Annotated in this window: 41 protein-coding genes (1 of these 41 running past the window's edge); 31 read left to right on the top strand and 10 right to left on the bottom strand. The window is 61.7% G+C overall.

Features of this window, described 5'->3' with window-relative positions; genetic code table 11:
* Together LCQ44_RS00205 and LCQ44_RS00200 are read right to left on the bottom strand one after the other, a co-directional pair.
* Positions 1 to 503, bottom strand: partial view of a serine/threonine protein kinase gene (locus LCQ44_RS00205; protein WP_225093786.1) — the start only. It extends 673 nt beyond the left edge of the window; 503 of the gene's 1,176 nt are visible here — the first part of the coding sequence; its start codon is at positions 501 to 503; the stop codon falls past the left edge of the window.
* A gap of 171 nt (positions 504 to 674) precedes the next feature.
* A complete protein-coding gene (locus LCQ44_RS00200) occupies positions 675 to 1,637 on the bottom strand; it encodes an FHA domain-containing protein (protein ID WP_225093785.1) in 963 nt (320 codons plus the stop codon).
* Between the two features lie 507 nt (positions 1,638 to 2,144).
* Here LCQ44_RS00200 and LCQ44_RS09980 point away from each other — a divergent pair.
* The 13 genes from LCQ44_RS09980 (at position 2,145) to LCQ44_RS00135 (ending at position 18,353) form a co-directional block, all read left to right on the top strand.
* Positions 2,145 to 4,394 (top strand): DEAD/DEAH box helicase, encoded by a 2,250-nt coding sequence (locus LCQ44_RS09980; RefSeq protein WP_263633933.1) that lies wholly within the window; start codon positions 2,145 to 2,147, stop codon positions 4,392 to 4,394.
* 621 nt (positions 4,395 to 5,015) lie between these two features.
* Complete coding sequence (locus tag LCQ44_RS00190; RefSeq protein WP_225093784.1) at positions 5,016 to 5,777, top strand: ferredoxin family protein; 762 nt, start codon at positions 5,016 to 5,018, stop codon at positions 5,775 to 5,777.
* 344 nt (positions 5,778 to 6,121) lie between these two features.
* Positions 6,122 to 6,634, top strand: a complete 513-nt coding sequence (locus LCQ44_RS00185; protein ID WP_225093783.1) for a PTS sugar transporter subunit IIA — start codon at positions 6,122 to 6,124, stop codon at positions 6,632 to 6,634.
* 18 nt (positions 6,635 to 6,652) lie between these two features.
* Positions 6,653 to 6,883 (top strand): CAT RNA binding domain-containing protein, encoded by a 231-nt coding sequence (locus tag LCQ44_RS00180; RefSeq protein ID WP_225093782.1) that lies wholly within the window; start codon positions 6,653 to 6,655, stop codon positions 6,881 to 6,883.
* Between the two features lie 20 nt (positions 6,884 to 6,903).
* Positions 6,904 to 7,506, top strand: coding sequence for a BglG family transcription antiterminator (locus tag LCQ44_RS00175; RefSeq protein ID WP_225093781.1), 603 nt, complete (start codon positions 6,904 to 6,906; stop codon positions 7,504 to 7,506).
* 99 nt (positions 7,507 to 7,605) lie between these two features.
* The gene (locus LCQ44_RS00170; protein WP_225093780.1) at positions 7,606 to 9,222 is read left to right on the top strand and encodes a PTS transporter subunit EIIC; all 1,617 of its coding nucleotides are present in this window, start codon (positions 7,606 to 7,608) and stop codon (positions 9,220 to 9,222) included.
* A 3-nt stretch (positions 9,223 to 9,225) separates the two neighbouring features.
* A complete protein-coding gene (locus LCQ44_RS00165; protein WP_225093779.1) occupies positions 9,226 to 10,608 on the top strand; it encodes a 6-phospho-alpha-glucosidase in 1,383 nt (460 codons plus the stop codon).
* Positions 10,609 to 10,864: 256 nt separating this feature from the next.
* Positions 10,865 to 12,697 (top strand): NAD(P)-binding protein, encoded by a 1,833-nt coding sequence (locus LCQ44_RS00160; protein WP_225093778.1) that lies wholly within the window; start codon positions 10,865 to 10,867, stop codon positions 12,695 to 12,697.
* A complete protein-coding gene (locus tag LCQ44_RS00155) occupies positions 12,691 to 14,499 on the top strand; it encodes a [FeFe] hydrogenase, group A (protein WP_225093777.1) in 1,809 nt (602 codons plus the stop codon). Before LCQ44_RS00160 ends, LCQ44_RS00155 begins: the two co-directional genes overlap by 7 nt.
* 2 nt (positions 14,500 to 14,501) lie before the next feature.
* Complete coding sequence (locus tag LCQ44_RS00150; RefSeq protein WP_225093776.1) at positions 14,502 to 15,560, top strand: ABC transporter substrate-binding protein; 1,059 nt, start codon at positions 14,502 to 14,504, stop codon at positions 15,558 to 15,560.
* A gap of 24 nt (positions 15,561 to 15,584) precedes the next feature.
* On the top strand, positions 15,585 to 16,940 hold the full coding sequence (locus tag LCQ44_RS00145) for an ATP-binding cassette domain-containing protein (protein WP_225093775.1): 1,356 nt from the start codon (positions 15,585 to 15,587) through the stop codon (positions 16,938 to 16,940).
* A gap of 212 nt (positions 16,941 to 17,152) precedes the next feature.
* A complete protein-coding gene (locus tag LCQ44_RS00140; RefSeq protein ID WP_225093774.1) occupies positions 17,153 to 17,356 on the top strand; it encodes a type II toxin-antitoxin system RelB/DinJ family antitoxin in 204 nt (67 codons plus the stop codon).
* Between the two features lie 88 nt (positions 17,357 to 17,444).
* A complete protein-coding gene (locus LCQ44_RS00135; protein ID WP_225093773.1) occupies positions 17,445 to 18,353 on the top strand; it encodes a CPBP family intramembrane glutamic endopeptidase in 909 nt (302 codons plus the stop codon).
* A gap of 198 nt (positions 18,354 to 18,551) precedes the next feature.
* Here the strand turns inward: LCQ44_RS00135 and LCQ44_RS00130 are convergent, their stop codons facing one another.
* Complete coding sequence (locus LCQ44_RS00130) at positions 18,552 to 20,693, bottom strand: YgiQ family radical SAM protein (protein WP_225093772.1); 2,142 nt, start codon at positions 20,691 to 20,693, stop codon at positions 18,552 to 18,554.
* 253 nt (positions 20,694 to 20,946) lie between these two features.
* Between LCQ44_RS00130 and LCQ44_RS00125 the strand changes: the two genes are divergently transcribed.
* The 3 genes from LCQ44_RS00125 to LCQ44_RS00115 all read left to right on the top strand — a co-directional run bounded on the left by LCQ44_RS00125 (position 20,947) and on the right by LCQ44_RS00115 (position 24,280).
* A complete protein-coding gene (locus LCQ44_RS00125) occupies positions 20,947 to 21,663 on the top strand; it encodes a YoaK family protein (protein WP_055285721.1) in 717 nt (238 codons plus the stop codon).
* A gap of 166 nt (positions 21,664 to 21,829) precedes the next feature.
* Positions 21,830 to 22,996, top strand: coding sequence for a lactaldehyde reductase (fucO, locus tag LCQ44_RS00120; protein WP_022094861.1), 1,167 nt, complete (start codon positions 21,830 to 21,832; stop codon positions 22,994 to 22,996).
* 264 nt (positions 22,997 to 23,260) lie between these two features.
* Positions 23,261 to 24,280 (top strand): M42 family metallopeptidase, encoded by a 1,020-nt coding sequence (locus LCQ44_RS00115; RefSeq protein WP_225094254.1) that lies wholly within the window; start codon positions 23,261 to 23,263, stop codon positions 24,278 to 24,280.
* Between the two features lie 136 nt (positions 24,281 to 24,416).
* On the opposite strand, the gene mnmA is transcribed toward LCQ44_RS00115, so the two are convergent.
* Positions 24,417 to 25,808 (bottom strand): tRNA 2-thiouridine(34) synthase MnmA, encoded by a 1,392-nt coding sequence (gene mnmA / locus LCQ44_RS00110; protein ID WP_225093771.1) that lies wholly within the window; start codon positions 25,806 to 25,808, stop codon positions 24,417 to 24,419.
* The gene (gene cysK / locus LCQ44_RS00105; RefSeq protein WP_225093770.1) at positions 25,697 to 26,635 is read right to left on the bottom strand and encodes a cysteine synthase A; all 939 of its coding nucleotides are present in this window, start codon (positions 26,633 to 26,635) and stop codon (positions 25,697 to 25,699) included. The genes mnmA and cysK overlap by 112 nt, the downstream gene beginning before the upstream one ends.
* 253 nt (positions 26,636 to 26,888) lie before the next feature.
* Here cysK and LCQ44_RS00100 point away from each other — a divergent pair, with 253 nt between their 5' ends.
* Entirely contained in the window at positions 26,889 to 27,317 is a 429-nt protein-coding gene (locus LCQ44_RS00100) for an RrF2 family transcriptional regulator (RefSeq protein WP_022094857.1), read from the top strand.
* Between the two features lie 141 nt (positions 27,318 to 27,458).
* Here the strand turns inward: LCQ44_RS00100 and LCQ44_RS00095 are convergent, their stop codons facing one another.
* The gene (locus tag LCQ44_RS00095; protein ID WP_035137358.1) at positions 27,459 to 27,824 is read right to left on the bottom strand and encodes a phage holin family protein; all 366 of its coding nucleotides are present in this window, start codon (positions 27,822 to 27,824) and stop codon (positions 27,459 to 27,461) included.
* 324 nt (positions 27,825 to 28,148) lie between these two features.
* Here LCQ44_RS00095 and LCQ44_RS00090 point away from each other — a divergent pair, with 324 nt between their 5' ends.
* The 12 genes from LCQ44_RS00090 (at position 28,149) to LCQ44_RS00035 (ending at position 51,021) form a co-directional block, all read left to right on the top strand.
* Entirely contained in the window at positions 28,149 to 28,448 is a 300-nt protein-coding gene (locus LCQ44_RS00090) for a YerC/YecD family TrpR-related protein (RefSeq protein ID WP_022094855.1), read from the top strand.
* Between the two features lie 184 nt (positions 28,449 to 28,632).
* Positions 28,633 to 31,731, top strand: coding sequence for a PD-(D/E)XK nuclease family protein (locus LCQ44_RS00085; RefSeq protein ID WP_225093769.1), 3,099 nt, complete (start codon positions 28,633 to 28,635; stop codon positions 31,729 to 31,731).
* 3 nt (positions 31,732 to 31,734) lie between these two features.
* Positions 31,735 to 35,361, top strand: a complete 3,627-nt coding sequence (locus tag LCQ44_RS00080; protein WP_225093768.1) for a UvrD-helicase domain-containing protein — start codon at positions 31,735 to 31,737, stop codon at positions 35,359 to 35,361.
* Between the two features lie 176 nt (positions 35,362 to 35,537).
* Entirely contained in the window at positions 35,538 to 39,341 is a 3,804-nt protein-coding gene (gene dnaE / locus LCQ44_RS00075) for a DNA polymerase III subunit alpha (protein WP_195569028.1), read from the top strand.
* Between the two features lie 135 nt (positions 39,342 to 39,476).
* Complete coding sequence (locus LCQ44_RS00070) at positions 39,477 to 42,950, top strand: DEAD/DEAH box helicase (protein ID WP_225093767.1); 3,474 nt, start codon at positions 39,477 to 39,479, stop codon at positions 42,948 to 42,950.
* Between the two features lie 150 nt (positions 42,951 to 43,100).
* On the top strand, positions 43,101 to 43,463 hold the full coding sequence (locus tag LCQ44_RS00065) for a desulfoferrodoxin family protein (RefSeq protein WP_225093766.1): 363 nt from the start codon (positions 43,101 to 43,103) through the stop codon (positions 43,461 to 43,463).
* A gap of 116 nt (positions 43,464 to 43,579) precedes the next feature.
* Positions 43,580 to 45,565, top strand: coding sequence for an NAD(+) synthetase (locus tag LCQ44_RS00060; protein WP_225093765.1), 1,986 nt, complete (start codon positions 43,580 to 43,582; stop codon positions 45,563 to 45,565).
* Between the two features lie 242 nt (positions 45,566 to 45,807).
* The gene (ruvC, locus tag LCQ44_RS00055) at positions 45,808 to 46,329 is read left to right on the top strand and encodes a crossover junction endodeoxyribonuclease RuvC (protein WP_035137351.1); all 522 of its coding nucleotides are present in this window, start codon (positions 45,808 to 45,810) and stop codon (positions 46,327 to 46,329) included.
* Positions 46,329 to 46,949: a Holliday junction branch migration protein RuvA gene (gene ruvA, locus LCQ44_RS00050; RefSeq protein WP_225093764.1), complete on the top strand. Its 621-nt coding sequence runs from the start codon at positions 46,329 to 46,331 to the stop codon at positions 46,947 to 46,949. The genes ruvC and ruvA overlap by 1 nt, the downstream gene beginning before the upstream one ends.
* Positions 46,949 to 48,016 (top strand): Holliday junction branch migration DNA helicase RuvB, encoded by a 1,068-nt coding sequence (ruvB, locus tag LCQ44_RS00045; protein ID WP_225093763.1) that lies wholly within the window; start codon positions 46,949 to 46,951, stop codon positions 48,014 to 48,016. Before ruvA ends, ruvB begins: the two co-directional genes overlap by 1 nt.
* Positions 48,017 to 48,162: 146 nt before the next feature.
* On the top strand, positions 48,163 to 49,830 hold the full coding sequence (locus tag LCQ44_RS00040; protein ID WP_225093762.1) for a formate--tetrahydrofolate ligase: 1,668 nt from the start codon (positions 48,163 to 48,165) through the stop codon (positions 49,828 to 49,830).
* 180 nt (positions 49,831 to 50,010) lie between these two features.
* On the top strand, positions 50,011 to 51,021 hold the full coding sequence (locus tag LCQ44_RS00035) for an SNARE domain-containing protein (RefSeq protein WP_225093761.1): 1,011 nt from the start codon (positions 50,011 to 50,013) through the stop codon (positions 51,019 to 51,021).
* A gap of 18 nt (positions 51,022 to 51,039) precedes the next feature.
* On the opposite strand, the gene LCQ44_RS00030 is transcribed toward LCQ44_RS00035, so the two are convergent.
* Positions 51,040 to 52,221 carry a cation diffusion facilitator family transporter gene (locus LCQ44_RS00030; protein ID WP_225093760.1) on the bottom strand — a complete coding sequence of 394 codons (1,182 nt, stop codon included), beginning with the start codon at positions 52,219 to 52,221 and terminating at the stop codon, positions 51,040 to 51,042.
* A 218-nt stretch (positions 52,222 to 52,439) separates the two neighbouring features.
* On the opposite strand from LCQ44_RS00030, the gene LCQ44_RS00025 reads away from it, so the two are divergent.
* On the top strand, positions 52,440 to 53,777 hold the full coding sequence (locus tag LCQ44_RS00025; protein ID WP_225093759.1) for a TFIIB-type zinc ribbon-containing protein: 1,338 nt from the start codon (positions 52,440 to 52,442) through the stop codon (positions 53,775 to 53,777).
* A 761-nt stretch (positions 53,778 to 54,538) separates the two neighbouring features.
* On the opposite strand, the gene LCQ44_RS00020 is transcribed toward LCQ44_RS00025, so the two are convergent.
* Both LCQ44_RS00020 and LCQ44_RS00015 read right to left on the bottom strand, forming a co-directional pair.
* The gene (locus LCQ44_RS00020) at positions 54,539 to 55,327 is read right to left on the bottom strand and encodes an ADP-ribosylglycohydrolase family protein (protein ID WP_225093758.1); all 789 of its coding nucleotides are present in this window, start codon (positions 55,325 to 55,327) and stop codon (positions 54,539 to 54,541) included.
* A 63-nt stretch (positions 55,328 to 55,390) separates the two neighbouring features.
* The gene (locus LCQ44_RS00015; RefSeq protein WP_225093757.1) at positions 55,391 to 56,440 is read right to left on the bottom strand and encodes a PDDEXK nuclease domain-containing protein; all 1,050 of its coding nucleotides are present in this window, start codon (positions 56,438 to 56,440) and stop codon (positions 55,391 to 55,393) included.
* 167 nt (positions 56,441 to 56,607) lie between these two features.
* On the opposite strand from LCQ44_RS00015, the gene LCQ44_RS00010 reads away from it, so the two are divergent.
* The gene (locus LCQ44_RS00010) at positions 56,608 to 56,877 is read left to right on the top strand and encodes a hypothetical protein (protein WP_225093756.1); all 270 of its coding nucleotides are present in this window, start codon (positions 56,608 to 56,610) and stop codon (positions 56,875 to 56,877) included.
* Positions 56,878 to 56,971: 94 nt separating this feature from the next.
* Here the strand turns inward: LCQ44_RS00010 and LCQ44_RS00005 are convergent, their stop codons facing one another.
* The gene (locus LCQ44_RS00005) at positions 56,972 to 57,565 is read right to left on the bottom strand and encodes a hypothetical protein (protein ID WP_225093755.1); all 594 of its coding nucleotides are present in this window, start codon (positions 57,563 to 57,565) and stop codon (positions 56,972 to 56,974) included.
* Between the last annotated feature and the right edge of the window lie 106 nt (positions 57,566 to 57,671).

The following is a 57,671-nucleotide window of genomic DNA, read 5'->3' as shown; positions in this document are numbered from 1 at the left end:
CGAAGCACGGCGTTTCCGACGGCGGCGACCATCTGGGTGGTCAGCCCGCCCGAGGCGTCGTGCGGAAGCAGAGGTAGCGCCTGCTTGAGTGAGGTGCCCTCGACCCACTCCATGAGGATGAGCGGGTCATCCTCGCACGATCCGTAGCCATAGACGCGTGGAAATCCGCGCAGGTGCGAGACGGTACACAGATGACGGTACTCCTCGAACAGCGCGGCGGTGTTGGCCAGGTGCGCTGCCGATTGCTCGGCGGAGCGGTCGGGGGCTTGGCCGGAAAGGATGGCGTTGTCCTTGAGTAGCTTGACGGCAAAGACCTCGCCGCTCGTGTTGGTCGCGCGCAGCACGTGCCCGATGTTGCCGTTGTTGCGGTGGGCCGTCTGGAGAATAAGCGTCATAAACCGACGCTTGGCCTCGTCCTCGGCGTTGGGGTCGACCGCCACGGCGGTGTCGAACGTGTCAAGACGGATGAGTTTGTCGCCATAGGCGCTATCGGTAGTATCCATGGCGTTCCTTTGTCTGGCATGGGTTGCCGCACGTATACGTGAGCAGTGCGGATATCGGTAAAGAACCATGATAGCCGCACTGCCCACGTATGCCGCTGAGTATTGTCGTTTACGACGCAGAAGGTAGAAGACGAAAGACGGACGGCGACCGTCTTCCGATCGCCGTCCGTGCTAGTCCACAATGACAAGGAATGTCGTGTAGAGACCCAGATGGAGCCTGTCGCTGTTTTCGATTTCCACTGGGGGATAGACTTTGCCGGGCTCTCGTTGGTCGCGGGGCGGCTCGATTACGGTATCGCCGTCACCCGCGCCCGATTCGAGCACTGTGCCGTTGGTCGATCCAAGGCCCTGGGCGTACCAGTGCTCACCCTCGAGCCAAATACGAAGATGCTCGCGCGAGGCGTCGGCGCCTACATCGGTGATGCTGGGCGAGGTTTTGGGCAAAGAACCAATCACAGTGCCGCGCGGATCGCGTGTGAGGGGATGGATTTGCATGTCGGCGCAGTTGTCGGCATGGGTTCTGAGCAGACCGAGGTTAGGGGCGACGGTGCGTGGCTGCCCCAGGCTGCTCATAAAGCCACGTCCTACGGTAGTTTCGGTGGTGCCAAAGTGCCCGCCTGTCTTGCTGTCGCAAAAGCGCTCGACGGTGGCCACGCCCTGAACGGGATCGGCGAGCGCCCCCGTTGCCACAAAGAGCATAAGGTAAAGCGTGCTTTTCTCACGCACGGCATTGCCGTCAAAGTTGTCGATGCGATTGAGGGCATTTGCATATAGGCGGCTGTCCAGCTTGTAGCTGGCGAGAGCCGACATCATTTCGTTGGCGGCCGGACCGCGATAGTGCTCGGCGATTGCCCGATAGGCGGACTCGCCGCCGCCGAGCTTGCTGCAGATTGCCGCGGAAAGGTTGAGCGTGGTGACGGTAAAGTCGCTGTAGATGGCGGGCGCGCACTGGTCAGGCTTGCGATGGACGATGTAACGGGTGAGATACGAGCGGTTGGAAGAGCATTTCTCGAGCAGGGTACTGCCGAGATAAGAGTTTCCATTGATGAGCATTCGGGCGATCTCGAGATGTTTAAGACCGCCGAACGAGCGAATATCGTTATAGAGGACCGAGCAAGGCGTCTCTGCTGCCACGGATACCTCCTTTGATTGCTTCCTAGCCAATATGGCGATAGGAATTAATGGCTCCCGGTGGGCGACGTATTAAATGGCTGCGCAATATACAGCGTAACCAAAGCAACATTATAGGCCACATGTTCGAAATTGCAGGAAGACTGAGAGATTTGGTTTGGACTGGACGGAAATCCCCCTCTGTCTTGTTCTGTAACATTTGGACCCGGTTTTGCCCTGCATCTGTTACAGATTGAGACAATCGGCCAGGCCCGCCCCGTCCGCCTCGTCATCTGTGGTTTACGTGGGGGCATACGGAGTGCGGGTATACTAACCGGCGGCGAATCTGCTCCATCGCTTAGAGCTGCTGCGTCTGGACGGCGCGTGATAGGGCTGCCAAAGCGATCGCCAGCGTGCTGAGCAACGTCCTCTCTGTGCGCACCTGTTTTTGTATGTATTAGCGCACTACCAAGCACGCCCGCGCGGCCGCATGCCGTGCCCATTGCGCGTGCAGATAAGGAACAACAACATATGCGTAATTCTGTATCTGACGTCACCGACGCCGAGATTCTGGACGAGACCCGCGAGGCCATGACCCAGGCTGCCTTCGATGCCGCCGATGAGGCCAATGCCGCCCAGGCCGTCGAGTCCGCTACCGAGAGCCTGCCCGCCTTTGACGAGCTGGGCCTCTCCGACGAGATGCTTCGTGCTATCGAGAACCTGGGCTACACGGCGCCCACGCCCGTGCAGGCCGGCTCGATCCCCGTAGTGCTCGAGGGCCGTGACCTGCTTGCCGCCGCTCAGACCGGCACCGGCAAGACGGCTGCCTTTTTGCTACCGACCATGAACAATCTGGAGCACATCGCTCCTCCCAAACCCGTGCGCGAGCGCGGCGGCCGCAACCGCCGTCGCGGTGTTAAAAAGCCCGAGGGCAACGGCCGCGGCCCCGTGATGCTCGTCATCACCCCCACGCGCGAGCTCGCCCAGCAGATCGACGAGGTCGCAAGCAAAATCGCCGACGTCACCGGCCATGTTGCCGTGACCGTCGTGGGCGGCGTGAGCTACAAGCCGCAGACCGCGGCACTTAAGTACGGCTGCGACATCCTGGTCGCAACGCCGGGCCGTCTGGTCGATCTGATCGAGCAGGGCGCCTGCCACCTGGACGAGGTCAAAGTGCTGGTACTCGACGAGGCCGACCGCATGCTCGATATGGGCTTTTTGCCCGCCGTCCGGCGCATTGTGCGCGAGACGCCGGCCGAGCGTCAGACGCTGCTGTTCTCGGCGACCCTCGACGAGGAGGCCGTGGGCGAGATCACCGACCTGGTGAGCGACCCGGCTCGCGTGGAGATCACACCTGCCACGTCGACCGCCGACACCGTCGACCAGTTTGTGTTCCCGGTGTCCATCGAGGCCAAAAACAACCTGCTGCCCGAGTTCCTCAAGAAGGAGGGCCCGGAGCGCACCATCGTCTTTATGCGCACCAAGCACCGCGCCGACAGCTGCTGCCGTCGTCTGGAGCGCAAGGGCATCAAGGCCGCCGCGATTCACGGCAACCGCAGCCAGGCCCAGCGCGAGCGTGCCCTTTCGGCCTTCCGCGACGGTACCGTCGACGTGTTGGTGGCAACCGACGTGCTCGCCCGCGGCATCGACATCAGCGACGTGCGCTACGTCGTGAACTTTGACGTGCCGGCCGAGCCGACCGACTACATCCACCGTATTGGCCGTACGGGCCGCGCCGGCGAGCTGGGCTGGGCCATTACGTTTGTGACCGAGCAGGACGTCGATGAGTTCTACGAGATCGAGAAGCTCATGGACAAGACCGCCGACATCTACGAGGCCGGCGACCTGCATGTGGGCCCCAATCCGCCCGCGGTTGACCCCGAGCGCGATCCTGCGGCCTTTAAGGTGAAGAAGAAGACCAAGCGCGGCAAGTCCAAGAGCAAGAAGAAGCTTGAGCAGGCGCGTCGCGACGGCAAACGCAACGGCGACGATTACGGTGATGTGGCCGGTCGTTCCAACCGCGGTCGAGACGAGCGTCGCGGCGACGGTGAGCGTCCGAGCCGTCCCAAGCGCGGCGGCAAGACCCGCGTGCGCGAGGGCGTTCAGGCTCGCGTGGACGAGGCTGTGGAGAGCGTGGCCCGCGAGGTGGCTGCCGAGGAGCGCGGCGGTGCTGGTGTCGTTGAGCAGGCCCCGCGCGGCAACCGTGCCGAGCGCCGTGCCAAGCAGTTCCAGGGCGAGGCACACCGCCGTCGTCGTGAGGACGAGGACCGTGGCGGCCGTCGTCGTGTCGAGCGCGAGGACGAGGGCCGCGGTTCGCGCGGTGGCAAGCGCGGTGCGGGCGACCGCCGTCGTTCCGGTCGTGATGACGAGCGCGGTGGCCGTGATGAGCGTCGCGGCGGCGAGGGTCGCGGTGAGCGAGGTGCCCGTGGCGGTGAGTCCCGTGGCGGCAAGCGCTTTGAAGAGCGCGGTAGCCGCGGCGGCGAGCGTCGCGAGGGTGCTCGCGGCAATGGCGGCCGCGGCGGCGCTGGTCGTTCTAACGAGTCGCGCGATCGTCGTGACCCGCGTGCCAGCCGTGATCGTCGCGATGACTGGCGCAACTACGACGATACCCGCGAAGAGCGTCGCGGCGGCTATCGTGGTGGTCGTGGCGGCAACCAGGCCGGCTCCCGTGGCGGCCGTGCCGGCGGTCGCGATAACCGTGGCAGCTACGGCAACAGCCGTGGCGGCAAGCGCGGTGGCAGCTCCCGTCGCCCCGGCGACGGCGGCGGCAAGCGCAAGTAAGATGCGCATCGCGCGCTAGCGTGAGACAAGCTAAGGGCCCGAGCAAATAACGCTCGGGCCCTTTTGTTTGCCGTGTCCATCGCTAATTCAAACGTGATGTTCTCGGGAATGCATCTGGGGGATGCTGAGGACCTATTTTCCGCCATGCAGCAATGGGTCCTATGGGGTGCGCCGTGCATTTTTTGGAGTATTCTGCAGTTCGAGTTGTCTGCATATGATTCGACGTCGCCAACGGTGGCCTTCGGATATCCCTAGCGAGCGTTCCGAGTCAGATTTCGCCGTTTTCCGGAGCAGGGGCGCGTCATTCTCGCCATGTCGGGACTTAAAATGATACGGCGCCCTACAGTTTTGCCCACCCGCGGCGGTGCTGGCGCGGTCACGTTGCAGAATACTCCGTTTTTTGCACGGGCCAGGATGGGGTACCTCAGGAGAACGCGGCGGTATCCAGTAAATATATGCAATCTGTACCGGGAATTATGCAAACCGAAAAGGCGGGCAGTATGGGTTGGTGTATCGGGCTGCCTAGCGCACCAAAACGGGGAGCTCCCCCCATGCGCCGTATACTCTGTCTGAATGTGAAAGCGGCTTGACGCGTTGCCAGGCGTAGGGGAGGGTGTCTCGATGAGCGTATTCGAAATTGTGTTTAGTCCGACGGGTGGAACGCGGAAGGTGTCTGGCCTTGTGGCCGGGGCACTGGGCAAGAATACCGTTACCGTCGATCTGACCGATAGCGGGCTAGATTTCAGCGCTGTCTCGATGACTGAGGACGACGTGGCCGTAATCTCTGTGCCGGCGTATGCCGGTAGAATCCCGGCTGTGGTGGCTGACCGGTTGGGCATGGTGCGCGGCAACGGGGCTCGGGCTGTTTTGGTTTGTGTATACGGAAACCGCGCGTTTGAGGACACGCTCGTAGAGCTGGAGGACGTTGCGAAGCATGCGGGATTCCGGGTGATCGCGGCAGTTGCGGCCATTGCAGAACATTCCATTGCGCGACAGTTTGCTGCCGGTCGTCCGGATGCGCAGGATGAGGCGCAGCTCGCAGAGTTTGCGCAGCAAATTCAGCAAAAGCTGTTGGCTGAGGATGCGTCCGAGCCCTCTATTCCCGGCAACCGTCCTTATAAACAAGCCGGAGGCCACCGCATGGCACCCGAGGCAACAGAGGATTGCGTCTCCTGCGGTGCATGCGCCGCGGCGTGCCCCGTTTGTGCTATCGACAAGGGTGACCCCAAACGAGCAGCTGGCGAGGCGTGCATCTCCTGCATGCGCTGCATTGCCGTATGTCCGCGAGGCGCTCGCAAGCTTGATCCCAACAAGCTATCCGCTGTTTCCCAGATGCTGAGCAAGGTTTGCGTCGTGCGGAAGGAATGCGAGCTCTTTATCTAGCGCATACGAAATTGGTGCAATGGGGCCAGGTTAATCTGCGCCAACCTGGTGCAAACAAACCTGTCCCCAATGCACCAGAGTGAGGAGTGTCCCCGAGTGCCGGCAGAAAAGGAACGTCCCTAAGTGCCGCTTAAATACCGTTTATCGAAGAAAAAAACCCGCTCACCGGTCATAATGACTATTCTGGCTTTGTTGTTGCCTACAATAACCCCCGTAAAAAGAAATGCGGAAGGTTACCGAGTCCCCTCGGACGTGGGCCTAACCAAAGTCTTTGATCGCGAGCGTCTCAACGGGCGCATTCGATTGATTTTGGTTGGGCTATATTTATGAAGGGACATGCCATCATGGGTTTCTTTTCTCGCCTTATGGGCGGCTCGGATAAGCAGACGACTGCAGCTTCCGAGTTCGAAATCCTCGCCCCTGTTTCCGGCGAGCTTGTTAATCTAGAAAAAACCAATGACCCCGCTTTTAGCAGTCGTGCAGTGGGCGATGGCGTTGCCGTGGTTCCCCAAGAGGGAACGGTGTGCGCTCCTGTTTCCGGTACTGTCGCGGCACTGTTTCCGACTGAGCACGCGCTGGGCATCATGTCCGACGACAGCTCTGCTCAGGTGATGCTGCACATCGGAATCGACACTGTTAAGCTTGAGGGCAAGGGCTTCCATGCGCTTGTTGTCCAGGGTGACCATGTCGACGCGGGCCAGCCCCTCGTCGAGGTCGATTTCGACGTGGTTCGCGCTGCCGGCTTTGATCCCACGGTCTTCGTTATCGTGTGCGAGCGTTCGGAGAACTCGACTCTTCGTGAGCATGCTTCCGGCCCTGTTGCTGTTAAAGAGCCTGTCGTCTGGCTTTCCGAGTAAATTCTTGTGGTGGGTACCGTGGTTATCAAGCGAGTTTTTAACAACAACGTCGCAATGGTCACTTCGGACGATGGCTCCGAGCTCATCGTCATCGGTCGAGGCCTCTGCTTTGGCCGTCATGCCGGCGATGCCATCGACGAGGCGTCAGTCGAAAAGACCTACGCGTTGCAGGAGGGAACTTCTCAGGACTCGCGTACGATTGACCGCTTGGCACATCTTTTGGAGTCCATCCCCCCGTCAACCTCGTGATTTCCGAGGAAATTGTTCAGATGCTTCGCCGAGAGCTCAATGCCGACATCAACGATAAGATCCTCATTGCTCTCGCAGACCATATCAGCCTTGCTTTGGAGCGTGAGCGCAAAGGCGTTCCCTGCGAGAACCCGTTGCTGCTCGAGATCCAGCAGTTCTATCGCAAGGAGTATGCGCTTGCGGGCCGTGCGCTGCAGATTATCAAGGAGTATATGGGCATCCAGATGAGCGAAGAAGAGCAGGGTTTCATTACCTTGCATATCGTCAACGCCACCATGCCGCAGCGCTCTGACCGTCTGATTGTTTCGGTCCAGCTTGTTCGCGACGTGCTCGCGATTGTTTCCGAGCGCTATGCCACGACCCTCGATGACACCTCGCTGCCTTACGAACGTTTCGTTCGTCACCTGCAGTTTTTCGCACAGCGAGCGCTCGATCCTACGGCCGGGCAAATCAACGGAGACGCGCTGCTCCGAATCGATGAAACGGCGTATCCGTGTGCATTCTCGTGTGCGGATGCCATAGCCGCCCACTTGTCGTCTACCTATAACGTTGTCGTTACCGATGCCGAGAAGAGCTATCTCGCATATCACATTGTTAACCTGCTTGGAGAACCTGGTCTCTAGGCATAACGTGCCCACACATCGATTGATATAAGGCAAGGCTCACGGTCTTGTCTAGGGCACATCTGTCTTAATTTGCGGAAAAGGAAGGGGAGTACCGCTATGACCGCAAAAAAGAAGTTCAATTTCAAAGCGCCGTTGGAGGTGTTTGCGAAGTCGATCGTCCAGCCGATGATGTATCTCTCGGTTGCCGGCATCCTGCTCATCGTGGGCATCATTCTGACCAACAAGACCATCTGCGCTTTGGTCCCCGTACTGGGCTCCGGTCCGTTCCAGCTTGTGGGCGCCGTTGTCTATCAGTCGCTGATGTTTATCATCAACAACCTCTCGATTCTGTTCTGCGTGGGCATCGCCGGCGCCATGGCAAAGAAGAACAAGGGCCATGCTTCGCTGATTGCCCTGATGTCGTTCTTCCTGTTCCTGCAGGCTAACAACATCGTGCTCAACGCCACCGGCTCTCTTGCCGATGCGAGCGGCATGCTCGGTCTTACCGGAACCGGCCAGGCCACCGTTATGGGCATTCAGGTGCTCGATACCGGCGTGTTCGGCGGCATTATTCTCGGTTGCATCACCGGTGCCGTGTTCAACAAGTACTCGAACAAGCAGTTCTCCATTGCCCTTTCGATGTTCTCGGGCGTTCGCTTCCCGTTCCTGATCATGATCATCATTTCCTGGATCATGGGCGCTGGGTTCTGCATCGTTTGGCCTCCGGTTCAGGGTGCCATCTCCTCCGTTGCCGGCATCATTAAGGAGTCGGGCAACATCGGTCTGTTTATCTACGGCATGCTCAACAAGCTGCTCGTTCCCACCGGTCTGCACCACCTCATCTACACCCCGTTCCAGTTCTCCGATGTGGGTGGCACCCTGACGCTGGGTGATCAGGTTATCGCCGGCGCCTATCCCATCCGTGTTGCCGAGATGGCAATGACGGGCCAGCCCTTCTCCGATAGCACCTACTTCAACAGCTACACCTTCAACAATCTGTGGCCCTACATCGGCATCGGCCTCGCCTTTATCGTCACCGCCTACAAGGGGAACAAGGATAAGACCAAGGCCGTTATCATCCCGCTGATCATCACCGCCGTGCTCTCCTGCGTGACCGAGCCCATGGACTTCCTCTTTGTCTTTGCCGCTCCCGTGCTCTTTGTCGTTCACTCGGTTCTTTCCGGCATCTTCCTGGTTCTGCTCAAGGTCCTCTCCGTGCCCGCTTCGACTGCAGGCGGCATCATCAACATCGTGGTTTCCAACCTGGTCCTCGGTGTCGACAAGACCAACTGGCCGGTTATGCTGGTGCTTGGAGTCGTTAACGCCGCTCTGTACTTCTTCCTCTTCACCTTCCTTATTAAGAAGCTCAACCTCCACACGCCTGGTCGCGAGGAGGAGTCCGAGCTCGCCGAGTCCGTTGCCGAGGGCGAGGCCGCCGCATCTGTCGCGGTGAAGCAGGGCGCCGTTGCCGCGGCTCCCGCAGAGGGCGTCGATGCAGGTATTGCCGACCTGGTCGCAGGTCTTGGCGGCAAGGACAACATCGAGGAGCTCGAGAACTGCTTTACGCGTCTCCGCGTGAACGTTAAGAACCCGGACCTCATCAATGAGGACCTCATCAACCACGTGCCCAACAGCGGCATCAACCGCAACGGCAATAATATCCAGATCATCTTTGGCATGAAGGTCGCCGAGATGCGCGACAAGGTCGAAAACGCAATTGAGAAGGAGCAGTAAACAATGATCATTACTCTGTGTGGTGGCGGATCCACCTTTACCCCCGGCATCGTCAAGTCCATCGCCCTGCGCAAGGACGAGCTCGACGTTGACGAGATTCGTCTGTACGACATCAACGAGGAGCGCCAGCGCAAGGTCGGCGTGCTCGTGGACTGGATTTTGCACGAGGACCTCGGCCTGGACATCAAGCTCACGGTGACCACCGACAAAAAGACGGCTTTTACCGACGCGAGCTTCGTGTTTGCCCAGATGCGCGTGGGCGGCTACGCCATGCGCGAGCAGGACGAGAAGATTCCGCTGCGTCACGGCTGCGTGGGCCAGGAGACTTGCGGTTGCGGCGGCCTTGCCTACGGCATGCGCACCATCTTCCCCATGGTCGAGCTGATCGATGACGTTGAGAAGTACGCCAAGAAGGATTACTGGATTCTCAACTACTCCAACCCTGCTGCCATCGTCTCCGAGGGCTGCCGTGTGCTGCGTCCCAACGCTCGCATCATCAACATCTGCGACATGCCGATCGCGATCATCGACGTGGTTTGCGCCGCGCTCGATATCGACAAGAAGGATGTCGAGTACGATTACTTTGGCCTCAACCACTTTGGTTGGTTCACCTCGATCCGCCACAAGGGCGAGGAGGTGCTCCCGCAGCTGCGCGAGTACATCAAGGAGCACCAGATCCTGCTGCCCGACTCCTACCTCAAGGGCATGGGCTCGCTCATGGCAAAGAAGCCCGAGGAGGCCACCGACGAGCATCCCGAGCAGAACCGTCACACCAAGGGCAGCTGGTACTACGTCTGGAAGGGCGAGTACGAGATTATGGAGTGCTTCCCGGAGTACCTGCCCAACACGTATCTGAACTACTACCTGCAGCAGAAGGAATTCGTCGAGCATTCCAACCCCGAGCGCACCCGTGCTAACGAGGTTGAGGAGACGCGCGAGAAGAACCTCTTCGACGGCATCGATCACTACGAGAAGACGGGCGAGATCGACGAGAGCACGTTCTATGCGGGCAGCCACGGCGACTGGATTGCCGACCTGGCTATCGCTCTGAAGAACGACACCAAGCAGCGCTTCCTGGTCATTTGCGAGAACAAGGGCGCTATCCCCAACATGCCCTACGACGCTATGGTCGAGCTGCCTGCCTACATTGGCAAGAACGGCCCCGAGGTCATCAGCCGCGACAACATTCCTCTGTTCCAGCAGGGCCTCATGATGCAGCAGCTGAACTCCGAGAAGCTCGTGGTCGAGGCTACGATCGAGGGTTCGTATGAGAAGGCGCTCAAGGCCTTTACGCTGAACAAGACCGTACCTTCGATGAAGGTCGCCAAGGAAGTTCTCGACGACATGATCGAGGCCAACAAGGGTTACTGGCCTGAGCTTAAATAAAAGCAGCAGGGTCGCTGGCCGCATACCATGATCAATGCCCCGTCCACGTGATTGCGTGGGCGGGGCATTGTCGTTTGGTAACGCGTTTTATCAAATATGGCATTTATCTGCGGTAATGTTCTATTTCACCGCTGAGGGTGACATTTTATACCGCCTGCCGAACCGTATGGAGACCTCACAACTTTTTAGGTCAGTGTTGTGCGTGTAGCAATTTCGCCCGGCCTCGCCTCCGGGCTGCCATGTGAGAGGGGACCTTATGGCTCGACTGCACGTAATGGAACGCAGCCACGCTCAGGCCGTCATGGACGACCTGCACGATGCACTCGGACGTCGTCTGGCGGTGAGTTCGCTCGCCCCGTGCCCCGTCGAGTTTACGGCGGCGCTCGTCAACCTGTGCTCCACCCAGAGCTGCGGCAAGTGCACGCCCTGCCGCGTGGGCCTGAGCGCGCTGAGCGACCTGCTCGCCGATGTGCTCGAGGGCCGCGCCGACGAGTCCACGCTCAACTTGATTGAGCGCACCGCCCGCACCATCTATCTTTCGAGCGACTGCGCCATCGGTTACGAGGCCGGCGCCATGGCGCTTACGGCTATCCGCGGTTTCCGCGACGACTTTGAGCACCACATCCGCGAGCACTCCTGTGGCTTTGACCGCGAGGCCCGCGTCCCGTGCGTCTCGGGCTGCCCGGCGCACGTCGACATTCCCGGTTACATTTCGCTGGTCGAGGCCGGCCGCTATGCCGATGCCGTCAAGGTCATCCGCAAGAACAACCCGCTGCCGCTCGTTTGCGGCCTGGTGTGCGAGCATCCCTGTGAGATGCACTGCCGTCGCGGCATGGTCGACGATCCCATGAACATCCTTGCCCTCAAGCGTTTTGCCGTTGAGCACAGTGACCTCAACGACCACAAGCCGCATGTGGTGGACAACACCGGTAAGCACGTCGCCGTGATCGGCGGCGGCCCGGCCGGCCTTTCCTGTGCCTATTACTTGGCCGTGATGGGCCACAAGGTGACCATTTTTGAGCAGCGTCACCACTTGGGCGGCATGCTGCGCTATGGCATTCCCAGCTACCGTCTGCCGCGCGAGCGCCTGCAGGCCGAGATTGACTGGATCTTGAGTGCCGGCATCGACGTGGAGCTCGACCACTCCGTCAATGGCGAGGAACTTGCCCGCCTGCGCGACGAGTTCGATGCCGTCTACCTGGCCATTGGTGCCCACAGCGATAAGAAGCTCGGCCTTCCGGGCGAAGAGGCGCTCGGCGTGGAGTCGGCCGTCAAGATGCTGCGCGCCATCGGCGACGACGAGCTGCCCGACCTGAGCGGCCAGCGCGTGTGCGTCATCGGCGGCGGCAATGTGGCCATGGACGTGGCACGCTCTGCCGTGCGCTGCGGTGCCGAAAAGGTAAGCATCGTCTACCGCCGTCGCATCTGCGACATGACGGCCCAGGATGCCGAGATTGCCGGCGCTCAGGCCGAGGGCTGCGAGGTTCTGGAGCTCACCGCACCGCTCGCTATCGAGACGGGTGAGGAGGGTCGCGTGAGCGGCCTGCGCGTGCAGCCACAGATTATCGGCGAGCCCCGTCGTGGGCGTCCGGCCCCGCGTGCCGCCGCCACGCCCGAGCGCGTCATTCCCTGCGAGCGCGTGTTTGTGGCCATTGGCCAGGACATCGATTCCAAGCCGTTTGAGGACATGGGCATCGCCTGCAAGTGGGGCTGCGTGGTCACCGATTCGGATGGCGCCGTGCCTAACTTCGATGGCCTCTTTAGCGGCGGTGACTGCCAGACCGGTCCCGCCACCGTCATCCGGGCCATCAACGCCGGCCGCGTTGCTTCGGCAAATATCGACCGCTACCTGGGCTTTGACCACAAGATCAAGCTCGACGTGGAGCTGCCGACCGTTCAGTTTAAGGGCAAGCACGAGTGCGGCCGCTGCGAGCTGGGTGAGCGCGAGGCCGGCGAGCGTATTCACGATTGGAATCTGGTCGAGCAGGGCCTTACCGAGGAGGAGGCGCGCCAGGAGGCAAGCCGCTGCCTGCGTTGCGACCACTTTGGTTTTGGCGCGTTCCGCGGAGGGAGGAACCTGGAATGGTAGAGCTCAACAACCCCACTGTCAGCGATAACACCGAAAGCGGAGCACTCAATATGGTCAAGCTCACTATCGATAATTGCGAGGTCGTGGTGCCCGAGCACACCACGATCCTGGACGCGGCCAAGTCCGTCGGCATCCAGATTCCCACCCTGTGCTACCTGCGCGATCTGAACGAGATCGGCGGCTGCCGCGTGTGCGTGGTCGAGGTTGAGGGCTGCGACCAGCTGGTTGCCGCCTGCAACAACTACGTGCTCGATGGCATGGTGGTCCACACCAACAGCCCCAAGGCCCGCGAGGCGCGCCGCACCAACGTGCAGCTGCTGCTTTCGCAGCACGATTCACGCTGCACGAGCTGTGTGCGCAGCGGTAACTGCAACCTGCAGACCATTGCCAACGACCTGGGCATTTTCTATCTGCCGTATCAAAGGCATTTGGCGGGCGAGGGCTGGGATTTCGATTTCCCCATCATCCGCGAAAACGACAAGTGCATTAAATGCATGCGCTGCATCAAGGTGTGCGAGAGCGTACAGGGCCTAGGGATTTGGGACCTGACCAACCGCGCCACGCATACCGCCGTGGGCACCCGCGGGCGCGTGCCGATCGGCAAGACCGATTGCGTCGCGTGCGGCCAGTGCATCACGCATTGCCCGACGGGCGCGCTGCGCGAGCGCGACGACACCGAGACCGTGTTTGACGCCATCGCCGATCCCGACAAGATCGTGCTGGTGCAGATTGCGCCGGCCGTGCGTAGCGCCTGGGGCGAGGAACTCGGCATTTCGCGCGAGGAGGCAACCGTTGAGCGCCTGGCCTGCGCGCTGCGCCGCGTTGGCTTTGAGTACGTGTTCGATACTGATTTCTCGGCCGACCTCACCATCATGGAGGAGGGCTCCGAGCTGCTCGAGCGCCTGGGCGCCGCCAAGGGCGAGGGCGACAGCCGCGGCTGGCCCATGTTTACGAGCTGCTGCCCGGGCTGGGTGCGCTTTGTGAAGGCGCGCTATCCGGAGTTTGTCGACAGCCTGTCTACGTCCAAGTCGCCGCAGCAGATGTTTGGCGCCATCGCCAAGACGTACTACGCCAAGGTGCTGGGCGTGGAGCCCGAGCACCTGTTCGTGGTGTCCGTGATGCCGTGCACAGCCAAGAAGGCCGAGTGCGCGCTGCCGAACATGGTGGGCGAGGGCGGTGCGCCCGATGTGGACGTTGCACTGACGGTGCGCGAGATGGTGCGCATGATCCGCGCAAGCCACGTGAGCGTGGACACGCTGGTCGAGGAGCCGCTCGATACGCCGCTGGGCTTTGGCACGGGCGCGGGCGTGATCTTTGGCGCCACGGGCGGCGTGATGGAGGCTGCCGTGCGCTCGGCCTATTACCTGGTGACGGGCAAGAACCCGGATGCGGATTTCTTTACCGACGTGCGCGGACTCGACGGCTGGAAGGAAGCTGTGGCCGATATCGATGGCACCAAGGTGCGCGTCGCCGTGGCGCACGGGTTGGGCAACGCCGCCCGCCTGCTCGACGCGATTCGCGACGGCCGCGTGAACTATGACTTCGTTGAGGTCATGGCATGCCCGGGCGGCTGCGTCGGTGGCGGCGGTCAGCCCATCCACGACGGCTGCGAGCTGGCAGCCGAGCGCGGCCAGGTGCTGTGGGGGCTCGATGCGAACGCCGATATTCGCTTCTCGCACGAGAATCCCGATGTCCAGGCGTGCTACCGCGAGTTTTTGGGCGCGCCGCTCTCGCCGCTGGCCGAGGAGCTGCTGCATACCGACCATCACGCCTGGTCGATGCCCAATGAGGGGGCGTGCTAGCGATGCGCGCGTTTAATGTTGAGATGACGCGCCGGGGGTTTGCCTCGGCGCTTGCCGCGGGTGCGTTGTCGCTTGCGCTGGTTGGCTGTGGTGGCGGGTCTGTCGTGGCCGGGTCTGCTGCGGGCTCGGCTGCCGGGTCTGCCGCCGACGGTGCCGCTGTCGAGCCGGTTGAGGTACACGTCGCCTCGCTCAAGGGTCCGACGTCGATCGGTCTGGTGCAGTTTATGGACCAGGCAGACGAGGGTGCCACGGATAACGAGTTCGACTTTGCGATCAGCGCCGCGGCCGACGAGGTCGTGCCCAAGGTCATTCAGGGCGATGTCGATATTGCCCTGGTGCCCGCCAACGTGGCGAGCGTTCTTTACAACAAGACCGAGGGTGCGGTCCAGGTCATCGATATCAACACGCTGGGCGTGCTGAACGTGGTGACGGGCGACGCGAGCGTGGCCTCTTTTGGCGATCTGGCGGGTCGTACCGTCTACATGACGGGCAAGGGCACCACGCCGGAGTACGTCATGAACTATCTGCTGGAGCGCGCGGGCCTGACCGGCCAGGTGACGCTCGAGTTCAAGAGCGAGCCCACCGAGGTGCTGTCGGCCCTGCTTGCCGACCCGTCTGCCGTGGGCGTGCTGCCGGAGCCGTTCAAGACCGCGGCCATCGCCAAGAGCGAGGGCAAGCTGTCGGCGCCGGTAAGCCTGACCGATGTGTGGGATGAGCTGGCGGGTGACACGGGTTCGCGTATGCTGACGGGTGTGACCGTGGTTCGTCGCGCGTTTGCCGAGGAGCATCCCGAGGCTGTGGCAGAGTTCTTGCGCTGCCATGCGGCGAGCGTGAAGGCCGTCAATGCGATACCGGCGGACTGGGCGCAGGCCGTGGTCGATGCGGGTATCGTCGATAACGCCGCGATTGCCGAAAAGGCGATTCCCGGGTGCATGCTTGTATGCCAGACGGGGAAAGATATGAAGGCGGCGCTCGGTGGGTACCTGCAGGTGCTGGCCGATGCGGATGCAAGCGCCGTGGGCGGCAAGCTCCCGGCTGATGATTTCTACTACATGGAGTAGCCCGTGCGTGCGTTTGCTCGACACATGACAAAGCGTATGAAGGCGGTGGCGGCAGCAGGTGCCGTTGCCGCCTTTTGGCTTGCCGTGTGGGCTTTCGCGGCGGCGCTGGTGGCACAGCCGCTGATTTTGCCGGGGCCGGGCGCTGTTGTGGTGGCGTTGCTGCGGCTGGTGTGCGATGCCAACACGTGGGCGATTCTGGTGGGCTCAGGCGCACGAATCTTGGGCGGACTGGCGCTTGCCGCGATCTGCGGCGGTGTACTGGCGGGAGTCTCGGTGCGGTCGCGGACGTTTGCCCGTCTGGTGGCGCCGGCGCTTTCGTTTGTAAAGGCGACGCCGGTTGCCTGCGTGGTGGTTCTGCTGCTCATTTGGCTGGGGTCGGCGCGCGTGAGCATTGCAGCGGTCTTTTTGATGGCACTGCCGGGCGTGTATTTTTCGCTGGTCGAGGGTTTGGCACAAGTGGATAAGCCGCTGGAGCAGATGTTTCGTCTGCATGGTGTGCGGGGTTGGCGTCTGTTTTGCGCCCATACCTGGCGCGAGGTCCTGCCGTTTGTGCTTTCGTGCGCCCGGGCCGTGATTGGCATGAGCTGGAAGGCCGGCGTGGCGGCGGAGCTGATCGGCATGGCGACGGGCACCGTGGGCGAGCGTATCTATCAGGCAAAGCTGCTTATCGAGACAGCGGATCTGCTGGCGTGGACCGTGTTGGTCGTGGCGGCATCGTGGGCATGCGAGCGTGTGCTGGTGTGGTTGCTGCGGGCTTCGGGGCCCGCGGCATGGCGTGTGGCCGTGCGGGCGCGTGGGCGCGGTGCTCGCGGGCGTGCGGCCTCTGCTGGCGCCGGCGCTGCGGCGGTGCTTGCGCTTGCCGTGGGCGATCGTGCGCCCTGGGCACCGGCGCTCGACGGTCTGGTGCTCAACGTACCCGCGGGCGGGCGTGTTTGCGTGATGGGCGCTTCGGGCGTGGGCAAGTCGACGTTGCTCGCCCTGGCGGCGGGGGAATGCGTGCCGTGTTCGATGGTGTTTCAGGGCGCGCGCTTGGTCGAGTCCGCCTCGGCGCTGGATAACGTGCTGGTGTGTGCCGATGCGCGCGTGGACGCCTCGAGTGCCGCAGCCCTGTTGCGCCTGCTGGTGCCGGGGGTCGATGTACATGCTCGTGTGGCCGAGCTCTCGGGCGGGCAGCGCCGTCGCGTCGAGATTGCCCGAGCCCTGCTGTGCGGCGGTTGCGCCGTCATTCTGGATGAGCCCTTTACCGGCTTGGATGTCGCTGCGCGTGATGCGACGGCCGGCGTCGTGCTCGAGCTGCTCGATGGCCGAACGCTCCTGCTCGCCACACATGACCCCATCGACGCTCAGGCGCTCGATATCTCGGACGTCATCACGCTCTAAATACTTACTCAGCAACAAAATGACCTGTTTTCCGTTCCCATGGGGTCAGATGTGGTATTCTATCTGCGGGGTAATACTTAAGAATACTAAGTAATACCAACGCCGCAGAAACATACTCCGGATGCGGGCCAATCGGGTTGCCTTCACAGCCCGTCGCCCAGCCGCGTGGCCCGCATCTATCCGCACCACCGTCGTTTCAAAAAGGAAGCGCCATGGCAGAACACATGACCCCGGTTGTCGCGAAGGTCTTGCCCGAAGAAAAGGCAGCCTTCGCGGCGGCAACTCAGCTCGTGGGCACCACGCCGTCCAACGCCATTCGCATGTTTATCGCCGCGTTTAATCGTTGTGGCACCTTTCCGTTCGACATCTCGCCCAACGGGGCTTTTGGCATTGCGCCCGATTCTCATCAACAATGACTGTCCCAAACTGCCGGCACTTGGGGACGTTCCTTTTCTGCCGACAGTTAAGGAACGTCCCTAAGTGCCGGGTTTTGAGGAGGTTGGCATGCTCAATGCGCTGGTTTGGGCGCTTGCCTGTTTTGGCGTCGTCGCTGCCGATATTGCCCTGAGTATGGTTCTGTTCTCCGTGCTAGACATCGTGTCGGCGCTGACGGGTTTCCCGGTCGACAACCTCGATATCCAATGGTTCCAGGCTGCCGCTCAGACGGCGTCGTTTTTGATGGCGCTGCTTTGGTGGCGTTATCTGTGGCCGCGCTCGTTTATGGCGCGCTGGCAGGGCGTGCGCCCGCTTGGCGGGGGATTGCGTAGCGTGTGGAAGCGCATTGCCTGCGTTATCGTGATCGGCTTTGCCCTGCAGGTGGTCGTTGGCTACGTGACCGACGCCGTACTGTCATTGTTGCCCGAGGTCGCGGCCGATTACAGTGAACTTGTCGAGGAAACGGGCATGGGCGACACGAGCTACCTGGCCGTCCTGACCACGGTGCTCGGCGCTCCGTTTTGTGAGGAGTTGCTGGTGCGCGGCATCATTTTTGAGTTTTCGCTCCGAGCGTTTAACCCGCGGTGCCGCCCACTTTGGAAGCTCCGACGTCACGTGCGACCGCAAGACGGCGTCATGGTGCCCTGGGTGGCTCCGAGTACCTGGGGCGTCGCCGCGGCAATCGTACTGCAGGCGGCGGTCTTCGGCTTTATGCACATGAACTGGGTGCAGGGCTGCTATGCGGGCGCTGCCGGTCTCATTTTTGGCTGGGTGCTCGTGACGACCGGAAAGCTTCGCTACACGATCCTGTTGCACTTTGCCTTTAACGCCGGGTCATACCTCATGGGCCTGCTGTGGTTTGTGAACACGCCGCTCGACGTGGTGGTCACGGTTGCCATCGCCGGCTTTGTGCTGGTAGAGGCGATGCGGTCGCTCAGGCAGGCCTGCCAGACGGATCGTCCCTACCAGCAAGCGTGATTCCCTTAAGGGCCAACGTGGATAAAAACAAATCTGCTGTGATTCCCTTAAGGAAAACACGGCTAGGCGTGTCTGAGCGTGTTCCCCCTAGGGAAATCACGACTGGAGACAGCCCAAGCGTGTTCCCCCTAGGGAAAACACGCTTGGGCGATGAGGAGACGTCGGCTGGCCAAGAGACGTCGGCTGGCCCTCGCCACGCTAGTTGCGCCTGCCGCCGCCGTTGGCGCCCTGCCGTCCCTGGGCGGCGCGGTTGCGGCCTGCGGTGTTCTGCGCGCGCGACATGCCGCCGTGCCCCTTGTTGCCCTTGGCCCCCTTGGCTCCAGCGCCACCGTGGGCCTTGCCGCCCTTCTTGCCGGTGCCATGCCCACCGCCGGCAGACGTCTCGCCCGGGCGTGGCGGCACGGGGCGGATCAGGCAATGCTTGGTATAGCCGATCAGGTCACGACGCCCGGCCTTCTCTAGCGCCTCGCGCACCAGCTTGTAGTTCTCGGGCTTGCGATACTGGATGAGCGCGCGCTGCATGGCCTTCTCATGCGGGTCGCGCGCCACGTAGATCGGCTGCATGGTGCGCGGATCTACACCGGTGTAGTACATGCAGGTCGACATGGTGGACGGGGTGGGGTAGAAGTCCTGTACCTGCTCGGGCATGTAGCCCATGTCGCGCACGGCTTCGGCAAGGTCCACGGCTTCCTTCATGGTTGAACCGGGGTGGCTCGAGATCAGATACGGCACCACGTACTGCTTGAGTCCGTATTCGCGATTCAAGCGTTCAAATTTACGGCAGAATGCGTCGTAGACAGCTCGGCTCGGCTTGCCCATCACGGACAGCACCGCGTCGCTCACGTGCTCGGGCGCTACGCGCAGCTGGCCCGAGACATGGTGTTCCAGCAGCTCGCGTAAAAACTCGTCCGAGGCATCGGCCATGGTGTAGTCAAAACGGATGCCGCTGCGCACGAAGACCTTTTTGACGCCCGGCAGCTGGCGCAGGTCGCGCAACAGCTGCGTGTAGCCGCTTTCGTCGACCACCATGTTCTTGCATACGCTCGGCCACAGACAGCGCTTGTTCTTGCACACACCGTGCTTGAGCTGCTTGTCGCAGGCGGGGCGGCTAAAGTTGGCCGTTGGTCCACCCACGTCGTTGATGTAGCCCTTAAACTCGGGATCTCGCGTGAGCAGCTCGGCCTCGCGCATGATCGAGTCGTGGCTGCGCATCTGCAACACGCGGCCCTGGTGGAAGGTGAGCGCGCAAAACGAGCACTCGCCAAAACAGCCGCGGTTGGAGCTAATGGAAAACTTGATCTCAGCAAAGGCCGGCACGCCGCCTGCCGCGTCGTAGTCGGGATGCCAATCGCGTGCGTAGGGGAGTTCGGCAACCTCGTCCATCTCGTCGGTGGTGAGTGTTGCCGACGGCGGGTTCTGCACCACGTACACGCTGTTGGGATATGGCTCTACCAGGCGATGCCCGGTGATGGGGTCCATATTCTGCTGCTGCACGTTAAAGCTGCGCGCGTAGTTGAGCTTGTCGGCGGCAAGGTCATCCCAGCTGGGCAGCAGGTCGTAGTCGTAGACCTCGTCGAGCGAGCTGGTGCGGTAGACGGTGCCGTTGATATAGGTAATCTGATCGACGGGCAGTCCCGCGTCGAGCGCGTCGGCGATCTCGACGATCGCGTGCTCGCCCATGCCGTAGATGAGGATGTCGGCGCCCGAGTCGAGCAGTACCGAGCGCTTGAGTTTGTCCTGCCAGTAGTCGTAGTGGGCCAGGCGACGCAGGCTTGCCTCGATACCGCCGATAATGATGGGGGCATCCTTGAAGGTCTGGCGGATGAGGTTGCCGTAGACCGTGACGGCGCGATTGGGACGGCGCCCCTCCTCGCCACCGGGGGTATAGGCGTCGGTGTGGCGGCGGTGCTTGGTTACCGAATAGTGGTTGACCATGGAGTCCATGTTGCCGGCGCTGACGAGAAAGCCCAGCCGCGGCTCGCCGAGCACGGTGATGCTGGCGGGGTCGGTCCAGTCGGGCTGGCAGATAATGCCCACCTTGTAACCGTGTGCATCGAGGACGCGGCTGATGATGGCCATACCAAAGCTGGGGTGGTCCACGTAGGCGTCGCCGCAGATGTAGACAAAGTCGCACTGGTCCCAGCCGCGTGCATCCATGTCGGCGCGGCTGACGGGGAGGAACTTATTGCGACCCGGTCGCCAAGGGCGGGCGGGCGTCGCCTGGGGATGCTTGCCGTGAGCGGCTCGGGAGGCCGTGGCCTGCGTCTTGCCGCCGCGCTTTTGCTGCTGGCCGTGTTTGCCGTGCTGGTTGTGCTGAGCGTCCTGGGGCTTTTTTGCCACGATTCCTCCCGTTGTTAGTATGCTGCACGTAATTGTAACCAGTCTTTTTGGGACGGGGCTAAAAAGACTGGTGGAGTACATGAGCTGGCGGATTGGCGCGTCGATGCGGATGTCGTTTGTTTCCAGACTGTGTATCCCCGTGTCGAAGGGGTCGTCTCGCGCGCACGCCATGTTGTCAATGGGTTACAGTATGAACGGCGGCTATATGTCAGCCAACGCACGAGAAAGTCGTCAACAAGGAGGATGCACGACGATGCAGCGTGCCAAACAGATATCGGAGTCCATTGAACTGGGCATCATCTTGGCGCTCGCCGGTGGTTTTATGGACGTTTATTCGTACATTGGGCGCGACCATGTTTTCGCCAACGCGCAGACAGGCAACATCCTGCTCGTGGGCGTGAGCATCTCGGAGGGCAACTGGGCACTTGCGGAGCGCTACTTCTTCCCTGTGGTGTCGTTTGCCGTGGGTATTATGCTTGCCGATCTGGTACACGAGCGGTTTGGCAGCGTGATCCACTGGCGTCAGGTGACGGTGTTCTTTGAAGCCGTCATCTTACTGGGCGTGAGCTTTATCCCGGGCGGCAATTTCAACCTGCTCGCCAACTGCCTCACCTCGTTTGCCTGCGGCATGCAGGTCGAGAGCTTCCGCAAGATCCACGGTCACGGCATCGCTACGACCATGTGCATCGGCAACTTGCGCAACGCGCTGCAAAACGTGGACGATTACATCATCACCCACAGGCGCGGCTTTTTGGAAAACGGCCTGCTGTACTTTGGCGTGATCTTTACCTTTGTGTTTGGCGCCGTGTTGGGCAACTGGTGTATTGAGCGCATGGGCCTGCACGCCATCGTCGTGGCGAGCTTGCTGCTGTTTGTCGCGTTTGCCATCATGTTCATCGACCGCGAGCGAGACTTGCGCTTACGCTGGAAGGTTGCGGCCGAGGCTTGGAAAGAGGGCTGTCGAAAGTAACCGAATGCGGTAAAGGGGCTGTCCCTTTGCCGCATTATTTTTTCATCATCTGTTGAAACGCTTTAAATAATTTGACGTTCTCACGCACCTTTCGTTTCAAAAGCGTTAGGATGGGACTCATAGCGTGGGGCGTAATAGGTGCCCCGCACACGATGGGAGGCTATCAATGGCTAATCGTTTCGTTCTCAACACCATTTCTTATCATGGTTCCGGCGCCATCAAGGAGATCCCCGGCGAGCTCCAGCGCCGTGGCTATAAGAAGATCTTCGTCTGCTCCGATCCTGATCTGGTCAAGTTTGGCGTTACCGCCAAGGTGACCGACGAGCTCGACGCTGCCGGCATCGCTTGGAGCCTCTACTCCGAGATCAAGCCCAACCCCACTATCCAGAACGTCAAGGACGGCGTCGAGGCCTTCAAGGCCGCCGAGGCTGACGCTATCGTGACCATCGGTGGCGGCTCCTCCATGGACACCGCCAAGGCTATCGGCATCATCATCAACAACCCCGAGTTCGCCGATGTCCGCAGCCTCGAGGGCGTTGCTCCGACTAAGAACCACGCCGTGTTCACCATCGCTGTGCCGACGACCGCCGGTACCGCTGCTGAGGTGACCATCAACTACGTCATCACCGACCCCGAGAAGGTCCGCAAGTTCGTGTGCGTCGACACCAACGACGCTCCCGAGGTCGCCGTCGTCGATCCCGACATGATGGCCTCCATGCCTGCCGGCCTGACCGCTTCCACCGGCATGGACGCACTGACCCACGCCATCGAGGGCTACACCACCAAGGGCGCCTGGGAGCTTTCCGACATGTTCCACTTTGAGGCCATTAAGCTGATCAGCGAGAACCTGCGCGACTCCGTTGCCGAGGCCAAGTCCGGCCAGCCCGGCTCCGGCCGTGAGGGCATGGCTCTTGGTCAGTATGTCGCCGGCATGGGCTTCTCCAATGTCGGCCTGGGCATCGACCACGCCATGGCTCATACCCTGTCCGCTCACTACGACACCCCGCACGGCGTCGCTTGCGCCATGCTGCTGCCGATTGCCATGGAGTTCAACAAGCCGGTTTGCGCCGAGCGCCTGGCCAAGGTCGCCGTCGCCATGGGCGTTGACACCACGGGCATGAGCACCGATGAGGCCGCCGACGCTGCCATCGCCGCTGTTAAGCAGCTCTCCGCCGACGTGAACATCCCGCACGTCTGCGAGGCCATGAAGGCCGACGAGATCGAGGTCCTGGCCAAGGACGCCATGGCCGACGCCTGCTTCCCGGGTAACCCGCGCGAGGCAACGCTCGACGACGTCATCGAGCTCTTCAAGAAGATCTGCCCGGCTGCCTAACTTGGTTCGGCGGGCCCCTGCCCGTTAGCCCCAGAATCGTCCTCGGACATGTCGGAGGCCCCGTTGCGCACTACGTGCGGCGGGGCCTCCTTCTGTCCTGCGGAAAGATTCTGGGGCTAACGGGCAGGGGGCCGCCGGCTCGTTATCGTGACGGGCGCTGCTCTGAGAAGCTCGATGGGTTGTCTCGCTAGGTAAATAATTGTGCGTGGTGGTATTGTTGCTGTGGGTTTAATTCGATATGAAAGGGTGACTTTGGTGTCCAAGATGGATTCTATGCTCTCCTATATTACTGACCAGCTGAAGGCGCTTACCTCGATTGCTTCGCCTACCGGCTATACCCGTGCGGCGACTGATTATCTAATGGAAACATTGCGCGATATGGGGTTTGGGCCTGAGCGTTCTAATAAGGGTAACGTGCTCGTTGAGCTTGGCGGCGAGGGCGAGCCGCTCGTACTGGCGAGCCATGTCGATACCCTAGGCGCCATGGTGCGTTCCATTAAGGACAATGGCCGCCTGCGCCCCACGACGCTCGGTGGGCATCAGTGGTCTACGGCCGATGGCGAGAACTGCACCGTCTACACGCGCGACGGCAATGTCTACACGGGCGTGGTTCTTAACACCGAGCCTTCGGCGCACGTGGCCGACGAGCCGGTCAAGACCATCGAGAAGAACATGGAGATCTTGCTCGACGAGAACGTCGACAGCAAGGACGATGTGCTCGAGCTGGGTATTCAGACCGGCGACATCATCGCTATGGATCCTCGCACGACGGTGACGGAGAGCGGCTACATTAAGAGCCGCTTCCTGGATGACAAGCTATCGGCCGCCATTTTGTTGGGCTTGGCGCGTGCCGTCGCCGCTGGCGAGGTGACGCTTTCGCGTAAGGTTTCGCTGCTCTTTACCGTGTACGAGGAGGTGGGCCACGGCGGCGCCTTCGTGCCGGCCGACACGCGCGAGATGATCAGCGTTGACATGGGCTGCGTGGGCGACGACCTAGGCTGCACCGAGCACATGGTGTCGATCTGCGCCAAGGATTCGGGCGGTCCGTACAACTACGACCTGGTGACGGCGCTGTCCAATATCGCGCGCGAGCTTGAGCTCGATTACGCTATCGACGTGTATCCGCATTACGGTTCGGACGTCGAAGCCACGCTCTCTGCCGGCTACGACATTCGCCATGGTCTGATCGGCCCCGGCGTGTATGCGAGCCACAACTACGAGCGTAGCCACATGGACGGCGTGCGCAACACCTTCGAGCTCGTCCGCGCCTACGTACAGCGCTAGCGATGCAGCGGCCTCGGCTGATACGGCAGTACCGACCGAGGCCGTCCTCTCTAAGTTGCGGTGAAATAGGGACTGTTTGGCGGTTTTAAACGCTTAAACAGTCCCTATTTCACCGCAATTTATGAAGGGGATGGGGCTACTTAAGTGCGCCGGTCACGGTGCCGCCGCCGAGGACGACGTCGCCGCGGTAGACGACGACAGCCTGGCCGGGGGCGATGGCGCGCTGCGGCTCGTCAAAAGTTAGCAGCATTTGCCCGTCTTCGCCGCGCGTAAGGGTTGCTGCCTGGTCTTTCTGACGGTAGCGGTACTTGGCGCCCACGCGAATGCCGCCGGCATCGAGTTCTGCCTCCATGCGGTCGGCAGGGGCGCTCCAGATCCAGTCGTCGGCCGTGAGTGCTGTGGCCGTTAGGTCCTCGGCCTCGCCCAGATGCACGGTGTTGTTGGCGGTGTCGACGCCCGTTACGTACACGGGATGCGCCATCGCGACGCCCAGGCCTTTGCGCTGACCGATGGTGTAGCGCAGCGCACCGTTGTGGCGCCCGACCACGCTGCCGTCGCGCCACACAATGTCGCCCGGTGCAGCGGGATGTCCGCAGCGGCGCTCGATATGGCCCGCGTAGTCACCGTCTGGAATAAAGCAGATGTCCTCGCTTTCGGCCTTCTGGGCGTTGATAAAGCCCTGCTCGGTGGCAATGCGGCGCACGTCGCGCTCTTTGTCCAGCCCGGCCAGCGGAAAGATTGTGCGCGACAGCCGCTCCTGCGTGAGCGAATACAAAAAGTAGCTCTGGTCCTTCTTGGGGTCCTCGCCGCGATGCAGCTGCCAGGTGCCGTCGGGCGCCTGACTTGTTTTGGCGTAGTGACCTGTGGCGATGTAGTCGCAGTCCATGTCCAGCGCAGCATTCAACAACGCGCCAAACTTAATGTGGCGGTTGCAGATGATGCACGGGTTGGGCGTCAGTCCTTCCTGGTAGGCGTTCACGAAGCGCTCGATAACGTTGCGGTCGAACGTCTGCTGCAGGTCGAGCACATGGTGGGGTATCCCCAGGCGCTCGGCGACGGCCTTTGCATCGGCGATATCGCGGTCGACCTTACTCATGCCCGTGACAGGATCGGGCGCGGGGCAGGTGAGGCGCATGGTGGCGCCAACGCATTCGTAGCCCTGGCGCTTGAGCAGATAGGCAGTCACGCTGGAATCGACGCCGCCGCTCATGGCGACGAGCACGCGCTTGTTGTGCATGGGGAGGTTCTCCTTGGTGGCATGTGGCCAAAAAAGAAAAGCGGCGCGGGAGGCTGGTTCCGCGCCGCAGACATTGTAGCAAGTTCGGACGACTCGTGGGGCGCCCTGATGGGATGGGCTCAGACTGCCGGGAGAGAGGAGACCGGTTCGTCCTGGGCTCAACCTATGGGCGACAGGCCTTAGTCCTGGAAGAGTGCCGTGGACAGGTAGCGCTCGCCGGTGTCGGCGAGCAGGGCCACGATGGTCTTGCCCTCGTTCTCGGGGCGCTTGGCCAGCTGCAGCGCGGCCCACACGGCGGCGCCGGACGAAATGCCCACGAGCACGCCCTCCTTGTGGCCCACGGCACGGCCGGTCGCAAAGGCGTCGTCGTTCTCGACGGGGATGATCTCGTCATAGACCTGGGTGTCGAGGACGTCGGGCACAAAGCCGGCGCCGATACCTTGGATCTTGTGCGGGCCGGCCTGGCCCTTGGAGAGCACTGGGGAGGTAGCGGGCTCGACGGCGACGATCTGAATCTCGGGGTTCTGCTCCTTGAGGAACTCGCCCACGCCGGTCACAGTGCCGCCGGTGCCAACGCCGGCGACGAAGATGTCGACCTTGCCGTCGGTGTCATCCCAGATCTCGGGGCCGGTCGTGGCCTTGTGGATGGCGGGGTTGGCGGGGTTCACAAACTGGCCGGCGATGATGCTGTTGGGCGTCTCCTTCTGCAGTTCCTCGGCCTTGGCGATGGCGCCCTTCATGCCCCTGGAACCGTCGGTGAGCACGAGCTGTGCGCCATATGCCTGCATAAGCTTGCGGCGTTCGACGGACATAGTCTCGGGCATGGTGATGATCACCTTGTAGCCGCGAGCCGCCGCCACCGAGGCGATGCCGACGCCGGTGTTGCCACTCGTGGGCTCGATGATGGTGTAGTCGCCGCCGCGCACGAGCTTGCCGGCCTTCTCGGCCTCGTCGATCATGTTCTTGGCGACGCGGTCTTTGACGGAGCCGGCGGGGTTGAAGTATTCCAGCTTGACGAGCACGCGGGCCTTGAGGTCCTCATCGGCCTCAAAGTGAGTGAGCTCCAGAAGCGGAGTGTGGCCGATAAGCTGATCGATGGACGTGTAAACATTGCTCATGGTGAACCTCCAAAGTGTTCAAATGACTGGATACCGTGTGGTTTTACGGTGTGTGTAGCAGCGAAACCCACAAACCTTATGGGTTGTTCGTTTTGCTGTTGGCAAGCATAGTAGACAGTAAAGCCTAGTAACGCAATAGGAAATAGAAGATTATTACGAGTCGATTAACCATCTTGACCGGAACGGGTATTTTCAAAACCAATATTTCGGCTAGAATTTCTACGGACTAAATGACCGAAAGGCAGCACTATACATGTTGGTTTCTACTAAGGGCAGATATGCCCTGCGCGTTATGGTCGATCTGGCCGAGCACCAGGCAGCCGGTCGCATCCCGCTCAAAGAGATCGCGGCACGACAGGGGATTTCCGAGAAATATCTCGAGAACATTTTGGCTACGCTCGTGCGCGCCAACATGCTCTCGGGCATGCGCGGCAAGGGCGGCGGCTATGTGCTCACGCGCCCGCCCGAGCAATACACGGTGGGCGAGATCTTGCGCCTGACCGAGGGCAGTCTGGCGCCGGTCGCCTGCCTGGATGGCGACTGCAAGGGCTGCTCGCGTTCGGATGAGTGCCCCACGCTCGACGTGTGGAAGAACCTGGACAAGCTCATCAACGACTACCTCGACGGTGTGACGCTCGATCAACTTGTCGCTCCCAACCATGGCTACGACTACGTCATCTAACCCACACCTGCATTTGGGGACGGGGTGGAAATGGTAGATTTTCTCGCCCTTTGAGACTTGGCAAATAAGAAGGCCGCCCATTTTTGCGATGGGCGGCCTTCGTTTTGGGCTGTTGAGACGGACACGGCCGGAATGGCCGTTTTAGTCCTCGGCGATGCTGTCGAGGATGCTGCGCGTGATGGACACCAGGATGCTGCCCATAAAGGCCGATCCAAAGCTGGCGATGGAGATGCCGACGCCCAGCAGGTTGACCGACAGGTAACTCGCGAGCTCAAGCATAAAGCTGTTGACGACAAGCTGGAAAATGCCCAGCGTAATGATCGTGAGCGGCAGCGAGATGACCGTGAGGAACGGTTTGACGAACGAATCGACAATGTTCAGGAACAGTCCCACAAAGGCAAAGCAGACCCAGGTCTCGGCAAAGCCGAAGGGTTGGATACCGGGGACGAGGAACGTGGCGATCGCGATGGCGATCGAGGTGAAGAGCCAGTTAAGCATAAAGCGCATGGCGTGAATCCTTTCTTGCGCCGGGATTGCTGGCGTCGCGTGAAGCGGCTTACGGCGGCGACCTGGATGGTTGCGCGGGCGCGCCGCGGTGTTTGGGCGCCCATTGTCTCAAATATTCGTGGAGCTTACGTGCGCATATGGTTTCTAAACGGCGTTCGTCCTGAAAAACGCGCCGCTGGCAGAGAGTCTTGTCGCTTTAGTTTGGTGGTGTGCTACACTGCTACGGGCAAAAGCCACAGGCGTTGCCCTATTGCATAGAACGGGTGAACGATGCCCGATGTCAGTATCAACTTCGATGCCTTTTGGCGGGTTTGGCGGTGATCGATGAATATCGAGAACATGTTTGACAAGCCTGATGTCAAGCAGCTGGTCCACGCATTTAGCCTTTTGGACGACGAGAAGGATATCCAAGCGTTTTTGACCGATATCTGCACGCCGCGCGAGATTTGCGACCTTTCTCAGCGTTTGCAGGTTGCGCGCTATTTGGACGAGGGCGAGCCTTATGTTGAGGTTCAGGCCCGTACCGGCGCTTCGTCCACCACGGTGAGCCGCGTTTCAAAGGCGCTGAACGGCGAGTACGGTGGCTACCGCAAGATCCTCATTAAGTTGGAGGATGGCGAGTAGGCCAGCGACAACATTGAATTACGAAGAACCGTCCCTCCGGGGGCGGTTTTTATATGCCTGCAATCGGCTGGTGCGTTGGGTTCAGGTTGCTTTGTACCAAAAGATGGAACTGCGGTGGCAATGTGTCCGCTTGGGCGGGTAGGATGGATGCATTGATTATTGCGAACGGTTTGAGCGGAGGACCATGCCTGTTCGAATCTATACCACCAATGCCGGCACGGATTTGAGCGATGCCGAGTCGGCGCTGCTTGCCGACCTTATTGCCCGTCACGGGCGTGCCGTGTTGCTGGCACCAACGTTTGCCGAGCTCGATCTGTGCCGTCATGATGCGGCGGAAGCCGGCATTTCGCTGGGTATCGACTACAAGACACCCGCATCGTGGCTTCGCTCGCTTTGGGAGCTTTTGGGCGACGGGCGCGGTTTCGTCGACAACCTGCAACGTCAGATGCTGTTTTCGGATATGATTGCCCGCCGCGACGATGCCGACCTGCAGCCGCTTTCGCGTAGCCAGGGCACGGTGCGCATGCTCGCGCGCATGGCCCGCGATGTGCTGCCGGGTGTGGCGGGGACGACGGCCGAGCGATGCGGTGGCAACAATTGCCAGCCTGAGCCAAAAAGCGATGCCGAGGCTCGTGTGTTTGAGCTTTTGCGTGCCTACGCGGGCGGTTTGGACCGTCGAGATATGGTCGAGCCCTGCGAGGCAGCCGACATTATGGCCGGTGCCCTGGCCGATAGCCTGCCGGCGTGCGCCCGCGCCGTATGCGTGCGCGGTACCACGTCGTTTACGCACGGTCTACTCGAGCTGCTGTCTGCCGTGGCGAACAATGGGGGAGAGGTCGTCGCGCTGCTTGCCCGCGAGCAGGCGGCGATGCGCGAGGAGCTTGCCACGGCATTTGATGCCCGCGGTGTGCTGTTTGAGATCGCGTCGCTGGGGGAGGACGCCGTCGCGTCTGATGTCGCTTGCGGGGCCGCCGCTCAGCCTGCCTTTATTGAGGTCGCCGGCCCCCATGCCCGTGCTCATGTCTATGCGGACGCCATCGATAAGTTGGTGAAAGCGCACAAGGAGTCCAAGGCCGATAAAGCTACTGCAACGCCCGCCGACCCCGTGCGCGTGCTCGTCGTTTCTGCCCGGGCACCCCAGCTGTTCGGCGAGCTCGCCGCCCGTTTGGCGGCGCGTCACATTGCGGCCGAGACGACTGAGTTCACGGCGTTTTCCCAGTCCATCGCGGGCAGGCAGTTTACGGCGCTCGCCAACCTGATCGAGCGTATGAAAGCCGCCGACGAGGGCACCGCTTCCAAGACTGAGTGGTGGCCCGCGCCGGAGCTTACCGACTGGATCTACAGTCCGCTTTCGGGCGCTGATGCCGTCAATGCCCGTACCTTCGATAAGAATATGCGTCTCTCGCGCAGCAAGACTACCGCGGGCGTCAAGAGCCTGCTGCAGAGCGTTCAGGGCCAGGTGAGGGGCGCGCGCAAGGCGACGAGCGACGATAACTGGTTTAAGAACGTACCGTGTGTGGTCTCGGACGTGTTCCAGGCGCTGTGGCGTGACAAGCCCGTGACGGCGCTTAAGGCCATGCTTGCCGTTGCCGAGGCGTTGCCCGATCGCGCTCTAGGCGGCCTTGACGGCCAGGCCCGTCGCCAGGCAGAGACGGCTTTGCTGCGCCATGCCATCGACATCCTTATGAACGATGCTCGCGCGCTCGACGTGTCGCAGGCCGCGACCGTGCCGGTTCTCGACGGCGTTCGAACCAAGGTGGACAAGCGCAGTACCGCCTACGATTACGAGACCTATGAGGTCGATCGCACACCACGAGCACAAGTGCGCTTCGCGTCGCTTGCCGATGCGTCGGTTCTTCGCCCTGGCAGCTACGATGCCGTGCTGTTTGCCGATGTCGACCTGGACAGCTATCCGCTTTCGCACGAAGAGGGCCCGCTTGCCACGTTGACAGCCGAGCTGCGCCGCGACGGCGTGTCTTTGGAGCCCGCTGCCCTGCTGCGCGTGCGCTTTGGCCGTGCGATGCAGGCGGCGAGCGGTCCGGTCGCGCTCGCCCGTGTGACGCACGATCGCCAGGCACGCGAGTGCTACCCGGCAGCCGTATGGACCGAGCTGTGGGCACATGCCGAGGCCGCTGGCGCTGCCAAGCCCATGCGCGTGGGCGAGGGCGATATCATCGCCGACTTTGATCCCGCGACAGGTGAAGGCCTCAAGCGCGAGCGTGTGACCTGTGAAGCCCCTCAGCATCTGAGTGCCGAGGCCGTGCCGTATTTGGTCCTGCGCCGTCGCGATGGCGAGGGTGAGGACGCGCCGCTCGTGCCGCGTCTGACGTCCGCCTCGCAGATCGAGGCCTATTCGACCTGCCCGCTATGCTGGTTCGTCTCGTACCGCGTGAAGCCCCAGTCGATCGACGCGGGCTTTGGCAACATGGAAAAGGGCAACTTTGTCCACGACGTGCTGGAGCATCTGCATGCCCGTCTGCCCCAAGAGGGCATGGAGCGCGTGACGCCCGAGAATCTGCCGCGCGCACAGGAGCTACTGCACGAGGTCTTTGACGAGACGTTGGCCGAGCACGCCGGCAAGCGCGGCACGGAGGGCCCGCTGGTGCCGCTCTCTGCGGTGGAGGAACGCCAGGTGGCCGAGATCTTGCCGCAGCTGGAGGGTGTGCTTGCCTACGAGTCCGAGGCACTTGCCCCCTTTGCCCCGCGCTACCTGGAGTTCGCCTTCAACGAGCTCAAGGTCGAGTATGCCGGTTGGCCGCTTGGCGGGCGCATCGACCGCGTGGACGTGGACGCCGAGAATCGTGCCGTGGTGCTCGACTACAAGCATCGCACGGGCGTTGAGGAGTTTAAGCTCGCCGACCCCACGGTGCGCGACGAGGAATCGGGCACGGCGCCCATCGACGATCCGCGCTGGTTGCCACCACATACCCAAACGCTCATCTACGCCCAGGCCATGCGCCGGGCGCTGGATTTGGACACCCGCGCGGCGCTCTACTTTTCGACCAAGGGCGGCAAGCCGGCGTTGCGCGGTGCCGCGAGCGCCGAGCTGCTCGAGGAAGAGCGCGGCGACGGTCGCATCCCGGGCCTTAAGAAAGGTTTCCCCGGCGAGGGTGGCAGCATGGACTTCGACGCCCTGCTCGATCGCGTTGAGGCCGGCATCGCCGAGCGCCTGCGCGAGCTCGAGGCAGGCAACGTTGCCGCCGTCGACCCGACGTCGGCTCAGGCCGCGCATGCGCGCTGCTCGTATAACCACGAAGGAACGTTTGTAAGGAGGAACGTGTAGACCATGGATCTTTCGACTTTGATGCCGCAACAGCTGCAGATTGTCAAAACGCTCGACCGTCCGCTGTTTGTCTCGGCGGGCGCCGGTTCGGGCAAGACCTTTACCCTCACGCGTCGCATCGTCTACGCGCTCTCGCCTGAATCCGGTCCGTTCGTTGAACATCTTGACCAGGTGCTCGCCATTACCTTTACCAAAGATGCCGCGGCCGAGATCCGTGACCGCGTGCGCCGTGCGCTTATCGACGAGGGCATGGACGAGGAAGCACTGACCGTCGACGACGCGTGGATCTCGACCATTCACGGCATGTGCTCGCGTATCCTGCGCGCGCATGCGCTGGAGCTGGGCATCGACCCCGAGTTCACGGTGCTCACCGATACCGACGAGCTTATGGACCAGGCTGTTGAGCATGTGTTGGCCCGCGCGACGGCGCCCGATGCCGCCCCCGAGCTCGCGGCATCGCTCAAGGCCCTCTATGCCTGGTATCCCATGGCGGGCGAGGGCGGTTCCTTTGGCGCTGGCGCGACCATCAAGGGCCTGGTGCGCGACCTGCTGGAGCTGTCGAGCCAGTTGCCGGGCGGTATGGACGACGTGTGCGTGGCGCGCGGGCAGGCCGATACCTCGGCACTCGCCGATGCCTATCGCGCGGCGCTGGGCGCAAGCAAGGCCGCGACCGAGAAGGCGCAGATGGCACTCGACGCCATTGACGCGTTCGAGGCGAGTGGCAAAACCATGGAGGATGCGGCGCGACTCATGATGTCGTGCACCATGCCGCGCGCGAGCAAGGCATTCCCTAAGGAGCAGGTCGAGCTGCTCAAGGCCGAGGCCGCCGATGCGTTTATCAATATCGTGCTTGCCTGCGGTGGCCCGGCGCTCGATGCGCTGGTGGGCCTGGCCCGTTCCGTGGAGGCTGAGTATCGCGCGCTGAAGGCTGCCCAGTCCGCCCTCGATAATAACGACCTGCTGCGTATGGCCTACGAGGCCCTGCGCGATTACCCTGCCATCCGTGCTGCGTACGAGGGCCGCTTTAAGATGGTCATGATCGATGAGTTTCAGGATACCGACCAGATGCAGGTCGATCTGATACGCTACCTGACGGGTGCGGGGGAGCGCGCGCTGTGCACCGTGGGCGATGCGCAGCAGTCCATCTATCGCTTCCGTGGCGCCGAGGTCGAGGTGTTCCGTCGTCAGGAACGCAAGGTGGGCTCGTCTGCCGCGCCCGAGGCGACTGCCGTGGCCGATGCCCCTGCCGGCGAACTCGTCAAACTCGTGCGCAACTTCCGCAGCCATGACGAGGTGCTGCGTTACGTGGCACGCGTCTTCGACGGCGATGACGGCGGCCTGATGCAGGGCTTTTTGGATCTTGAGGCGAGCGACGGCCGCAAGGACACGCTGGTGGCGGACGCCTCGCGCCGCCAGGCCCTCTTTGTTGCCGGCGGCAGTATGCAGGAGCGCACACAGGCCAAGGCCCGCGCGATCGCCGAGCGCTTCCGCGCGCTTGCCGATGCCGGCCAGCCCCAGGGCGGCATGGTACTGCTGCTGGGCCGCATGACCAACGCCGATGTCTACGCCCAGGCCTTCCGCGATCAGGGGCTCGACTGCGTCATCGCAGGCGGCTCGGTCTTTGCCCAGGCAGCCGAGGTGCAGACGGTGCGTGCCCTGGTCTGCGCGCTCGCCAATCCGGCCGATACGGCGCAGGGCCTTATGCCGCTGCTCGCCTCGCCGATGTTTGCGCTCGGCGCCCAGGAGTTCCTGGCGCTGGCGACCAAGCTCGATGGCGAGACGGGGGAGACCTCGCGCCGGAATATCGACATGGGCATCATGAGCGATTCCGATGTGCCGGGCTTGCAGGGCTTGCCGCTTGTGACGCGTGCCCGCGAGGTGCTGCGCTACGCACTGCGTCGCGTGGGGCGTGATTCGTTCGCCGCCATCGCGCGCGACGCGGTCAATGCCTCCGGCTGGTTCGTGCGCCTGGCGCAGCGCGGCCCCGAGGGCAAGGCCATCGCCGCCAACGTGCTCAAGGCGCTCGACGCCGTGGCCGAGGAGGAGGCCGAGTTCGGCAACTCGCCGCGTTCCATCGCGCTGGCCTTCGACCGCTTCTTGGCGGGCAAGGAGGCCCCGGGTGCCCTCAACGAGGAGGGCGACGGCGCGGTGCGCATCATGACCGTGCATGCGTCCAAGGGTCTGGAGTATCCGGTCGTAGCGGTTGCCGAGTGTTTTGGCGTGCGCAAGCCGTCCGGTGCGGCTCAGATGGGGCGTGTCGAGGGCGGAGCGCAGGTCGTGGCACTGCCAGCTCGTTTTGATGGCGTTAAGCTTGCCGATGGGACCTTTGTGAAGGGCGATGACGTCAAAAAGCAGTTTGAGCATGCGTTTAAGGGCAAGGGCACGTCGCTGTGGCTGCCGCCGGAGCTCATGGAGGACGTCTGTGCGACGGGTTCTCCCGCCGAGGCATTTGCTCGCCTGCGCAACGACGACCTGCAGCTTTCGCTCGAGGAGCGGGCCCGCTTGCTCTATGTTGCCATGACGCGAGCGGGCGAGCTGGTGATCTTGGCGATGGATGCCGGTGTGAGCCGCGGCAAGGTGATGGCGCCGACCTTCGATGTCGAGACGGATCTGACCTACGACGTGCTGCGCCGCATCCTGCCGACCGATAGTCTGGACATGCCGCAGCTCGATAGCGACCGTCTGGTGTTCGACAACTCCCAGCCGGGCGACTACGAGCTCATCTCGCTGGCGGACTTTACGTTTGGTGAGCAGGCGTTTGAGGCTAACGCTTCGCTGGATGCCGAGGGCAGGCTCGTTCGCGGCGATGTCGATGTCGCTGATAATGCTGCGCACTCAACTGTGCCCGGTCCTGCCGACCCCAAGCCCGATGCGTTTGAGCTCGTGTATCCCCAGGCAGTGGGCGTGCGCATGGGCATCTGTCCGTTCCCGGTGCGTGACTCGTATAGCTACTCGTCAATTGCCGTGGCGCTGCATGCCGAGTCCGAGGACCGTGCCGCCGAGGCGCTTGTTCCCATGGACGAGTCCGGCGATGATGCGGAGTCGGATGGCTCGGAGATGGCCGATGCGGACGTGGCTGCTGTCGAGCCCGCCGGCAACCCCATGGCGCTGGGCTCGGCCTTCCACGCCGCTTGCCAGTGGCTCATCGAGATGGGTGCCGATGCGCTGCCCGTTGAGCGTGCCGACGCCCTGGCTCGCTTGTGGCGCCTGACGCCGGAACAGCGCGAGCGCTTCGATGTCGCTCTGGATCGCTGGCTCAAGTCGTCGGTTCGTGCCGAGCTGCTCGCGTGGCCGTGCATCCGTGCCGAGGTGCCGTTCTTCTCGCTGGGCTGCGAGGACGAGGATATCGCCCGCTACGGTGCATATGCCGAGGGCGCCATCGATGCACTGGCCACCGACCCGGCCGATCCGTCGTGCGCACTGGTCATCGACTACAAGACGGGTGGCACGCCGGACGAGACGCCGGAGCAGCTGCTCGAGAAACACGCCTTGCAGGCGCGCGTTTACGCCGACGTTCTGCACAAGGCGGGTTTTGGGGCCGTGACCGTCAAGTTTGTCCGCGTGGAGCAGGCGAATCCAACCATCTTCGTCGAACCCGCCGAGCCTCAGGTGGTCACCTACAACCTCTAGTCCTCAGATAACTTGCGGTGGAATAGTTCCTGTATTGCGGCCCAGGTGGCCCAAGCGGGAACTATTTCACCGCAACTGCAAGAGGAGCCGTGTTGGTTTGGCTAGGTTCGGGTGCTGTCCGTGCCGTGCGGTAAAATCGTTCAGTCAGAACACGAACCCGCATCGGAGCTCATCACATGGCATTCGTCCATCTGCACAATCACACTGTTTTCTCCATGCTCGACGGCGCAACCCGTATCCAGGATATGGTCAATCGTGCCGTTGAACTTGGCATGCCCGCCGTGGCCATTACCGACCACGGCTACATGTATGGCGTGCCCGACCTGGCGCTGGCCTGCGACGCCGTCAATCACAACACGCCCGAGTACAAAACCTGGAGCCACGACAAGGCCTTCTTGGAAAAGGACCGCCGCGACGAGCTGGTGGAGCCCGATCCCGAGGAAAACCCGCGCGAGCATGCCCAGTACGTCAAAGACATGGCCATGTGGGACGAGAAGGGCAACATCGACGAGCTCAAACCGCCCCTGGTCATCAAGCCCATCTTTGGCTGCGAGGTCTACTTTACGCCGGACGAGACCCTTGCCCGCGACCACAAGCCCGAGCTCTACCACATGATCCTTCTGGCCAAGGATCAGGAGGGCTACGTCAACCTAATGCAGACGGTCTCCGAGGCCGCCGTGCAGGGCTTTTACTACAAGCCGCGCGTGACGCTCGACAACCTGCGCCGCCATGCCAAGGGCATGATCTGCACGAGCGCCTGTATCGCGGGCATCATCCCCAAATACATCGACCGCGGCGACATGGAAGGCGCCATCAAGTGGGCCGAGACCTTCCGTGATACCTTCGAGCCCGGTGACTTCTACATCGAGATCCAGGAACACGGCATCACCACCGACAACGGCCTGACTGACGAGCAGATGGACCGCACGCTCATCGACATCGCCAAGCAGGTGGGCGTCAAGGTCATCGCCACCAACGACTTCCACTACCTGCGCCGCGAGGATGCGCCCGTGCAGGACGTCATCATGTGCATTGGTATGAATGCCAAGGTCGACGACCCCAACCGCATGCGCATGACCGGCTCGGAGTTTTACATGAAGACCGAGGAGGAGATGCGGGCGATGTTCCCGTATTGCCCCGAGGCCTGCGACAACACGCTCGAGATTGCTGACAAGTGCTACGTTGAGCTGGACTGGGACTCCATCATATTGCCGCGATTCCCGTTGCTCGATCCCGGCGAGACGCACGAGAGCCAGTTCCGCCGCGAGTGCGAGAAAGGCCTGCGCCAGCACTACGGTGACGACTGGGCCACGCGCGAGATCGGCGGCGTCAACATCAAAGAGCGCTTTGAGTACGAATACAAGGTCATCTGCGACAAGGGCTTTGCCGCCTACTTTTTGATCGTCGCCGAGTACGTGCAATGGGCTAAGGACAACGGCATCGGCGTCGGCCCCGGCCGTGGCTCGGCCGCCGGCGCTATCGTCGCCTACGCCATGAACATCACCGCGTTCGACCCGCTCGAGAACGGCCTGATGTTCGAGAGGTTCCTGTCCCCGCAGCGTACCGAGATGCCCGATATCGATATGGACTTCGACGATGAGCGGCGCCTCGAGGTCGTGGAGCACGTTCGCCAGCTCTACGGTCCCGAGAAGGTCACCCACGTCATCACCTACTCGACCATTAAGGCCAAGCAGGCCATCAACGACGCCGCGCGCGTGCTGGACTACCCGGTCTACATGGGCCAGCGCCTGTCCAAGATGGTCTCGAGCGACCCCAAGGTCAAGCTCAAGCAGGTGCTCGAAAAGCAACCCGGCAAAGAGGATCTGTTTAACCCCGACTTTGCCGAGGCCTATAAAAAGGACGACGACGCCCGCCGCATCATCGACACGGCGCTCTCGATTGAGGGCCTTACCCGTGGCGAGGGCGTGCACGCGTGCGCCGTTCTGATCTGCCGCGACCCCGTCAACGAGCATGTGCCCACCAAGCTCGACACCAAGGGCGGCGTCGAGATTACCCAGTACGAGGGCCATACCGTTGCCGACATGGGCCTGCTCAAGATGGACTTCTTGGGCCTGCGCACGCTGACGGTTATCTCCAAGGCCAAGGCAAACATCAAAAAGAACTTCGGCATCGACATCAAAGAGGAAGAGATCCCCTTTGACGATCCTGAGATCTTTAAGCTCATGGGTTCCGGCCACACCGCCGGCGTCTTCCAGGTCGAGTCCGCCGGCATGACGGCCACGATCAAGAACATGAAGCCCACCGAGTACAAGCACGTCGTGGCATTGATCGCCCTGTACCGCCCGGGCCCACTGGGCGCCGGCATGGTTTCGTCCTACATCAACCGTATGAACGGCAAGGAGCCGGCGGTCTCCTATGACGACCGTCTGGACGACATCCTGGGCGAAACCTACGGCACCATGGTCTACCAGGAGCAGGTTATGCTCATCTCCGTCGAGATGTGCGGCTTCTCCAAGGGCGAATCGGACTCGCGTATCCGTAAGCCCGTTGCTAAGAAAAAGATCAAGCTGCTCACGTCGACGGTGCTCCACTGGGAGGATGGCTCGGACGAGACCACCTACGACCACTGGATGAACGGCGCTATCAAGAACAACTACACGCGCGAGGTCGCCCAGAAGATTTGGGACGATGTTCTCGAGTTCGCATCTTACGCCTTTAACAAGTCGCACTCCGCCGGCTACGCCATCCTGGTTATGCAGACGGCATGGCTTAAGGCGCACTATCCGCACGAGTACATGGCGGCCGTTCTGACGTCCTACACGGGCAAGACCGACAAGATCGTTCACTACGTCTCGGCGTGCCGTCACGACGGCATCCCCGTGCTGTCGCCAGATGTCAACGAGTCCGGTACCGAGTTCACGGCTACCAAGGAAGGCGTGCGTTTTGGTTTGGCCGGCATTCGCGGCGTGGGCACCGGCGTGGCGCAGGCGATTATCGCCGAGCGCGAGGCGGGCGGCCCGTTTAAGACACTGCACGACTTTGTCGAGCGCGTGGACTCGAGCCAGGCCAACCGTCGCGTGATCGAATCGCTCATCAAGGCAGGCGCCTTCGACTCCACGGGGTATCCGCGTCGCCAGATGATGCACTTTGTGGACAAGAACAACCCCGAGAACATCATCGATGCCGCTGTGAAGCGCCAGAAGGATCGTGCGAGCGGTCAGACGTCGTTCTTCGATATGTTTGGCGACGTTGAGGGCTCGGGCTTTGAGGTGAGCGTGCCCGATCCGGATGGCCAGGAGTGGGACCGCCACCTTAAGCTGAGCCAGGAGAAGGAGGTTCTGGGCATCTATGTCTCGGACCACCCGCTGCGCCCGTTTGAGTATGCGCTCAGTAAGGCGCGCGACTTCTCGTTCTCGCAGATCGATACCGGCTACGAGGTGCAAAACCCCACGGGCGGTACCATCAACCAGGAGATTCCCGAGGGCAAGGCGCTGTGGTGGGCCGGTATGGTCTCGAGCGTGTCCAAGCGCGTAACCAAAAACGGCGACCCCATGGGTATTGTGCAGCTCGAGGACATGGAAGGCGAGGCCACGGTCGTGGTGTTCCCCAAGACCTACAAGGAGGCCGAGGGGTACCTGTACGGCGAGGTCGATCCCGAGACCGGCGCGCAGCTGTCCGATGCGTTTGTGCGCATTAAGGGCAAGCTCGAGCGCTCGGACCGCGGCGACCAGATCATCGCGCAGGAGATCGTGCCGCTGGAGCTCAACGAGGAGAACAACAAGCCCAAGGTGTTTGAGGTCATGGTGCCCAACAGCCGCTTTAGCCAGGGCAATATGGCGCGTCTTGCCACGGTGCTTACCGCCAACCCGGGCGGCGACCGCGTGGAGATTTTTATCGAGCAGGTGGACGGGCGTGTGCTGCGTGCCGAGGTGCCGGCCAAGGTCAACGCACGCTCGATTCCGCTGTTGGCCGAGGCAAAGGCCATCGTCGGCAATCAAGGCCGCGTGACGGTGATCTAAGATGATTTTTCTGGGACGGGGATTAAAAAATCATTTTGGGTGACGTGTGGCGGAAGACCAGTCTTTCTGGGACGGGAATGATTTTTTCATCCCCGTCCCAGAAAAATCATTTGGCATGCGAGATTGGAGGAAGTGATGGCGCAGGGGACGTTTGCGCAGGCGCTTCGTAAGGAGGCGGCGCTCAGCAGTACCTTTATGAAGGGGCGCTCACTCATGCTCAACGGCGCCGTGCTGTCGTTTGAGGACTCCGGCTCGCGCTTCTCCAAAAATGTGACTATTGAGGGCACGGTGCGCGGCTCGCGCGGCGACCTGTACAAGACGCACGTGGCGCTCGACATGGACGAGCACGAGGTTGTCGACTACGACTGCGATTGCCCCGCCGCCTTCCGCTATTCCGGCATGTGCAAGCACGCTATCGCCACGGCGCTGGCGTATCTGGATGCCAGTGGCGCCGAGCCCGTCGAGGGCTTGCGTACGCCGGTCCGCACGTTTACGGCACCGCCCGCACAGTCAAAGCAGCCCACACACCCCGCGCCCACCGCATCTGCGGTCAACCCCAATTTTCCCTTCCCGGCACCCGTCCCCACGAGCCCGAGCCTTGTGGCGGCGCTTTCCGATCTTTCGGACGCGCGCATGGACGAGCTCGTGGCTATGCGTCGCAAGTTCGCCAGCACCATTGACCCCGATGCGCCCAAGGCAGTGCTGGAGCCCTCGCTGGTGCCGTACTACAATCCGCTGTTTGCCGATCGTTTTAACTGGGCACTCGAGTTTCGCATTCGCTGCGGTTCGGTGTCCTACGTGGTTAAGGATATCGACGGCATGGCCGATGCCTATGTGCGCGGCGGTACGTTCTCCTATGGCAAGAAGCTTACGTTTGTCCATGTGCCCGAGGCATTCGATGACGTGTCGACAAAGCTGCTTGACTTTGTTGCAATGACGGTCGCCTACCTAGGTGATATTACGAGCTCGCGCTCGGCATCGTACGACTTTGCCCGCAGCGGCTTTGTCGCCGAGCGTCAGTTGCCGGTATCCGAGTATTCCGTCGTGTCCGTGCTGGACCTGCTGCGTGGCAGGACCCTGTCCTTTGAGCCTGCTTGGTCGCGGGGGACGACGACGCATCGCGCCTACGAGGTGGCGGTCGAGCCGTCGCCGCAGGGGGAGGGCGAAGTCCCGGCCAAGCGCCCGCCGCTCCTTGCCGCCAAGATTGCACCGGCGGCGGGAGGCAGCTACGACTTGCGTCTGCCGGCCGATACGTATTGCTTTGTCGCTGGTGACGCAGCCTATCTGGTCGATACGCGCCGCGCACGCCGTAGCGACACGGCGTTTGCCCAGCATGCGGCACCGTTCCTATCGCACTTGTTGCCCTGCCGCACGCCGGTCCATATCGCCGCCGACCAGGTGGGCGAGTTCTGCCGCATGGCGCTGCCTATCTTGCGCGACTACACCGACCTGACCGCTCCCGCCGCGCTCGACGCCGTGGCGCCCGAGCCGAGCTTTGCCATGGCGATCGGCGTCGACGATGGTCTTGTGACCTGCAAGATTACGGTGACCTACGGCGATTGGTCGGCAGATCTCTTTAGTCTTGGTGCTCCGGGCAGTCCCTTCGAAGAACAACGCCCCGGCGTTCCGCCCCGCGATACGGTGGCGGAGTTTCGCGTTATGGACACGGCTGCCCTGTACTTCGATTTCTACGAGGGCGGCCTGGCATTTGAGGAGCGCGATGACGCCCGCCTGTTCCACTTGCTGACCGAGGGCCTGTCTGCCCTGTCCGAACTGGGCGAGATCATGCTCAGCGATCGCCTGCGCCAGATCTCGGTCCGTCCTGCGCCCAAGCTTTCGGTGCGTGCGACCGTCAAGAGCAACTTGCTCGACGTCGAGCTGGGTGCGAGCGGGCTTTCAGCGGCTGACCTTGCCATCTATCTCGATTCGTATAAGCGCCACCAGACGTTTGCGCGCCTTACGTCCGGCGACATCGTTCGCCTGGACGAGGGCGCTCGTGCCGCGTTTGGTCTTGCCGAGGACCTGGGCGTCGATGCCGTCGACCTGCTCGACGGCGTGTCGCTTCCCGCCTCGAGCACCCTTTTTGTCGACAGCATGCTCGCGCGCACGCCGGCGCTCGAGGCCGATCGCGACGCCGCGTTCCGCCGCACCGTCGAGCGTCTGGACACGCTCGGCAAGATGGACTTTACGGTGCCCGCCTCGCTCAAGGCTACGCTGCGTGGCTACCAGGTCGACGGCTATCAGTGGCTCGGCTCGCTTGAGCACTTGGGCCTCGGCGGCATCTTGGCCGACGATATGGGCTTGGGCAAAACGCTGCAGATGATCGCACATATCCTGGCGCGCGTGGAGGCGGGGGATACCAAGCCCACGCTCGTGGTATGCCCCGCGTCGCTCGTGTACAACTGGGCTGCCGAGTTGGAGCGCTTTGCCCCCTCGCTTGATGTGTGCGCCATCGTGGGCGCCAAAGCCCAGCGTCGCGTGCAAATTGCCGGCGCAGCCGAGCACAACGTGGTCGTGACGTCGTATGACCTCATGCGCCGCGACATCGACGAATACATCGAGCAGGACTTTACCCGCGTGGTGCTCGACGAGGCCCAGTACATTAAAAACCCGCTCACCCAGGTGGCGCGCGCCGCCAAGCGCCTGCCGGCCGGCGTGCGCTTTGCCTTGACGGGAACGCCCATCGAAAACCGCCTGTCCGAGCTCTGGAGTATCTTCGACTTTTTGATGCCGGGTCTTCTGGGCACGCGCGACTCATTTGCCAAGCGCTTTGAGAGTCCCGTCGAGCATGCTGAGGGCGATAGTGCCGCTCGTCTGCAGGCGCTCGTATCGCCGTTTGTGCTGCGTCGCGTCAAGGAAGAGGTGGTGGCCGATCTGCCCGAGAAGATCGAGGATACGGTGATGGCGCAGCTTACCGGCGAGCAGCGCAAGCTCTACCTGGCCAACCAGGACCGCATTGCCCAGCAAGTGCAGCACCGCGAGGCCGGGGAGTTTAAGAAAGACAAGCTCAAGGTACTTGCCGAGCTCACCAAGCTGCGTCAGATCTGCTGCGACCCGCATCTGCACTATGCGGACTACAAGGCGGGAAGCGCCAAGCTCGATACGTGCATGGAGCTCGTTCACGGCGCGCTTGACGGCGGTCACCGCATCTTGCTGTTCAGCCAGTTTACGGGCATGCTCGATATCATTGGCAAGCGCCTGGTCAAGGAGGATATCGCCTTTCTTAAGCTTACGGGCGCATCGTCTAAGGAGAGTCGCGCCAAGATGGTTGCGCAGTTCCAAGCGGGCGAGGTGCCGGTGTTCTTGATTTCGCTCAAGGCGGGCGGCGTGGGCCTTAATTTGACGGCTGCCGACGTGGTCATCCACTACGACCCGTGGTGGAACGTGGCGGCGCAGGACCAGGCGACCGACCGCGCCCACCGCATTGGCCAGCAGCACACCGTGACCGTGTACAAGCTCATCGCCAAGGACACGATCGAGGAACGCATTATGCAGATGCAGGAGTCCAAGCGCGATCTGGTCAACAGCGTGCTCGGCGGCGACGGCATCTCATCGGCGCTGTTCACGCGCGAGGATGTTCTGGCGCTGCTCGGTGGCGACGGTCGCTAACCCGCTCGGGTGGGGCCGCCAGGGCGGATAGTACGCGCCGCCCCACCGTTCTCGCCCGTTATGTGTTCATTTGCAATGCCATGGATGGTTCGCCTGCCTTTGGGCATAAGAAGCATCAGGAATATTGGCACATCAGCAAAGGAGAACATCATGGCGAAATTCTTTAAGGACTCCGATGGCAAGCTTGTTGCTGCCCTTGGCGACGACGTTGCGACCCCTGCCGGCTGCACGGAGTTGACGGCGAACACCGAGGACGCGGCGCACGAGAAGCATGTGCCCGTTGTCGAGATCGAGCGCGACGGCCACGTCATTCGCGCGCGCGTGGGCTCGACGGAGCACCCCATGCTGCCCGAGCACTACATCGAGTGGATCGCGCTTGAGGCCGAGGGCCGCCTGGAGGTCCATTACCTTGAGCCCGGCATGAAGCCCACGACGTTTTTCGCTGGCGGCTCCAAGACTGGTACCGTCTATGCCTACTGCAACCTGCATGGGCTGTGGTCCGCGACGTTCTAGGAGCGCGCCCCCGCTCGGGGTATCATAGCTAGCATATGCACATGCGAGCGCCGGCTGCATTATGCGGCCGGCGCTTTTACTACGGCAACGACGATTTACGACGGAAAGGCTGGGCCATGAAGCTCGCACTTGCACAGATCGATATGCGCCTGGGTGACATCGAGGGCATTTGCGGCCGCATCGAGGACCAGGCTCGCCTGGCTCATGAGCGCGGCGCGCGCGTGCTGTGCGTTCCGGCCCCGCTCTTTATGGGCGCCATGCCGGGCAGCCTGGTGGGCGCTGCCGATTTTGAGCACGATATGCTGACGGGCTTGACGGGCGTTGCCGAGCGCATCCAAGAGCTCGACATGATCTGCATCGTGCCCTCTGCGGTTTCGTTTGAGGGCCAGCCTCTGCTCGACTACATGATGCTTAAGGATGGTCGCGTGGTGCCCGCGCGCGCAAGCATCGCCCTGCAGCGTGGCGAGAGCAACGACGCGCGTTGGGCACCGCCGGTGTTTGACGTGGACGGCGTGCGCATCGCCGTGGTGTTTGACCTAGATCGCGAGCTCGAGATGCTGCCGACCGGCGTCGACCTCATCGCCTATTTCCAGTTCAACGCGTTTGACATGACCGATCGCGAGACAGCCGCCATTGCCGCCGTGCGCAGCGGTGTCTACCGCAAGATCGCGTCCAAGCGCAGCGTATGGTTTGCCTGCATGGCGCCGATTGGTGCCTATGACGAGTCGGTGTATACCGGCGGATCGTTTGTGCTCGACGATTGCGGCCGCGTGGTGGCCCAGGCGCCGTGCTTTGAGGAGAGCCTGCTGGTTCAGGAGATTCAGCGCGGCGTGATGCTCGATGCCCTGGAGGACCACGAGCTGCCCGAGTTTCGTTCCGAGGAGTGGCTGTGGCAGGCGCTGGTGCTTGCCGTACGCGACAATGCCCGCGCTCGCGGCGCCTCGCGTGCCGTGGTGGCGCTCGAGGGCGATTTGCCGTCGTCCCTGTTGGCGGCGCTTGCCGTCGATGCCTTGGGTCCGCGTAATGTGATTGGCCTGGTGCTGGGGCGCAATCGCATCTTTACGCCGGCGCAGGAGGAGGCCGAAGCCGCCCGTTGTTCTGCTGTGCGCTCAATCGCCGAGCGCTTGCACATTCGCACCGTCGAGCGCGATGCGCCAGATGCGGCGCGCGTGTTCGACCGCGACGTGTCGGCGGGCGATGCCGAACGCCTGCGTTCGCGTGCGCTGGGCCTGATGCTCGAGGATACGGCGCTCGAGCTGGGCGCCATGGCGTTGAGCCCGCTTTCCAAGACCGAGTACGCGCTGGCGGCGCCCGCGCTGTCCGGCGGCTACCAGGGCGACTTTGCGCCCTTTGGGGATGTGTATCTGTCGACGCTCGAGTTTGTGGCACGCGTGCGCAACCGTGCTTCGGCCGTGGTGCCCCAAGAGCTCGTGACGCTCAACGCGGTAGAGGATTGCATGGATCGCGTGCTGGCGCAGGCACTCTCGATGCTCGCCGGCCCGGTTGATATGCTCGATCGCGCGGCGCAGCTGCTGGGCGGGCTTGAGCCGGGCGAGGTCGATGGTGCGCTCGAGTCGCACGTGGACCGCAGCCGTCCCTTTGACGACATCCCGATGGCCGCCGCCAAGCCCGAGGCCTGCTCGCTGCTGCTGATGCTTGTGCGCCAGGGTGAGGCTGCCCGTCGCATGCTACCGACGGCGCCGATCGTTTCGGCCCGTTCGTTTGTCGAGCGCGCCTGGCCGTACATGCTTGCGTGGTCCGATCTGGGGCTCAACGGTAAGGAGCGCATGACGGTTGATTCTCTGGCACGCGCCGAGGTGCGCCGCTTTGCCGACGACGATACGAGTGACCGTATGCGCGGCGAGATGATGGGCATATTGGGCGAGCTGTTGGGTATTTCGCCCGAGCAGATGGAAGAGCTGCGCTCCGAGGACGGTCAGCGTCGTCTGCATGAGGGCATGAAAAAGTTTGAGGGTGAGGTCCAGGACGCCATCGAAAAGATGATGGGCGGCCAGGGCGGACCGCAGGGTGGGCCCCAGGGAGGTCCGATGCCGCATCCGCCGATAGATCCGAGGCAGTTCCCATTCTTCTCGCAGAACTAGACCGCTGCGCGCCCGCCAGAGCGGCAATCTGCCTTTCAATCGTCGGGCATGACCGCCAGGTCAATGCCCTCCTCTTTCAAGGCACCTTGCTCGCTCTGGCGGGCGCTCGCTTGCGTATGCTCAACCTACAATTCGATCTCGGCTGACTTATAAGGCTAGCGTTGTGTTATTCTAGAACAGACGTTCGTGAATAGTGCGCGGGGCCTTGCCTTGTGCTTGGCAAAAGACGAGGGGAGGTCGGCTTGGTTATCTTGGGTATCGACCCTGGTTTGGCCCATACGGGCTGGGGGATTATCGAGGAGCGGCGTGGCGAGGTCCGCTGCCGTGCCTACGGTTGTATCGAGACCAGCGCGGGCAGCCCGCTCGCGGTGCGCCTGTCGCATATCGCCCGCGACCTCAAGGGCGTCGTCGAACGCTACCGTCCCGATACCGCGGCTATCGAGAGCATCTACTTTGGCGCTAACGTCCGCTCGGCCATCCCCACGGCGCATGCCCGCGGTGCCGCGCTCGTGGCGCTTTCGGAGTGCGCGCTCGAGATTGGCGAATACACGCCCATGCAGATCAAGCAGGCCGTGGTGGGCACCGGTGCCGCAGATAAACGGCAGGTTGCCTACATGGTGCGCACGCTCACGCAGCTCGATCACGACCCTCACCCAGACCATGCCGCCGATGCCCTGGCCTGCGCCATCTGTCACGTTAACCTAAGCCGCACCCGGGCGCTTACCGGCGGTGAGTTCTATCAACAGAGAGGAACCGGATACTGATGATCTCCCAGCTCCATGGAACGCTTATCGAGGCCACGATGAGCTCGGCCGTCGTCGATGTGTCGGGCGTGGGCTTTGAGCTCGGTATTTCGGGCAGCACTGCCGCCACGCTGCCTACGCCCGGCGGCGAGGTTCGACTTTATACCCGTATGCAGGTGCGCGAGGACGCCATGACGCTCTTTGGCTTTGCCTCCAAGGACGAGCGCACGATGTTCGATCGGCTCGTGTCCGTCTCGGGCGTCGGTCCGCGACTGGCGCTTGCCGTGCTTTCCACCTATACCGTGGGACAGCTGTATTCCCTGGTGATGGCCGAGGACGACAAGGGCATGGCCAAGGTGCCCGGTGTGGGCAAAAAGACCGCCCAGCGCCTTATCTTGGAACTCAAGAGTACCTTTGCCAAGGACAAGGGCTTTGTTCCGGTCGACGTAATCCCCGGTCAGGTTGCGATGCCGGTCCCCGCCGCCGCTCCTTCGGCGATCGATGACGCCCGCGCGGCGCTCCTTTCCATGGGCTTTAGCCCGCAGGAGACCGAGGTCGCCCTGAGCGGGTATGATGGGCAGGATATGCGTGTCGAGGACCTGCTCGGCGCGGCGCTTAAGCGACTCGGAATGGATGCGTGATGTGGGAAGCCGATGACTCTCAGGACCTGTGGGCGACGCCCGGCAGCTCGCCGGCGGCATTTATGGCGCACGGTGAGCGCATGGTGGGCTCGGAGCTGACGCCCGAAGACCTCGATGTCGACCGTACCCTGCGTCCCCAGCGCCTGGACGACTACTGCGGTCAGGAGCATATCAAGCAGAGCCTGCGCGTGCTGATCGAGGCGGCACAGAGCCGTGGCGAGACGCTCGACCACGTGATCTTTTCGGGCCCTCCGGGTCTGGGCAAGACCACGCTGGCCACCGTTATCGCCAACGAGCTGGGCGCTCAGATCAAGACGACGAGCGGCCCGGCCATCGCGCGTACCGGCGACCTGGCGGCTATCCTTACCAACTTGCAGCCAGGTGACGTGCTGTTTATCGACGAGATCCACCGCCTCAACCGCTCGGTCGAGGAGGTCCTGTATCCTGCGATGGAGGACTTTGCCCTCGATATTGTGATCGGCAAGGGTCCGGCTGCACGCTCGATTCGCCTGGATATCCCTAAGTTCACGCTGGTGGCGGCAACGACTCGCTCGGGCATGCTGACCGGCCCGCTGCGCGACCGCTTTGGCATTTCGTATCGCCTGGATTACTACACGGTCGAGGAGCTTGCCCAGATCGTGACGCGCTCGGCGACCATCTTGGGCGTGACGATAGACCATCCGAGCGCGCTCGAGATCGGCTCGCGCTCGCGCGGTACGCCGCGCCTCGCAAACCGTCTGCTCAAGCGTGTGCGCGACTATGCGCAGGTACGCGGTAACGGGCCTATTGAGCTTGATATTTGTCGTCAGGCGCTCGAGTTCTTCGAGATTGATGAACTTGGTCTGGACTGGATGGACATTCGCATCTTAGAGACGCTTGCCAAGACGTTCTCCGGACGTGCCGTGGGCCTGACGACCCTTGCCAGCGCGGTGGGCGAGGACCCGGGTACGCTCGAGGATGTCTACGAACCCTATCTGCTGCAGTGCGGCTTGATGATTCGCACGCCTCAGGGCCGCCAGGCAACGCTTCGCACCTTTGAGCATTTGGGTATCGAGCCAGCCGTTTAGAGACGGGTTTGTTTTGGCTGGTCTGTAGGCTATCGCTGAGCATTGGATAAACATATCGCCATTCATCGGTTACGGGTGTTTTACTATTGCGTGCCCGTGCTATGCTGAATTGGTCTTTTTCTCATCCGGTAACGAAAGGACCGCCCATGCCTACTGACATCGAAATCGCACGTTCCGTCACGCCGCTGCCCATTACCGAGGTGGCTAAGAACGCCGGCGTCGACGTAAAGCACCTGATTCCGTACGGCTTCGACAAGGCTAAGGTCGACTATTCGCTGCTCAACGAGCCGACCGATCACCAGGCCAAGCTCGTCCTCGTGACCGCCATCAACCCCACGCCCGCCGGCGAGGGCAAGACCACTACGACCATCGGCCTGGCCGATGGCCTGCGCCGTCGCGGCGTCAAGAGCGCTGTGGCCCTGCGCGAGCCTTCGCTCGGCCCCGTCTTTGGCGTCAAGGGCGGTGCCGCCGGCGGCGGCTGGGCGCAGGTCATCCCCATGGAGGACATCAACCTGCACTTTACCGGTGACTTCCATGCTATTGGTGCCGCCAACAACCTGCTGGCTGCCATGCTCGACAACCATATTCAGCAAGGCAACCAGCTCGGTATTGACGTCAAGCGCATCACCTGGAAGCGTGTCGTCGACATGAACGACCGCCAGCTGCGCCATGTTATCGACGGCATTGGCGGCAAGGCTCAGGGCGTGCCGCGCGAGGACGGCTTCGATATCACCGTTGCCTCCGAGGTCATGGCAATCCTGTGCCTGTCCACGAGCATCAACGACCTCAAGGAGCGCCTGGGCGAGATCGTCGTCGGCTACAGCTTTGCTGGCGAGCCCGTTCGCGCCCGCGACCTCAAGGCTCAGGGCGCCATGGCTGCGCTGCTTAAGGATGCGCTCAAGCCCAACCTGGTGCAGACGCTCGAGGGTACGCCCGCGTTTGTCCACGGCGGTCCCTTCGCCAACATCGCCCACGGCTGTAACTCCATCATGGCCACGCGTATGGCCATGCGCTTTGGCGATGTCGCCATTACCGAGGCAGGCTTTGGCGCCGACCTGGGTGCTGAGAAGTTCCTCGACATCAAGTGCCGCATGACGGGCGTTCGCCCCAGTGCTGTCGTGATCGTCGCCACCGCTCGTGCGCTTAAGTACAACGGCGGCGTTGCCAAAGCCGACCTCAACGACGAGAACCTCGAGGCCCTCAAGGCCGGCATGCCCAACCTACTGCGCCACGTCGACAACATTCAGAATGTCTACGGTCTGCCCTGCGTGGTCGCCATCAACCGCTTCCCGACGGACACCGAGGCAGAGCTTGCGCTCATCGAGTCCGAGTGCCAGAAGCTCGGCGTTAACGTTAAGCTGTCCGAGGTTTGGGCTAAGGGTGGCGAGGGCGCGCTCGACCTGGCCGATGAGGTTATGCGCCTGATCGAGCAGCCGAGCGAGCTCAAGTTTGCCTACGAGGACGGTGCCGATGTGGCCGACGCCCTGGAGGCTGTTGCCACCAAGGTCTATCGCGCCGACGGCGTCGACTTTACGCCGGCTGCCAAGCGCCAGCTCGCCGAGCTGCGCGAGAACGGCTTTGGCAACCTGCCGGTGTGCGTGGCCAAGACGCAGTACAGCTTTAGCGACAACGCCAAGGCTCTGGGTGCTCCCGAGAACTTCCGCATCACCGTGCGCGAGCTCAAGGTTTCCGCCGGTGCCCACTTTGTGGTCGCGCTGACCGGCAGCGTTCTGACCATGCCCGGCCTGCCCAAGGTTCCCGCGGCCGAGAACATCGACGTCGACAACGACGGCAACATCACCGGCCTGTTCTAAGCCTGCTGCTCATAGCCGCTTGCCCGCCCCGTCGCGCCTACCAAGGCCCGGCGGGGCTTTTTGATCCTTAGGCCCGCGCATGTCTTGTAGATACCGGCGGGCTTTGCCCATCATAGGCTTTTGCGCGGGTAGAATGCATGGATAACTTGATGCTTGCTGGCGACGGAAAGGAAACGTTGCATGGACCAGGATAAGACGACCGTAATGGGCGGATATGGTTCCGCGCAGGCTGGCGGCAGCGCCGATGCGACCCGCGTCGTTCCCAGCCCCGGTTATACCGATCCCGCCGCGACGCAGCCTTCTGCCGAGCCTACCCGGGTTATGGGCTATGGCGACACGGCGCAGGATTCTTACGCTGCATCTTCGCAAGGCCCCTATGGCAACGCAGCTCCGGACCCGTTTGATTACGCGCCGCAGGATTCTTATTCCGCCTCGACGTCGAATCCCTATAAAAACCTGCCGCAAAATCCCATTCCGCAGCCTCAGCAGACGACGTATATGCCGCGCACGGCACAGGCCCAGCCTCGATATGAGTCGCGCGATCCGTATGCGCGCCAGCCTTATCGCGAGTATCCCAAGTCGATTCCGCAGTATGGTGAGGACGAGGAAGAGGCGCCGTCGCGTTCGTCGAGTGTGATCAAGAAGATCCTCATTGTGCTGGCGATCTTCTTTGCCCTCTCGATTGTGTTTGCCATTGTGACGGGCATGCTCAACAAGCGAGGTGCTACAACCAGCACGACGGCCGAGCAGACAGAGGTCGACCAGGCAGGTGCAGTAGAGCTGGGCGATATCCCGGGACAGTATTGGTCCAACGCCAAAAAACTCCTCAAGTCGCGCGGGGCCGATCTTTCGAATGCCGTGATTCTGACCGACGACGGCTCGACGCCCGTCGTTGATGCCAACTGGGTCGTCACATCTGCCTACTACAACGACAACGGTAACCTCGAGATTCAGCTCACGCGCAAGGACGGCTCGTCGGGCAATGCGTCCGGTGATCAAGGCGCCACGGACAGCTCGAGCTCCAACATGCTGGAGGACCTGAGCAACAAGGCGCAGGAATTGGGAGACAAGGCGCAAGAGCTGGGCGATACGACACAAAACCTGGGCGATACCGCGCAGAACTTGGGAGACATGGCGACGGATGCCTGGAACGCCCTACAAAACGGCATTTCGGGCGCACAGGGAAACTAGCGGCCGAGCGGAGCGGGGCTACAGCTGCTCTGCCGGACGGTCGGGCGAGCTAAAGCCCGAGTCAAATGTGACGACGCATGATGTATCGGGCCTGCGCTCGTGCACGATGCGCGTGACGAGCTCCAGCAGCTCCTCGTCGGATATGTCAAAGCCGTCGGGACGCACCAGGTCAAACGAAACAAAGTCGTCGTGTTCATGCAAGTCGTGGATGGAGAGCGCAGGGTCGATCTGCGCTACGCCGCGCTTGACCCAGCCGCGCAGGTCGTCACCGGTTGTTGCAATGGGGTCGCAGTGCAGCGTAATGCCAATGCCCATCTGGCGCTTGATATCGTGTTCGATGGTGTCCAGGATCTCGTGGTGCTCAAAGGCATCGCCCTCGCCGGGCATTTCGACGTGTGCGCTGGCAAACTGGCGGCCCGGGCCGTAGTCGTGCACCATGAGGTCGTGCGTGCCCAGGACCTGGGGGTACGACATGATCCTGTCGCGGATTTCCTGGACGAGCTTGGGGTCGGGCGCTTGCCCCAGCAACGGGCTGATGGCGTCGCGCACCAGGGCCATGCCGCTGAAGCAGATGAAGATGCCCACACCCAGGCCTGCCCAGCCATCGAGGTCAAAGCTAGTCGTCTGCGAAATAAGCGCCGCCACCAAGACCGAGCCCGAGGTGATGACGTCATTCTTGGAGTCCTGCGCTGTGGCGATGAGCGTCTCGGAGTCGATGCGATTCCCCAGCGTGCGGTTGAACGCGGCCATCCAGAGCTTAACGAGCATGGACGTGGCCAGTGCCGCAAGGGAAACGAGCGTGTAAGCGGTGGGGGAGGGCTTGATGATCTTGGTAACGGACTCGAGCACTAGGTTGATGCCGACGGCACAAACGAGGACGGCGACAAACAGGCCGGCGAGGTATTCGTAGCGGCCGTGGCCATAGGGGTGGCCTTCGTCTGCCGGGCGGCTGGCAAGGCGGAATCCGAGTAGGCTCACGATGTTGCTCGACGCATCGGAGAGGTTGTTGGAGGCATCGGCGATAAGCGAGACAGAGCCGGCGAGCAGACCCGCGATACCCTTGGCTAGGCACAGAGCAATGTTGAGGCAAATGCAAATGAGGCTTGCGGCAAAGCCCGCGTTGGTGCGACAAGTTGTATCGACCGGCTTGCCCTCGTCGCCGGGAACAAGCGTATGTACCAGCCGATTTACAAATAGCATGACGATCGTCCTCACAATCATGGTTAAGGGGATAGTGTAGCTCGCATGGGCGCACCGTGCGCCGATGCTCAGAAAATGCAGCAATGGTCTGCTGGAGCTAACGAGCGGCCCTTCTTGTCCGACCAGGTGCTCCATTTTGGGCCACATGGGTATGGTCATGTGCTTGCCTGCCCGACATACTTAATGTCGACAGCCCCTGCGCAAAGGAGGATGTATCCATGGACGAGATGTTTGCCATTAAATGCCAAAACTGCGGCGGCCCTATGTACTCACACCAGGCTAAACGCAGTTTTGAGTGCGCCTATTGCGGCACGGTCGTTCCGTGGCAGGCCGATGCGGGGGAGCCCAAGAGCGCCCTGGGCATTCGCCATACGCCGCTGACGGTTGTCGATGGGCTGCTTAAGCTCACCCATGTGTCGCAACTCGAGCGCCCGGAGGACCCGGACTGGTATTTCTTTAATTCACACTGGCGCAATCAGTCGGTTCTGGAGCATCTGCTGTGGGAGGACCGCGGCACGGCGCAGGAGTTCCAAGAAGCCACGCACGTGAGCATTCCCTGCCCCTTCTGTGGAGCGTCCTTTGAGGGCGAGTCAACGCAGCGTGTGTTTGAGTGCCCGTCCTGCGGCAACAAGATCGGCATTGCCGACCTGCTCAAGCCGGGGACGTTTAGCAAGCGCCTGACCTTGGGCGTTGGTGCGGAGTATTTACCTGGGCAGGGTATTCCCTGCGAAATCTCGCCGCAGCAGGCACGTGCCAACGCACTGCAGCTGGTGCGCCAGTACCCCGACGCCTTTGCCGGGCACGACGTGGAAGATGCGATCCAAAACGACATGATGCTCTTCTACTTCCCCATGGCGCTCGCGGATTTGCGCATGATGGCGTCCTTCCCGGGCAAGGGCATGAGCAAGGAGACCTTGGTGTACTACGAGGTGCTTGACTGGGCATATCCGCGGGCAAACTACCTGGACGTTCGCCTCATGGGCATTTTGGAACCGTGGGACTTTGCCAAGGTCGGCCCGTTCGATCCCGCCATGCAGGAAGGCGACTTCCGCGTTGTCTCCGTCGATGCGTCTACCAAGGACCAGGTGGTCATTGATAAGCTGGCGCTCGACATTGCCGGCAACGATGCCGAGGCGGTGCTGGGGCTCAATAAAAAGAGCATCCGCACCTGGGCGCGCAAGGCTCGCAAGCATAAGGACGGCCTGGTGATGGTACCGGTCTACTTTGTCGATCGCCCAGCGACGGACAGCCGCGATGGCGAGCAGGTGCGCATTGCCGTAAACGGCCAGACGGGCCGCGCGGCCGCGGTGGTGTTTAGCGACAAGCGTGAGACGCATGTGGTGGCGCCGCTCAACCCGAGCCTGCATCTATCGAACGAAAGTACCGTACATGCCACGCCCATCGAGGTCAAATACGTTAAATCGCCCTTCCTATACCAGATCGTGCGTCGTGGAGACGGCGAACAGCCGCGTCAGGTGGCAGCGGTTGCCGAGGGTTCCTACCGAGAAGAAAAGCCCAAACGCAAGGGCTTGCTCGCTGCGATCTTTGGGAAGTAGGGGAGTAGTGCCGGTCGGCGCTGCGATCCGATAGCTAGAGGAACGGGGCAGCTCGCAGGAGTGCGGACTGTCGTCTGATTGTTTGAGGGTGCCAGATGTAAATAATCGGTGGAGCGGCTGCAAAAGAGCCGTCTCGCTGGGTAAAATCAGGATGTGCTGCGGAACCCGCTCCTCAGCTAGTCACACTTCGGAAGCGCGGGCAACGCAGGTATTATCGTCTAAAGGGCCGGCTGCAACCGGCCCTTTTTATGACTCCCTTCGCTATCCGTTACTGCTTATATTCCCGCCAGATCGAGTAGAGGTTCCGGGCAATGCCGGTCACATACATCGAGAGGCGCAGGATTTCAAGAAACAAGTTCATAGGCTTCACCCCAATCGGAGATCGGAGCGTTGCCCGCAGACGGATTCCGCGGCAGTCAAGATTTTACCTCACAGGCCGCGGTGGGAGACATCCTGCCCATTCCATGGTTTGGAACGGTGTCGATCTAACGGGCAATCAAACCCCTAGCACTCTTTGAATTGAGCAAGCATCTGCCCGAAGAAGCTGAGCCCGGATGGCTCATAAATGAGTGAGCCGCCATCTTCGGTTCGGTAGACCCCGCAGGGGAGGTAACGCCCGTCGGGGAGAACATAGAGGTTGGCTTCTTCCTTCAGTCCTGCTGGAAATAGCGGAATCCCGTTTTCGTCCACTTGGAACTCGTCTATATTTGCGATCTTTCTTTCCGTGGTGCCTCCTGGTCAGTTTCTATCGTAAGTGCGCCCTAAAACAAACACTGCTCTATCAGCTCTTTACCGCGCAAGGCGTCGGTCCACTCCTGCGGAATTGCGTCGATGCCGTATACCGTGCCGGCGAGGGCGCCGGCAACGGCTGCGGTGGTATCGGTGTCGTCGCCCAGGTTGACGGCGACAAGCACGCAATCTTCGTAGCTGGTAGTGTTGACGAAGCACCAGGTGGCTGCCTTAAGCGTGTCGCGCACGAAGCCACCTGACCTGATTTCCTGCTCAGGCACGCCTTTCAGATGGAGTGCCCGCGAGGGGAGCGCGCCGTTCATCACATTCCTCATCAGCTCAACAAATATGATGCATGCATCGGTTGATGTTCTGTGGGCGTGCGTGATTGCCGAGACCTCGCGGATCTCGTTGTCCGTCGCATCGGTGAACGCTAGGGGAGCGATGCGCATGAGCGATCCGTTGCCGTTGTCGCGCTCGCCGGAGCCTCCTTTGCCGGTGTGCAAAGCGCGGGCGGTCGTGCCGCCGTAATCGAAAACGCCGTCGATCGTATACTCGCCACGGGCAATCCAGCGTACGAACTTGTCGCGCATGTCTGCGGTGTCGATGTGCCCGAGCTCCCTAATCGAGTCACAGGTAGCAAGCGTCATGGACGTGTCATCGCTCCAGGTGCCGGCGGGCTGCCCATGCGTGCCGTAGCCGATCATGTCCGTGCATTTGAACGTGCCGCGGGGCCTAAACTCGTAAGGAACGCCCAGTGCGTCGCCGACGGCGAGCCCATAGATGCAGTCGCGCAGTGTTGTTTTCGGTCTGTCTGTCATGGAAAGCTCCTCTTATCCCAGGTGATGTGGAGCGCCATCGGTGGTGTCGGTCGCAACGTATTGCTATCCTTGTGCTTCGCCATTAGTCGCTTCGTTGATGGCGCGGTACTCGGCACTCAGCTCGCGCGCCAGCTCTTCCTTACTTGGAAGATACGGCAGGTATTTGGCGGCAAACGCTTGGTCGTTGTCTTCGGGCAGCGTGTACTCGACAGTCGAATCGCTTTTGTCCGCGCAGAGCACGATGCCTATGGGCGGATTGTCGCCTTCGTTCATGAGCTCGCGCGTGTAGTAGTTCACATACATTTGCATCTGGCCCAAGTCCTGGTGCGTAAGATCGTCCGTCTTAAGGTCGATAAGCACGAAGCAGCGCATCAGATAGTTGTAAAACACAAGGTCAATATAGAAATGGCGCCCATCAAAGGTGATGCGCTTTTGGCGCGCCTCGAAAGCGAAGCCACGGCCAAGCTCCAGTAGGAACTTCTGAAGATGTGTGATGAGCGCCTGCTCTAGATCGCTCTCGCGAAACGCAGTATCGTCCGAGAAACCTAAAAACTCCAGTACATATGGGTCGCGGATGATATCCTCGGGGCGACGAGCCGGGGCGCTCTTCTGGATTTCTTGGGCGGCGGCCTCCTTGTCCTTGCTGGCAAGCAGGCGCTCGCGGAACATGGTGTTGATCTGGCGCTCGAGCTGACGCGTGCTCCAGCGAGAGTCAGCGCATTCGTTCATGTACCAGGCGCGAGCTTCGGGGTCGGGAATGCGCATCAGCCTGCGGTAATGAGTCCAGCTCAATTCGCTACGCAGTGCGTCGCGAATTGGAAACGCAAGAAAGAACTGACGCATATTGCGAAGGTTTGCGATGCCAAAGCCTCTTCCGAAATCCGCTGTAAGCCTTCTGGAGAGGCCCGCAATCAATGCCTCTCCATATGCTGCGCGCTCCTCTCCACCCTGTTCATCAACAATACTCTTGCCGATTTCCCAATATGCCTCAACCATCGCAAAGTTAACGGCGGTATAGGCCTTGTCGCGAGCGGCGTTGAGAATCGAGGAAACCTGCTTGTAAAAACCTTCGGGCACGATTGCCGATTCTCCACGGTTTACCAGTTCGCCCATCACTGTCGCCCCACTTTCCTCTTGTGGAATGCATCTTTATCGCATTTAGTTTAAAGCCTCGCGCGGACACGAATTGCTGTGCTGTCTGACATCTTCGCATGGGGCCTTGAGGTGGTTAAAATGTGGCCATAGAGACAGTTTTAACGAACCCCATGGGGGTGACGCGCATGGACAACAACACCTTGCTGTTCCAGGACAAAGGTTCGGGCGGGTTTAAAGACGTCAGGATCTACCCCAACCGCATCGAGGTGCTCAAGAAGGGCACTTTCGGCGGCAAGCATATCGAGATTGTCTACCTTAAGGACATCACGGGCGTTAACAGGATCAAGGGCCGCAATGTTTTTCTGCGCAACAGGTTGTTGACTGCCTGTGTCTTTTGCCTGAGCAGCCGCTCCCGGGCTCAGGAATTCGTCAACGTGCTCAATATGGTGATGTGACCGGGCGCTTTCGAACACAAAAAGCCGGGATGCAAGGAGTCACACCTTGCATCCCGGCTGAGCTAAAACGGCGCTGCTGCATGCCGTTGGAGCTTTAGCGCTTGATCTCGATATCGTCGAGCTTAACGTCCATGGCCTCGGTTTTTGCCTCGGCGATGTCATCGGCAAATTCCAGAGACTTCATCATGGTTTCGACGGCATCCTTGTGCTCCTCGACATTGTCGATGCGCACGTAGACGCTGCCGCCGCCTGCTTCGGTGAAGTACTCAGTCGTCACGCCGCCCGAGTGTGTATAGGAAGCGTTGCGCCAAGTCTTGCCGTTGTACTTGACGGGGTCATTCTCGGTCCACTCAAAGCTGGCATTCCACTTTGCCTCGTAGTCGAACAGCTCGTCGGCGTTCTTGTCAGGATCGAAGACGGGGATGAAGCGGTCGCTGGCGTGCTCGCTCTCGGTGAACTTAAACTGGGCCCTGTCGGCCGTGTCGCCGGCAACATCGGTGATCTCAACGCCCTCGGGGACCTCGACCTTAAACCAAATGAAGTCGGTCCTCATATCCACGGCTGGCTTTTCTGCTCCGCCGCCACCGCCACTGCCGGTAGCGCCGCCGCTTCCGCCACAGCCCACCAGGGCAACCGCGGCAAAGAGACTGATGCAGAGGGTGAGAATCGCAAAGGCCTTCTTTTTCATGGTCGTGTCCTCCTCGATCTGTAACCGCCCATGGATTACCTGCTTTTACTGTACGCGTTGACGGCTCGCTAGGGTGGGCCATGTGTCCCATTCTGAGGGCCGGATT

The organism is Collinsella aerofaciens, from assembly GCF_020181355.1.
Classification (GTDB): Bacteria; Actinomycetota; Coriobacteriia; order Coriobacteriales; family Coriobacteriaceae; genus Collinsella.
Note: the sequence above shows the minus strand (reverse complement) of the source record. Positions and strands in the feature narration are given on the sequence as shown.

Excerpts from the sequence above, each read along its gene's own strand:
- ruvB (WP_225093763.1), top strand. The coding sequence starts at position 46,949 with ATGTGGGAAGCCGATGACTCTCAGGACCTGTGGGCGACGCCCGGCAGC.
- LCQ44_RS00135 (WP_225093773.1), top strand. The coding sequence starts at position 17,445 with ATGCTCAATGCGCTGGTTTGGGCGCTTGCCTGTTTTGGCGTCGTCGCT.
- LCQ44_RS00185 (WP_225093783.1), top strand. The coding sequence starts at position 6,122 with ATGGGTTTCTTTTCTCGCCTTATGGGCGGCTCGGATAAGCAGACGACT.
- LCQ44_RS00020 (WP_225093758.1), bottom strand. The coding sequence starts at position 55,327 with ATGACAGACAGACCGAAAACAACACTGCGCGACTGCATCTATGGGCTC.
- dnaE (WP_195569028.1), top strand. The coding sequence starts at position 35,538 with ATGGCATTCGTCCATCTGCACAATCACACTGTTTTCTCCATGCTCGAC.
- LCQ44_RS00095 (WP_035137358.1), bottom strand. The coding sequence starts at position 27,824 with ATGCGCTTTATGCTTAACTGGCTCTTCACCTCGATCGCCATCGCGATC.
- LCQ44_RS00040 (WP_225093762.1), top strand. The coding sequence starts at position 48,163 with ATGCCTACTGACATCGAAATCGCACGTTCCGTCACGCCGCTGCCCATT.
- LCQ44_RS00025 (WP_225093759.1), top strand. The coding sequence starts at position 52,440 with ATGGACGAGATGTTTGCCATTAAATGCCAAAACTGCGGCGGCCCTATG.
- LCQ44_RS00175 (WP_225093781.1), top strand. The coding sequence starts at position 6,904 with ATGCTTCGCCGAGAGCTCAATGCCGACATCAACGATAAGATCCTCATT.
- LCQ44_RS00190 (WP_225093784.1), top strand. The coding sequence starts at position 5,016 with ATGAGCGTATTCGAAATTGTGTTTAGTCCGACGGGTGGAACGCGGAAG.
- LCQ44_RS00160 (WP_225093778.1), top strand. The coding sequence starts at position 10,865 with ATGGCTCGACTGCACGTAATGGAACGCAGCCACGCTCAGGCCGTCATG.
- LCQ44_RS00015 (WP_225093757.1), bottom strand. The coding sequence starts at position 56,440 with ATGGGCGAACTGGTAAACCGTGGAGAATCGGCAATCGTGCCCGAAGGT.
- LCQ44_RS00035 (WP_225093761.1), top strand. The coding sequence starts at position 50,011 with ATGGACCAGGATAAGACGACCGTAATGGGCGGATATGGTTCCGCGCAG.
- LCQ44_RS00170 (WP_225093780.1), top strand. The coding sequence starts at position 7,606 with ATGACCGCAAAAAAGAAGTTCAATTTCAAAGCGCCGTTGGAGGTGTTT.
- LCQ44_RS00100 (WP_022094857.1), top strand. The coding sequence starts at position 26,889 with ATGTTGGTTTCTACTAAGGGCAGATATGCCCTGCGCGTTATGGTCGAT.
- LCQ44_RS00085 (WP_225093769.1), top strand. The coding sequence starts at position 28,633 with ATGCCTGTTCGAATCTATACCACCAATGCCGGCACGGATTTGAGCGAT.
- LCQ44_RS00065 (WP_225093766.1), top strand. The coding sequence starts at position 43,101 with ATGGCGAAATTCTTTAAGGACTCCGATGGCAAGCTTGTTGCTGCCCTT.
- LCQ44_RS09980 (WP_263633933.1), top strand. The coding sequence starts at position 2,145 with ATGCGTAATTCTGTATCTGACGTCACCGACGCCGAGATTCTGGACGAG.
- LCQ44_RS00030 (WP_225093760.1), bottom strand. The coding sequence starts at position 52,221 with ATGCTATTTGTAAATCGGCTGGTACATACGCTTGTTCCCGGCGACGAG.
- LCQ44_RS00150 (WP_225093776.1), top strand. The coding sequence starts at position 14,502 with ATGCGCGCGTTTAATGTTGAGATGACGCGCCGGGGGTTTGCCTCGGCG.
- LCQ44_RS00080 (WP_225093768.1), top strand. The coding sequence starts at position 31,735 with ATGGATCTTTCGACTTTGATGCCGCAACAGCTGCAGATTGTCAAAACG.
- fucO (WP_022094861.1), top strand. The coding sequence starts at position 21,830 with ATGGCTAATCGTTTCGTTCTCAACACCATTTCTTATCATGGTTCCGGC.
- LCQ44_RS00155 (WP_225093777.1), top strand. The coding sequence starts at position 12,691 with ATGGTAGAGCTCAACAACCCCACTGTCAGCGATAACACCGAAAGCGGA.
- LCQ44_RS00010 (WP_225093756.1), top strand. The coding sequence starts at position 56,608 with ATGGACAACAACACCTTGCTGTTCCAGGACAAAGGTTCGGGCGGGTTT.
- LCQ44_RS00060 (WP_225093765.1), top strand. The coding sequence starts at position 43,580 with ATGAAGCTCGCACTTGCACAGATCGATATGCGCCTGGGTGACATCGAG.
- cysK (WP_225093770.1), bottom strand. The coding sequence starts at position 26,635 with ATGAGCAATGTTTACACGTCCATCGATCAGCTTATCGGCCACACTCCG.
- ruvA (WP_225093764.1), top strand. The coding sequence starts at position 46,329 with ATGATCTCCCAGCTCCATGGAACGCTTATCGAGGCCACGATGAGCTCG.
- LCQ44_RS00140 (WP_225093774.1), top strand. The coding sequence starts at position 17,153 with ATGGCAGAACACATGACCCCGGTTGTCGCGAAGGTCTTGCCCGAAGAA.
- LCQ44_RS00145 (WP_225093775.1), top strand. The coding sequence starts at position 15,585 with ATGACAAAGCGTATGAAGGCGGTGGCGGCAGCAGGTGCCGTTGCCGCC.
- LCQ44_RS00070 (WP_225093767.1), top strand. The coding sequence starts at position 39,477 with ATGGCGCAGGGGACGTTTGCGCAGGCGCTTCGTAAGGAGGCGGCGCTC.
- LCQ44_RS00115 (WP_225094254.1), top strand. The coding sequence starts at position 23,261 with ATGGATTCTATGCTCTCCTATATTACTGACCAGCTGAAGGCGCTTACC.
- LCQ44_RS00165 (WP_225093779.1), top strand. The coding sequence starts at position 9,226 with ATGATCATTACTCTGTGTGGTGGCGGATCCACCTTTACCCCCGGCATC.
- LCQ44_RS00090 (WP_022094855.1), top strand. The coding sequence starts at position 28,149 with ATGAATATCGAGAACATGTTTGACAAGCCTGATGTCAAGCAGCTGGTC.
- LCQ44_RS00125 (WP_055285721.1), top strand. The coding sequence starts at position 20,947 with ATGCAGCGTGCCAAACAGATATCGGAGTCCATTGAACTGGGCATCATC.
- LCQ44_RS00005 (WP_225093755.1), bottom strand. The coding sequence starts at position 57,565 with ATGAAAAAGAAGGCCTTTGCGATTCTCACCCTCTGCATCAGTCTCTTT.